Raw genomic sequence first — 57,671 nt, 5'->3', positions numbered from 1 at the left:
CCCTTGGCATTTTTGCAGGAACAGATCGATCAAAGCATTCTTTATGATGAAAAATCAAAATCCATGATCATTACGACGAAAAGTAAAGTTGTTCAGATGCCCACCGATTCGTTAACCTATTTTGTCAACGATGCACCGGTCGATTTGCAGCTTTCACCGATTATTTCACGGGATGGCAGGATTTTTGTCGCGCTCGACGCCATCCTGCCATTTTACGGCATTCAATATGAGAAATTGCCGGACAGCGGGGCGATACTGATTCAGGCTGATGGGGACCAATTCATATCTGCCAGAGTGATAGAAAATGATATTAATAAAGAAAAGTTAAGGTTGCGCACCGGCGCTTCTTGGCAAACGCCATATGTGACGGAAATGAAGCCAAAGGAAGCGGTCACGATTGAGGGAGAAAAGGATGATTTTTATTTCGTCAGGAAAGCGAATGGAATCGGCGGCTATCTCAAAAAAGAATATATTACAAAGGGAGAACCTGTAAAAATCACCATCAACCGTGAAATAGAGACAACCCAAGCTCCTAAGATGAACGGACCGATTCACTTAACATGGGAAGCGGTTTATACAAAAAACCCTAATTCTGCAAAAATACCGGACATGGCCGGGGTGAATGTCGTTTCGCCGACCTGGTTTTCGCTTGCAGGTGCAGACGGTTCAATTAAAAGCCTCGCCTCACTGGAATATAGCAAATGGGCCCAAGGCAAGGGCTATCAGGTTTGGGGCTTGTTCTCCAATTCATTCGACCCTGAGCTCACCCATGATGCATTAAAAGATTTTGAATCAAGAAAGAACATCATTCAGCTATTGCTTACGTTTAGTCAAATGTATCAACTAAACGGGATTAATTTTGATATTGAAAACGTCTATCCAGAGGATGGGCGGCTCGTCACGCAATTGATGCGGGAGGCAGTTCCATATTTGCATAAAGCAGGGCTGATTGTCTCGATGGACATTACTTTTGCCGCAGGTGAAAATAATAACTGGTCGTCTTTTTACAACCGGCCGATGCTTGCTGAAATAGTCGATTACTTGGTGGTAATGGCTTATGATGAGCACACAAAAGCCACCGGTCCCGGCAGTGTGTCAAGCTTGCCATGGGTGGAGAATAATCTGCAAAGGCTGCTAAAGGATGTTCCAAAGGAAAAATTGATACTAGGGGTACCGTTATATGCAAGGCTGTGGAAGGAGCAAACTGGCGCTGACGGGAATGTTGAGGTGTCCTCAATAGCGATGTCAATGGATAAGGTAAAGGCATGGCTGACGGAAAAAAGTGTGCAGTCAAGTTATGACCCTGAATCTGGCCAGAATTACGCTGAATATCTTGACCAAGGAGAGAACGCCACCTATAAAATATGGATTGAAGATGAAATGTCTTTGAAAAAACGCGCAGATTTGTCTATGAAATATGAACTGGCAGGAGTAGCCAGTTGGTCTAGGCTATTCGGGGACCAAACAGCTTGGACGGCTTTAAATTTAATCCCTGATCAAATTGTGACCCAAAACGACTGAACCGGCTTCCTGCCGGTTATTTTTTTACCCTGTAACGTCAAAAAGAAAGAAAATCAACAGGAAATTTTTCCTAAAAATTAAGAAGATTTAACGTCAATTTTATTACAAATGTATGGAGAATTTTCTAACCATTTGTTAACTTGTAGAAACCCGTGCAGGTAAAAACCTATAATTAGTATAACAATAAACTAGTGACAGTTAGACCGTTCAATAGATTATTACTATACTAAAAAATAATGGATGTGAATGTATGAAAGGGCTAGTAGAAAGTCAAATAGGCTATCGGGATCTGGCAGAGAAATACGAAGCGATTAATCGGCGACTAGAGGAACGCCTTCAACATGAAATTGCCAAAAACAAAGAGAAAGATCTGTTGCTAATTCAACAGGCTCGGCTTGCGGCGATGGGTGAAATGATTACCACGATCGGCCAGCAATGGCGCCGCCCGTTAAAAAACCTATCCCATCTCATTCAGGATGTAAAAGAGGCGGATGAATTTGGCGAGATTGACGGGCAATTTATTGACCGGTTTACCCGCGAAAGCATGATGCAAATCAATCTAATGTCACGAGCGATTAACGATTTTCGTAAGTTCTATAAGCCCGATCAAGAAAAATGCACATTTTCCGTAGGGGATGCCATCGAAGATGCCCTGTTTATTTTTTCCCAAACGCTTAAAGATCATGGAATTGAGGTGGGATTTGAATACCGGGGGCAACAGCCGGCCTTTGGCTTCCCTAACGAATTCAGCCAAGCTGTTTTGCATATCTTAACCAATGCCAGGGATGCCTTTGTGGAATCAGGAAGCAGCAGTCGGATCTTGACGATCAAAATCGTCGAAACAGAACAGTTCATTACTGCGGAATTTACCAATAATGCCGGAGGAATAGAACCGAGCTTAATGAAAACTATATTTGCTCCGTATTTTACAACAAAGCCGCATGGCACAGGGCTTGGACTTTACATGACAAAAAAGATTATGGAAAACATGAATGGAATCGTTACCGTTGAAAACACTGGGAATGGGGCCCGCTTCACCTTATTTGTTCCAAAGGTTAGTGCAGCAGTTAAGACTGATTTTTAATTATTTTGCAAGGGCTTCCGGGAATCGGAAGCTTTTTGTTATATATTTTTTTGATAAACAGGTAAAATAAAGAAAATGGACCAACATAAGGAGTGAAAATCATGGCAATTGAAAATCCAAGCCTTGAAGAGATTGGGGCAATTTTGAAAAAAGCGAAAAGAATTGCGGTTGTCGGATTAAGCAATAATCCGGAGCGCACCTCCTACCAAGTTTCCGAGGTGATGCAGCAAGCGGGTTACGAGATCATCCCGGTTAACCCAACAATCGATGAAGCTTTAGGTGTTAAAGCGGTGGCGTCATTAAAGGACATTGAAGGTCATGTCGATATCGTTAACGTATTCCGGCGTTCCGAGCAATTATTAGATGTTGCCAAGGAATTTGTTGAAATTGATGCGGATGTTTTTTGGGCACAGCAAGGCCTCGTCAATGAAGACGCCTACAATTTCTTAAAAGAAAAAGGCTACACAGTGATTATGGACCGTTGCATTAAGGTTATGCACGCCTATACACGGAATCAATAATTATCCTAAAAAGCTGCCAAAAAATCGGGCAGTTTTTTGTTTTTTATCCGGGAAATGATACCGTAAATCGATGTTGTTATAAAATACATATTTGCCAAATCAAAATAAATCGCTAAAATAAAGCTTAGACACGCAAAGAACTTATGGTAAAATTAAGTAACAAACATTTGTTCTGGAATGTTTTAAACTTCATTCATTTTTTTAAATGATTGTTTATAAATAGAAAAAGTGTTTCTTTTGTGAGGGAATGAAAGGGGTATTTTAGTGGCAAGAAATCAGCAAGCTTTTGATTATAATGATGATGCCATCCAGGTGCTTGAAGGTCTCGAAGCGGTCCGAAAGCGCCCGGGGATGTACATCGGCAGCACAGATTCACGGGGTCTTCATCATCTCGTTTATGAAATTGTCGATAACGCGGTGGATGAAGCGCTTGCAGGGTTTGGCGACCACATCATTGTAAAAATCCATAAAGACAATTCAATCAGCGTCGTTGACAAAGGACGCGGGATGCCTACGGGCATGCATAAAATGGGGAAACCGACCCCTGAGGTCATCTTAACGATCCTCCACGCCGGGGGTAAATTCGGCCAGGGCGGCTATAAGACAAGCGGCGGTTTGCACGGTGTTGGTGCATCTGTCGTGAACGCATTGTCGGAATGGCTGGTCGTCACCATCAAGCGTGACGGCTTTACGTATGAACAGCGATTTGAAAATGGCGGAAAGCCTGTAACTACACTTGAGAAAATCGGTAAAACGAACCAAAGCGGAACCACCATTCACTTTAAACCAGACCCGACCATTTTCTCGACCATCAGCTATAATTTTGAAACGCTGGGTGAGAGGTTAAGAGAGTCGGCATTTTTATTAAAAGGGTTAAAAATCGAGATTATTGATGAGCGGAATGATGTGCGCGAAACCTACCATTATGAGAATGGGATTGAGGCTTTTGTCGCTTATTTGAATGAAGAGAAGGATTCCCTTCATCCGGTAGTCAGCTTTGAGGGTTCACAAAACGGAATTGAAGTGGATTTTGCCTTTCAATTCAATGACGGCTATTCAGAAAACGTCCTGTCGTTTGTTAACAACGTTCGCACTAAAGACGGCGGCACCCACGAAATCGGAGCCAAAACGGCAATGACAAGGGTGTTTAACGACCATGCCCGCAAGGTTGGCTTATTAAAGGACAAAGACAAAAACCTTGATGGGGCCGATATTCGCGAAGGATTGTCCGCAATCGTTTCAGTGCGGATCCCGGAACAGCTATTGCAATTTGAGGGCCAAACAAAAGGAAAATTGGGCACAAGTGAAGCGAGATCGGCTGTAGATGCGGTTGTCTCTGAACATCTTTCCTACTTCTTGGAAGAAAACCCGGATATCAGCTCACTGCTTGTCAAAAAATCAGTGAAAGCCTTTCAAGCACGCGAAGCGGCCAGAAAAGCCCGTGAGGATGCGAGAAGCGGCAAGAAACGCAAACGCTCCGAGGCAATGCTGTCCGGTAAATTGACACCGGCACAATCACGCAACCCGCAAAAAAATGAGCTTTACCTGGTTGAGGGGGATTCAGCGGGCGGTTCTGCGAAGCAAGGCCGCGACCGCCGTTTCCAGGCTGTCCTTCCGCTAAGAGGTAAAGTTATCAATACTGAAAAAGCAAAGCTGGCTGACATTTTTAAAAACGAAGAAATCAATACAATGATTTACACGATCGGCGGCGGGGTCGGCACTGATTTTAATCTTGAAGATATTAACTACGATAAAATCATTATTATGACCGATGCCGACACGGACGGAGCCCATATCCAGGTATTATTGCTAACATTCTTTTACCGATACATGAAGCCGCTTGTGGAAGCAGGACGAGTTTATATTGCCCTACCTCCGCTTTACAAAGTCAGCAAGGGCACCGGCAAAAAAGAAATCATTGAATATGCCTGGAATGAACAGGAATTGCAAACGGCCATGAAGAAGGTTGGCCGCGGCTATATTATTCAGCGCTATAAAGGTCTTGGCGAAATGAATGCCGACCAGCTGTGGGAAACAACGATGGACCCGGAAAAACGTACGCTGATCCGGGTGAAAATCGACGACGCCGCACGTGCGGAACGCCGGGTTACGACGCTGATGGGCGATAAAGTGGAACCGCGCCGGAAATGGATTGAAAGCAATGTGGCGTTCGGTTTAGAGGAAGATGATAACATTTTGGAAAATGAAAATATCTCTGTTTCCGAGGGGGGGAATGAAGGATGAGTGCAACCGAGAAATTCCGTGACCTGCCTTTGGAAGATGTAATTGGTGACCGTTTTGGCCGCTATAGTAAATACATTATACAAGAACGTGCCCTTCCCGATGCGCGCGATGGCTTAAAGCCCGTGCAGCGGAGAATTTTATATGCGATGCATGTAGAAGGCAATACGCATGACAAAGGCTTTCGAAAAGCCGCCAAAACTGTCGGGAACGTTATCGGTAACTATCACCCGCATGGTGACTCCTCTGTGTACGAAGCAATGGTGCGAATGAGTCAGGATTGGAAGGTTCGCAATGTTCTTGTCGAAATGCACGGGAACAACGGTAGTGTCGACGGTGACCCACCTGCAGCGATGCGTTATACGGAAGCGCGCCTGTCTGCGATATCGGCAGAGCTTATGCGCGACATTGAGAAAGATACGGTTGAATTTATTCCGAACTTTGATGACACTTCCAAGGAACCGACCGTTCTGCCGGCCGCTTTTCCCAATCTGCTAGTTAACGGCTCTACCGGTATTTCTGCAGGTTATGCGACAGATATTCCGCCGCATCAACTAGGAGAAGTCATTGATGCCGTCATCATGAGAATGGACAATCCTATGGTGTCTGTGGATGAATTATTGACCGTGATCAAGGGGCCGGATTTCCCGACGGGCGGGATTATTCAAGGACTTGATGGCATTAAAAAAGCCTATGAAACTGGTAAAGGTAAAATTATCGTTCGTGGGAAAACAGAAATTGAGGAGATCCGCGGCGGCAAGCAGCAAATTGTGATAACGGAAATCCCGTACGAGGTCAACAAAGCGAATCTGGTAAAAAAAATCGACGAATTGCGGTTTGACCGGAAAGTCGAAGGAATTTCCGAGGTTCGTGACGAAACGGACCGGACTGGCCTTAGGATTGCTATTGAATTAAAGAAGGATGCCGATGCCGAGGGCATTTTAGCGTTTTTATTTAAAAATAGCGATCTCCAGGTTACCTATAACTTTAATATGGTCGCAATTTATAACAAACGGCCAAAGCTAATGGGCTTGCGCGAGCTGCTTGATGCCTATATTTCACACCAAAAGGAAGTCGTTACAAGAAGAACCAAATTTGACCTGGCGAAAGCAAAGGAACGCCAACATATCGTCGAAGGACTGATGAAGGCTTTATCAATCCTCGATGAAGTCATCGCGACAATCCGTGCCTCAAAGGACAAGCGTGATGCAAAGGATAACTTAATCGCGAAATTTGCGTTTACAGAACTACAGGCAGAAGCTATTGTATCCTTGCAACTTTACCGCTTAACCAACACGGACATTACTGCGTTAAGAAATGAAGCGGAGGAATTGGCAAAAAGAATTGAGGAGCTTACCAGCATTTTGGAAAGCGAGAAAAAGCTTCATTCAGTTATTAAAAAAGAGTTAAAAGAGGTTAAAAAGCGGTTTTCCGATGAACGGCGCTCGAAAATCGAGGCGGAAATTGAAGAAATTAAAATCAATTTGGAAGTCTTGGTCCCTAGTGAAGACGTCATTGTTACGGTAACCGAACACGGCTATGTGAAACGGACAAGCCCACGCTCCTTTGCCGCATCGAATGGCCAAGATTTGGCGATGAAGGAATCGGATCGCTTGCTGGCACAGCTTGAGATGAATACCCAGGACGTATTGCTCCTATTCACAAATAAAGGAAATTACCTGTATTGTCCGGTACATGAACTTCCGGATATTCGTTGGAAGGACCTTGGCCAGCATATTGCCAATATCATCCCGATTGACCGCGATGAAGATATCATCAAGGCGATCCCAGTGAAGGATTTTGAGGCTACGGAAGCATTCCTGGTCTTTATCACGAAAAACGGAATGGCCAAGAAAACCGAACTGAAACAGTACAAGGCACAGCGCCATTCCAAACCGCTGGTCGCTGTCAATCTGAAGGAAGATGACCAAGTTGTCGACGTTCATTTGACCGATGGCAGCAAGGAGGTTTTCCTCATTTCCCATTACGGTTACGCCTTATGGTTTGCTGAAGAGGAAATTAGCATTGTCGGTGTTCGTGCCGCCGGCGTAAAGGGCATGAATTTAAAAGATGGCGATTATGTTGTTAGCGGTCAAATTCTTGCACCTGGCAGCAAGGACGACACCATCGTGGTTGCCACCCAGCGCGGCGCGGTTAAACGAATGAAATTATCTGAATTTGAACTTACTTCCCGTGCGAAACGGGGTGTTGTGGTTCTGCGCGAATTAAAAGCAAATCCACACAAGATTACCGGTTTTGTCACTGCCAAGGACGAGGATGAAATTTTCATTTTGACTGAAAAAGGACATATCGAAATGTTAAAGACTGGCGAAATTCACTTTAGTGATCGCTATTCAAACGGATCGTTTGTTTTGGATGAAGGAGAAAACGGAAAAGTCTCTTCTATTTGGAAAGTGGCGGCACCACAGGAGAAACCATCTGAATAATGAAATCAGGAACCCATCCAAGCGGGTTCCTATTTTTTTTCATCTTTTTTCCATAAATGGGCATACTAAATATTACTTGATAATGGGAGGGGAAAATAATGAAGAAAGAAGTGCTCCTTGCGATTGCAGCATTTTTCTTAATCTCGACTACTGTTGTCTACGCTATTGGAGAAGACAACAAAATCATTACGATCTCCAAGGAATCAGTCGATATAACCGGCGACGGCAAGGCTGATGACATTTTATTGAGGGGTGTAGCCTATGAGGATGAGGATAGCTATTTAAAAGAAATCTTTGTCGAGGTGGCAGCTTCAAACGGAGAAACCTATAAAATTCCTCTTGAAAGCGGCGCTAGAGCGGGACTTAAACTGGCAGATTTAAATCACGACGGCCTGAAGGATGTGTTCGTAACTGTTGAAACTGGCGGCAGCGGCGGCATTATTCTGAACTATTTATACACATTGAAAGATTTTGTTATCACCGACTTAACTGTCCCAGAACCTTTGGAAATGGACGCTCATTTTTTAAATGGTTATAAGGCAGAAATATTGGTAAAAGCAACCGGAAAGTCGTACCTTTTTAACTTAAAAGACCGAAAGAAATATTATAAAAAAATCGGGTTGTATGTGAAAGGAAAGTTAAATGAACCAACTGAGCTAATGGTCAATGCGTTTAGCAGCATGGAGCTCGTTCCATTGAAGGACGGTAAACTGGGACTAAAGGGTATCCAAAGGGTGGCGGGCATCGCCAATGCCGACACGATTGCCTATGTGGAGTCAACCTGGGCTCATGTGGATGGAAAGTGGAAAATGATTGGTATTAATGTATTGCAACACAGGGACAATTAAACCTGTGTTTTTTTTATTTTTAAAAATTGACGTCTAATACATACGGGAATATAATTATGTATGCAAATTAATAGGTAGCCTAATAATTAGTTGACTAAACAAAAATCGAGGTGCAATCATGGCAGACATCGAAAGTGTAACGGCGCAAAAATTGTTGCAATCATTTATGCAATTTCGCAAGACCGGCTGGCATGAAAAGAAAATTGCCGGGTATAATCCCAGCGAATTTAAAGTACTGGCAACGATTCAGCGTGTCACGGCAGAGAAGCAATCCGAGATGAAAGTCTCGGAAATTAGCCATGAGCTTCAGGTCACGCCGCCAACCGTAACACAAATTATCAATACGCTTGAAAAGGATGGTCTTGTTGAACGCACTATAGACCCTGCCGATCGTCGGGCGGTAAAAATTAAACTGACACCGACGGGGATGAAGGCAGTAAAAGAAGCGAAGGCAGCTTTTACCGAAACCTTCCTCGGCCTCATCGATTATTTGGGTGAGAAAGAAAGTGAGCAATTAGCTGATTTGCTTACTAAGGTCCATCATTATTTTCAAGACTTAAACCGTTAATCCATAATGGAGCTGATCGCAAATGGGAAAACTGATCAAATTTTTAAAACCCTATCAAGGCCAAGTTTATTTTGTATTAATTCTGGTCCTCCTGCAATCTTTGTCAGAGCTTTACCTGCCAACGTTAATGTCTGATATCGTTGATAAAGGGGTCGTAACCGGTGATACAGGTTACATCTGGAAGGTCGGCGGCTTTATGCTATTGGTTGCCGCAGGGGGGATGGTATGTTCGATTGCAGCTAGCTTCCTGTCCGCAAAGGCAGCCTCCGGGTTTGGCAAATTATTGCGAAGCAAACTGTTCGCCCATGTTGAAAATTTTTCCCTGCACGAATTCGATCAACTAGGAACAGCCTCGCTCATTACTAGAACGACAAATGATATCACGCAAATTCAACAGGTATTAATCATGATGCTGCGGATGATGGCAATGGCTCCCATGATGTGCATTGGCGGCATTATCATGGCATATTCCAAGGATGCCAAGCTAACCTTGGTTTTGGCTGTATCGCTGCCTGTTCTCGTCTTTGCTATTGTGATTATTGCCAGAAAGGGACTTCCGCTGTTTAAATCAATGCAGGTAAAACTCGATAAGGTCAACCGGGTGCTAAGGGAGAATTTAACCGGGATTCGGGTAATTCGCTCGTTTAATCGTGTTGGATATGAGAAAACTCGTTTTGACGCGGCCAACTGGGACTTAACCGATACCGCGATTAAAGTCAATAAATTAATGGCGGCGATGATGCCGATTATGATGATTGTTTTAAACCTGACAACAGTGGCAATCGTTTGGTTCGGTGGCATCCGTATCTCGAACGGCCATATGGAAGTCGGCGATATGATGGCATTTATCCAATACGCGATGCAAATCATGTTCTCGTTCATCATGCTATCCATGATGTTTGTAATGATTCCAAGGGCACAAGTTTCGGCAACAAGGATTAACGAAGTATTTGCAACTACTGCAGACATTGTTGACCCGGATAAGCCAAAAGCCGGCAATGGGAATAGAGGCCACGTCGTATTCGAGAATGTTTCCTTTAGCTACCCGGGTGCTGAAATGCCGGCGATTTCCAATATTTCTTTTAAAATGAACCCAGGTGAGACCACGGCCATTATTGGCGGAACCGGATCAGGAAAATCGACGCTCATTAATTTGATCCCACGCTTTTATGATGTCGGCAGCGGCCGGGTTCTTGTCGACGGAATCGATGTTCGGGAGATGACGCAAGCAGACCTTCGCCAAAAAATCGGTTTCGTTCCACAACAGGCGGTTCTTTTTACCGGGACCATTGCTGAAAATATCCGCTATGGCAAAGAAGATGCGACCGATGAAGAAATTCGGCATGCCGCTGAGATTGCTCAGGCATCAGAGTTTATTGCAGGAATGCCAGACGAATATGAGACGAAGATCGCCCAAGGGGGAACAAATGTTTCGGGAGGCCAAAAACAACGCCTGTCGATTGCAAGGTCCCTTGTCAGAAAGCCGGAAATCTATATTTTTGATGATAGTTTTTCCGCACTTGATTTTAAAACAGACGCAAAGCTTCGAGCAGCATTGAAAGATGAAACGGCAGATGCGACCGTAGTCATCGTCGCCCAGCGGGTCAGCACCATTATCGATGCCGACCAAATTATCGTGTTGGATAACGGAGTAATTGCCGGAATTGGCAGCCACCCAGAGCTCCTGAACACTTGTTCGATATACCGGGAAATCGTCATGTCGCAGCTATCGGAGGATGAAATCGCATGAGCAGAGAATCCAAGAATGAAAAAGATACGAGACGTAGTGGACCAGGAGGCGGATTCGGCCCACGCGGTATGGGAATGGGAGCGCCGGTTCAAAAGGCGAAGGATTTTAAAGGCACGCTTAAACGATTAATTGGCTATTTAATGCCGTATAAACTGCAATTAATCGCTGTTTTAATTACGGCGATAATTGGTACCGTATTTGCGATTGTCAGTCCGAAAATCATGGGAAAAGCAACCACCAAACTCTTTGATGGCCTGATGATGAAGCTTAGCGGTGTTCCTGGAGCCAAAATTGATTTCGATTATATTGGCCAGATTATTCTGCTTCTGATAGGTTTATATATTTTAAGTGCGGCATTTAGTTATCTCCAGCAATATATCATGGCAGGTGTTGCGCAAAAAACAGTCTACAACCTTCGCAAAGAGGTACTTGATAAGCTTAACCGTTTGCCGTTAAAATATTTTGATGCCCGGACACATGGGGAAATTCTTAGCCGCGCTGTCAACGATGTCGATAATATCAGTTCTACCTTACAGCAAAGCTTAACCCAGTTGATTACCTCTGTTGTCACCATCATTGGTGTTATTGTCATGATGCTGACAATTAGTCCGTTAATGACATTAATCGTGGTGGTGACCCTGCCGCTAAGTATTCTTGCTACTGCCACTATCGCCAAACGTTCACAACTTTATTTTAAAGGGCAGCAGAAAGCACTTGGCGAGCTGAACGGCCATGTCGAGGAAATGTATACCGGACATAAGGTGATTAAGGTGTTTGGCCATGAGCAGAAATCAATTGGCCAATTTGAGCGTATTAATGATCAGCTTTATCAATCCGGCTGGAAGGCGCAATTCATGTCCGGAATGATTATGCCGTTAATGTCATTTATCAACAATATTGGTTATGTCCTTGTAGCCGTTACAGGCGGGATCCTGGTCACAAAGAAAGTGATTGAAATTGGCGATATTCAAGCGTTTATCCAATACGCACGGCAATTTTCTCAGCCGATTGCCCAAACGGCCAACATCGCTAATATCATTCAGTCAACAGTGGCCAGTGCGGAGCGTGTGTTTGAGATTTTGGATGAAACTGAGGAAGTGCCTGAAGCGGTTCAAACAAAAGAATTAATAGCCCCTAAAGGCGAAGTAGTTTTTGAGGATGTTTCCTTCAGCTATACCGACGGGGAACCTTTAATGGAAGATTTAAATATTTCCGTGAAGCCAGGGCAGAAAGTGGCGATTGTTGGTCCAACTGGTGCCGGCAAAACGACACTAATAAACTTGTTAATGCGCTTTTATGAAATTAATGACGGACGTATTTTAATCGACGGAATGGATACGAGGGAGATGAAACGGGAGCACCTTAGGAGTTTGTTTGGCATGGTGCTACAGGATACTTGGCTCTTCAACAGTACGATTCGCGATAATATCGCTTATGGAAGAGAGGGGGCAACTGAAGAGGAGATTATAACAGCCGCCCAAGCAGCCAATGCTGATCATTTTATCAGGACCTTGCCGGATGGCTACGATACGATTTTAAACGAGGAAGCCTCCAATATTTCACAAGGCCAGAAGCAATTATTGACGATTGCGAGAGCCATCCTTGCTAATCCGTCCATTTTGATCCTTGATGAAGCGACGAGCAGTGTGGATACCCGTACTGAGGTGCAGATTCAAAAGGCGATGGACCATTTGATGGAGGGGCGCACAAGTTTTGTCATTGCTCACCGGTTGTCAACCATTCGCGATGCCGATATCATCCTGGTGATGAATCATGGCAAAATCATTGAAAAAGGAAATCACCAGGAGTTATTGGAACTTGGCGGGTTTTATGCCGATTTATATAATAGCCAGTTTTCCGCCAATGTGCAGAAACGTGTCGGCTAATATAAGCGTTTGGACGGTCCGATTGGGCTTTCCAGACGCTTTTTTCATGTTTTACAGTTACACAAGAGAATGCATTTCAATAAACTAAAAGAAGGGTAGTTTTTTAGAAATTGAGGTGTACTCCTTCTATGAAAAATAATATTGTGCGGACTGAAAAGAAAATTTGTCTCTGCATGATTGTGAAGAATGAATCTGCCATTATTGAAAGATGCTTAAATGGCGCAAAGCCGATTATTGATTATGTTTCCATTTGCGATACCGGGTCAAGTGACAATACAGTGGAACTAATTGAAATATGGTGCAGAAAAAATGAGATTCCAGGTACACTGCATTTTGCCCCGTTTAAAAATTTTGGCTACAACCGGACTTTGGCGGTCAAACTGGCGCAGCAAACCTATCCAGATGCCGATTATTTGCTGCTGCTTGATGCCGATATGCTGCTTGAGGTGGCTCCAGGGTTTGATAAATCAGTATTGGAAAAGGATCAATATTTAACCATGCAATATAACTCGCAAATCAAATTTTGGCTACCGCGATTATTAAAAGCATCCTTACCTTGGCATTCTGTCGGAGTGACCCATGAATATTGGGATCTTAATCGTTTTCGACTAGAGGACAAAGACTATACTATTGTCTCGTCAAGGCTTAACGGGCTGCCGATATTTGATCATGAGGATGGCGGCAGCAGGACAGATAAATTTGAGCGCGATAAACGGCTATTGCTCCAAGGACATGAAGATCCAGCAACACCGGATGATTTAAAAATGAGATACAAGTTTTACTTGGCGCAAACTTTAAATTGTCTGGACGAACTGGAGGAGGCAATCAAGTGGTATAAGCGGCGCATCGATGCAGGCGGCTGGGCGGAGGAGGTCTATTATTCGTACTTGCAAATCGGATTTTGCTATGAACGGTTGGCGATTCGGGCTGCACAGGAGAACAGGGGGGAGGAGGAGGACCAATATGTCGCCCTGGCATTGCTATTTTTCCAAAAAGCATGGGAATATCGACCGGTAAGGGCGGAATCACTGTACCAATTGGCAAGAATTCATCGAGAAAAGGGACAATACCAACTCGGGCTAATGTATGCGTTAAAAGGGAAGGAAATCCCATTTCCAAAGGAAGATTTGTTATTTGTCGATTATCATGTGTACGATTACTTATTCGATTACGAAATCTCGATATGCGCTTATTATATCGCTCAGAAGGAACAGTTAGGCCGGAAAGCGCAAAAGCGACTGATGAATAAAATAAACCAATTGCCGGAGCATATAGCGGCGGCAGTAAGGAATAATGAAAAATTTTATAATAATAGCAAAAAAACATAAAATTTTTTGTTGTCTCACTATCTTAAGTATACTTAGGAAATGAGACGAGATGAGTTTTAGTTAACATAATAATATTATGTTAACTGATAAAAAAAGAGGCTCACAAAGGGTGGAGCCTCTTTATTCTAATTGCTCTTTCGGCAGATCCATCTTATCTACAGCAATTTTAAGGTCATCGTTCTTGATATGCGTGTAAATCATCGTCGTTTGGATTGAAGAATGGCCCAATTGCCGCCTTAATTTTGGTACATCGTTAATCTCTGCATGATATCTGGTTGCAAATGAATGCCGCAGTTTGTGTACGGATAATGAAGGTTTACCGAAAGCAGTTGCATATTTTTCGATTAGTTTTTCTACAGAACGTGCTGTAAGCCGTCTAGTTTTGCCTTTAGGGCCCATGGCGGCAGCAACAAATAAAGCTTTATTGGTTTTGTCGACCCCATATTTGACGGTTCTGATAGCAAGATATTCCTGTAAATCATCCATGGCCGTCTGGCTGAAATAAACAAATTGCTCCTTATTGCCTTTACGGATCACGCGGGCGCAATACTTGCTAAAGTCGATATCATCGAGGTCGAGACCGATTACTTCCGACAGCCGGAGCCCGGAACCGAGGATTAACGAAACAATCGCTGTGTCACGTTCCTTGTTTAATTGATGAAAATTGAAGATTTTTTTGTTGTCTTTGTTGATTACACCGTATTCATGGGCCACAAACATACGAAAACGCTCGTATTCATCACCAAGAAGGATCTTTCCTTCCATTTTGTTTGCTTTTGTTTCCATCGATTCTTTTACTTCGTTAAATTCGATTTTCGCCATGACGTTCCGATTGATATAGGGCTGAAAATCCGAAGTTTCTGCGATGTTTTGCAGATAGTTAAATAGCGATTTTAAAGCTGATAATTTGCGGTTTATCGTTAATTCCTTATTATTTAGCTGGTAATGCAGATAGTTTAAAAAGTTATCAACCTCGATGACGGTCAATTTTTCAAGACGATCCAGCGGAATGTCTTTGATTTCACCAGTCCATAAATTTTCACCGATCATCCAATTGAAAAAGATTTTATAGTCGTGACAATAATTGAACAGCGATGCGGTCGAAAGTTTTCTTAATTTGTGGTTTATGTATTCTTCAACATACCAAGGAAGCTCATTAAGCAGAGCTTGGAGTTTTTTAAAATTTTGCTGCTTTGCTGGATTTACCATAAAAACACCTCACTACTACATTTTACCTTTTATAGATTAATTCGTCAAATTTATATTTTACGTAATAATTATTAATCTAAAGGATTAAAGTGATTTCCACTCTCCCTCTCGTTATTTTTTATTTGTTTTATTTACATACGTTTTTCTAAAAATATATACAATTAATAATACGATATAAATCTGTCCAAATATTATATTGAATCCCATCGGTATCAGCAGTAACAGAGTCGTTCCGAAGAACCATTTATCTTCTAAGCTCATTTTTTTCATGAAACTACCACTTCCCTAATAACATGATTTTCCTAACATTTGCAAATAGCTCTTTTTATACAATTTTATATGTCGTTAACCGAAAAAAGCCCCTACAAATGTAAGAGCCAGCAAACTATTTTTTTGTTTTTGGTTTATACGAAATTAAAAAGAACCCGATGAGCAAACAAATAAGTCCCCAAAAACTTCGATATATCCATGAAAAATGTTCGTTGTAGAATATATAGCCTATTGTTAGACAAATTATAAATGCCCATCCAATAAGATTTATAATTCTCTTTTTTGTCATATTATCCCATTCCTCGCATTATGGAGTTTAATATCTTGTTAGGTATATATAGGCAGCTGGATAACCCGATGCTGGTCCAGGGTATACATTTTACTTTCTGCAATACCATAATATAACAATTTAATAGTTCTGTAACTTGGGAAAAAACTTGGAATGTGTTGCTTAGTTCCACTTTAATGCTGTTTTTTGTCTTGACAAGAAAGATAAATCTACACAGATAGGAGCAAAATGAATTAAAAACTTAGACATCGACTATAAAAGTTTTTTCCTTGTATAAATTTAGGAGTCTGGATATAATAAAGATAGATAGAACACAATAAAAAAAGGAACCGGCTGCAACCGATTCCTTCTGTATAGCACCCTGCAAGAAGTGCAGTGGCTCATATGTTGAGAGAAGAAAATAGCCTACCCTAAATCACATGGCCGTGTGCAAGGGTGGGTTATTTCTTTTTTGTCAAAGAAACAACTACCATGATCACTGATACGATTAAGCCTGCAAACGCTACTGAGAACATTAGTGCTTCGTATATGGTCATGTGTGCGTGACACCTCCCTCCTATGAGAGAGTAGCCACTGCCCACCCCGCTTTGTGCTATACATCTGTATTATACCAGATTTATCCTCTGTTTCCATAAATAATCTTATTGTTCATAGGTACACATACTTCTACTTTTTCACTTTGGATCTTTCATCGATAATACTTTGAACTTGTGCTACAGTTGCTGGGTCTTCAAGCCCGGTGATGTCACCTGATACTTTTCCTGATACGAAGATTTCCTTTAATAAGCGGCGCATGATTTTTCCGCTGACTGTTTTTGGTAGAGAATCTGTGAAAATAATCGCTTTTGGCAGAGCAATTTTACCGATTTGCTCAACAATACGCCCATTTATTTTCTCTTTTAAAGCATCTGTCCCTTGGGAAAGGTCATTTACCCTGGCAAATACGAGCGGTACCTCTCCTTTGATTTCATCCGGAACACCAATGACAGCTGCCTCGGCAACTCCTTCACATTCAAGCGCGGCACTTTCAATCTCCATCGTACTTAAGCGATGCCCTGCTACATTGAACGCATCATCGGAACGGCCGACAACCCAGACATAGCCATCCTCATCAATCAGGGCCAAATCACTGGCAAAATAGCTTCCTTCCACCTGGCTAAAATACGAGGAAAGATAGCGTTCAGGTTCCTTCCAAAGCGTGCGGCATAGCATCGGGAATGGCTTCCTGATAACGAGGTTTCCTAAGGTACCCGGTTTAACTGGTTTGCCCTCTTCATCCACTACAGCAATATCCGCACCTAAAAATTGCATTCCAGCTGATCCGGGCTTCATTGGCGTTAACCACGCAGCTCCTGCAATAGGACAGCCGGCTGTTTCTGTTTGTCCCCATGTATTATTGACACATATCCTTTTCTTTCCCAACACTTCATAGGTCCACTGCCATGAATCCGGATCAAAGGGCTCGCCAACAAGGGAGATGACATCCAGGCATGATAAATCAAATTGATCGACTGCCTTTTCTCCCAGACTCTTTAACATCCTGAGTGCCGTTGGAGCGGTAAATAATTTATTGACTCGGTATTTCTCAATAACCCGATAAAATCGATCCTTTGTTGGAAAATCAATGGCTCCTTCATATACGACAGAGGTAACTCCATTAGCAAGTGCGCCGGCAATACCCCAAATATGCATCGTTAGCCAGCCAATATCGGCGGTACACCAGAATACATCGTCATTATGATGGTCCATATGGTATTTGCTATAGATGTAATTTTGAATGACAAAGGCCATTCCTGAATGAACGACACCCTTTGGCTTTCCGGTTGTGCCGCTTGTATAGAAGACGATTCCAAAATCATTTGCCTCCAGCTTTTCCGGTTCACAAACGATACTTGCCGTTCTTGTCAGCTCCTCCCACCAGAAATCACGCCCTTCCGTCATTTTGATTTCTGTATTGAGGCGATTGACGACAATGACCGCTTCAATGGATGGAATATCTGGAATGACCTGATCCACTTTTTCCTTCAAGAAAATCTTGTTACCCCGCCTTGTCGTAGCGTCGGTCGTCACAATAATCTTTGGTTCAAAGCTGATAAGACGGTCCTTCAAAGACTTTTCTGAATACCCCGAAAAGACGGTATTGTAAATAGCCCCAATCCGGAAGCAAGCGAGCACAGCAATAATCGCTTCGGCCAAATTCGGGAGGAAAATCGCCACACAATCCCCTTTTTTCACACCAAAGGACCGGAGAACATTGGAAAAACGATTCACTTCAGCGAGCAGCATATTATATGTAAAAAATTTCGTGTCCCCGTTTTCTCCCTCCCAAATAAGAGCAGTGCGGTTTCCTGCACCGTTTTCCACATGACGGTCCAGTAAGTTTACGCAAGGGTTGCTAATACCGCCTTCGAAGAAACGAAAATCAGGTAGGCTTCCACTTATTGTTTTTTGCCAAGGCTCGTACCAGAATAATTCTTTGGCGACATCGTTCCAAAAAGCTTCGGGATTTTGCTGAGATTTCTGAAGAAGTTCTTGAAATGCTTCACTGCTTCCAATTGACGTGTTAGATTGTTTTTCTTCGCTTGGATAAACAAGCTTACTTTCGGCAACTACCTTTAAAATTCCACTTACATCCATTTGAATCCCCCTCGTATCGTAACTGGTTACTTGATTTTGTCCTTCACGCTATGAAAGCGCATTCATTTTCTTTGTAAAAAAAGTGGAAATGATATCCTGTTAATTAGATTAACATGAATATTCACAATTTTCAATCCGACTATTCTACAGTTTAAATGAAAAAACGTCCTCTCATACTAATACATGATGAGAGGACGTAATCTTAATGTAATATCCTATAATATATCAAACTACTAGGGCAGTCTCCTGCCTGCTCGTTTTGTGTTATTCAGCGGAATTAACTTTTTGATTGGCCAATTCAAAAATCCGCTTGAATTTGTTATTCACTTTTGCAAATATCGATTCTTCGGGAAAATTTCCATGTTCATCACGTAAATAACCAGTGCTGCTGCCTGTTAAAATTTCAAGCCCTTCAGCAATATGGCCGACTTCCCAAACGTGAAACATTCCATTATCAACCGCCTCGACAATTTCACGGTCAAGCATTAAATTTTTCACATTTTGCTTTGGAATAATGACTCCTTGCATCCCGGTCAAACCGCGGTCTTTGCAAATTTGATAAAAACCCTCAATTTTTTCATTTACGCCGCCAATTGGCTGGATTTCACCCCACTGGTTCACCGAGCCGGTTACGGCAATTCCCTGGTGAATTGGCACCTCGGCTAGTGAAGATAGCAGTACATATAACTCTGCACTTGAGGCGCTGTCGCCATCAATCATTGAATAGCTCTGCTCAAAGGTGATGCTGGCTGACAGCGGAATCGGCCGTTCTTTGGCAAATTGGCCGGAAAGAAACCCGGATAGAATCATCATTCCTTTATGATGGATTTGACCGCTCAATGCTGCCTCCCGTTCAATATTGATAATCCCGCCTTTACCAGCGTAGGTTTGGGCGGTGATTTTTGCTGGAATACCAAAGCTTGCATCTCTTGTTCCCAGCACTGCGAGCCCGTTGATTTGCCCAATGCGTTCACCTTCGGTTTCGACCATGATGGTACCGTTTCTAATCATTTCCCGGTATTGATCGACAATGTGATTGGAACGGTAGTTTTTTTCGAAAATAGCCTTTGTTACATGCTTTTCATCGATTGCTGCAGCGTTTTCCTTATTGGCCCAATAGCTAGATTCGACTAGCACTTTGCTAAGCTCCTGAAAGCGGGTTGATAATTTCGCTTGGTTTTCCGTTAGTCGGGTGCTAAAGTCAATTATTTTCGCTATTGCGTGGCTATGAAACGGTAAGAGTCCCTCCTGTTCCGCATATTTTTTCACGAAACGGGCAGTTTGCAAAGCATTTTCATGAGTTTTATCCATCACCGTATCAAATTCTACTTTCACCTTAAACAATTTATGAAAATCTTCATCGATTCTCATCAGCAAGTCATATAAATAGTACGGGCCGATCATGATTATCTTAATCCTTAATGGAACCGGCTCCGGCTTGATACCGCTGGTCGGAATCACTCCCCGCTCCTCGTACATATTTTCAATCTGGACACAGCCCGTTTGCAGCGCCCGTTTTAACTGATTCCAAACCAAAGGCTGCAGCAGCACCTCAGTTGTCTGGACAATCAAGTAACCGCCGTTAGCTTGATGGATTGCACCGGCTTTAATATAAGTAAGATCAGTAACCCAATTCCCTAGGGAACCTCTATAATTCAGCTTTCCGAACATGTTTTGAAAGGTTGGGTTTGTTTCATAAATGACAGGGGCGCCTGTTAAACTTTTATTGTTAACGAATAAATTGACCTTATAACGGTTCAGCTGCTGTTCCTTTGACCCAATCAACGCATTCATGATATCGGGTTCCTCTTCATCCAAAAATAATGCGTAGTTTCGTACACAATCATGATAAAAAGCAGCTAAATAGGCCGTGACTTTTGGATATTCACGATAATAAGCCCGAAATGGGACAAACAGGTTTTCAATGGCCTCTGCGGCTGTATGCCGCATAAATTGGTCAACCGTTTTCCGTAACAGCTCCTCCCTTTTCTTTACTTGATACAGAATCTCCCGTAATCTTTCTTCAATTTGTCTTTCCTTTTGTGATAATTCTTCTTTTTCTTGATCAGATAGCTGTTCGTATTGTTGCCGCTCTAAAGGAGCGCCATTTTTTATCGGATAGGTTTTGACGCCTGTTGCTGTTCGTTCCAAAATATAGCCTTGATCACGCGTAAACGCTTCCGCTTTTGCCCATAGCTGCTCCATGCTCTCCCGGTAGGCCTTTAAGATTTCCTGTTTCTTTTTTTCATAACCATCGCTGGAAAAGCTCGTTCGAATTTCCCTTTCAATCTCTGTTACAAGGGTTTCCATTCTCTGTTGAAAAAGAACTCCACTACCTGCTGGCAGCGAGATCACAAATGGTCGATTGGGATTCTCAAAATCAAATACATAGCATTGATCATCAGGGACGGGGAGTTTTTCAGCTATTTTCCCTACACTGTCCAATGTATAGGAAAGTCTGCCGGTGCCGCTCGGTCCGACGACAAACAGGTTATAGCCCGATTGCTCAACAGACAGGCCAAATTCCATGGCTTTTACCGCACGGTGCTGACCGATTATATTATCTGGCAGTGTTTCAAGGTATTCGGTGGTTTCAAAGGAGAAATGATTGGCATCAAATTCCGGACGGAGCTTTGATATTGGGATACGGTGGCGGGCGAGTACATTCTTGTATTCCTCTCGGTTCATTATGAAAACCTCACTTTCTATCTCATCCTTCTTACATTTAAATTCGAGATGTTCTCTGCTTCCCCTTCAAGTTTCTCAATTGTTCAAAATTATGTCCGTTAATTTTAAAATTCACCTGCCATGTAGCAGACTGTGTTAATATATAAAAGAACATCGATTGTTAGGAGTGAAGCACATGAGTGTACATAAAGATTTAATTAACCACGCGGCAAATCAGAATAAATTGTACCAGGAATTTTTGGCTTTAGATCAACAGCGTGAATTATATATCGAAGAGGCAGTGGAATTATGCAAACAAGGAAAACTTTTTACCACTGATAAAATAAATGAAGTGACTAATAGAATGAATAAGATCAACCTAAGGATTACCTCTATCAGAAAAAACGTAACTGTAGAAATGGTTCAGGATTATGTAAAAACCTTATAAGTTTATAAAAGTTCACCTTATTGAATTTTAAGGTGAATTTTTTATGCTCCTCCCTCTTTTCTCACATATAAAGAACCAGTTTTGTTCAATCTAAGATTGAATGAATTCAAATATGAAAGGAGTTTTCCTATGCAAATGAATCAAGCACCAATGACTACTCCCCCGCCCGCTGTAACAACCAAGGATTTGATGTACCTAAAGGACGCGATGTCCTGGGAGCTGATGGCATTTAAGAAGTTTCATTTTATGGCTGAGCATGCCGAAAACCCGCAGATAAAGCAAGCACTTGATAAAGCAGGCAGAATGCATCAGGATCACTATAATCGCCTTTTGAATCATCTGCAGGTTGATAATCAATCAGTGTTAGCCAATATGCCTAACACACAACAGCAAACTCATTAATTGATTATGAAATGGAGGTAATTGTAATGCAAAATCAGCAAAACCAGCAGCAATCGCAGAGTCAGAATAAGATTGCGAATCCGCAAACTGGCCAATTGCCAAAGGTTAAGACTCCGGAGATGAATGATCGTGACTTTCTAAATGATGGTTTGAGTACTTGCAAGTATATCACCGACAGTTTAAATATTGCCGTTCGTGAAGCTAGCTATAGTCAACTTCATTCAGACTTGCTGCAGATGTTGAACGAGACGCATCAAAGCACGCGTGAGATGTTCGAGGTTATGTTCCAAAACGGCTGGTACAAACTTGAGGCCGCCGAACAGCAAAAAATTGACCAAGCGCATCAGCAGTTTAGCAATTATTCCAGCCAGTTCCCATATTGATTTTGAAAAAGCGAAAGAGTAACTCGTTTTGAAGAGCTACTCTTTTTTTTGTTATTATATCAACGTTAGAGCTTTATTCTTCCCGTAAACATGAAATTTCAAGTGGAATGGGTAAAATAAAGCCGTTATTTTTACCGTCGGCCAGGATTTTCAAGTGGAGCGGGTAAAATGAAGATGGTATTTTTACCGATGGCCTAAATTTTCGAACGCAACGGGTAAAAAGAAGCCGTTATTTTTCCTGTAGACACGGAGTTTCAATCGCAACTGGTAAAAAGATGGCGTTATTTTTACCGCCAGCTAGGATTTTCGAACGTAACGGGCAAAATGAATTTGTTATTTTTCCCGTCAGCGCGGTTTTTCCAGTACAACGGGTAAAAAAAGCGGTTATTTTTACCATAAACAACAATTTTAAGATAAGACGGTGAAAATAAATCGAATTCTATTCATTACTCCTCCTGGTTCGGATAGGAAAATTCATAGGTCAATTTATTCCCATCTAAAGTGATGCTAACGATCTCATTGCCATCCTTGGATACAATTGTATTTGAGTTCCCGGTACCGGAATCTTTCTTTACATATAAAGCACCCTCAAGGATTTTTTTCAAGTAATTGTCGTAGGCAGAAAACGATGCTCCTTCCCAGCGATACACCTCTTTATGAGAAGTAATCGAAATTGGTTTTAAATCAATCGGGAATGGAAGTGTACCGTAACCATGTGCAACGTATAACGGTTCAGAGTGAATAGATGGCTCTTTCCCTTTGAGCTCCAAGGTGGCCATTGCCCAAAATATTTCGGAATATTGAAGTGTTGGATAATCAAACGTAAATTGAAGCCAGTTCTTGTCTTCGTCTTCGATCGGAATATAAAAATAATATCTTAGTGCAACATCCATCTTCACATGTTCAATATACATTGTCATCTTGTAAGGGAAATTCTCCAGTTCTCGCTCTACAAACATTGATTTACTATGAACAAACTGACTTTTTTCTTCTTCTGTTAAAATCGATACGGTTCCAAAAGGTACTGAATTGTCTTTCCGGAATAATTCTAGATGATCTCCTGTATTTTGACTTTTAACATCCTCCAGCTTCCAGCTAAAAAACTCATGATCAAGACTGTAATGGACAGCGTTCTGTGGATGGGGATTATTTCCCATAACCATATAAAGAAAAGAGCTAAATACAACTAACAAGGAAGCAACTGCCAGAAAACCTTTCCAACCCAAAAAAGCCATCCTCCGTTTGCTTTGTCCATTTTGAATTGAATGCAGAACCCGCCCCTTTACAGCGGCTTTTTGGGAGTCTGTTGATCCAATTTCCCTCAGCATTTTCCACTGTTCATCAAAATGTCGATTCAATCCCGCGCCCTCCTTCCGGCACATTCATTTTCCGAAGAGCCAGCAAGGCCCTGGATAACGTCTTTCGAACCTTGCTCTCTGACCAATTCAAAATTTCAGCAATTTCCTTGTTAGTGCACTCCTCAATTTTACTAAGCGTAATGACCAACCGATAGTTCGGTCTCAGGCTTTGAATGTTTTGCAATTGCTGAAGCACCATATCCCTGTTCTCTATCGCTTGCTCAACATCAATGGAAGACGGTATTTCCTCAGATAACCTAAGTGCGGAAAACAACCGTTTTCGCTTTCGTTTCCGGATTTCGTCGAGAACCAAATATTTAGCAATCCCAAACAGCCAGGTTTTTACAGACGATCTGTTTTCAAAACGGTCCATTGACGTGAATGCGCGAACAAAGGTATCGTGAACCAAATCTTCACAGCATTGCCGATCGCCAATCATAAAGAAAATAAACCGGTAAATATCATCATAATAAAGTTCGTACCACTCCATTACGAGCCTTTTCCTGTCATTATTCAACCTCTCCCTCACCTGCTTTCTCCTTCTTTATCCAATCAGTCGTAGTTAATGAAAATTTGTGACACTAAAAATAAAATAAGTTTTAATATTGCTTCTCCTAATATTGACTTTTTCCTCTTTTAAGCAAAAAAAAGCCACCGAAGGAAAACCCTAAGGCAGCTTTTTATTCTTTTCTTTAGAAGCATCATCTGTGTTTATACTATAGTCAAACTTCTTACGGTCCACTGGTGTAAAGCCGTCAGGAGTATAGAAACGCAATAAGTCGCCATTTACCACTTTATCGGAAAGGGCTAGTTTATTTTCAACTGATTCGGCGAGTTGCTTAGCCTCCTCCAGTTGATCTTCCTCTAATACCATTCCAGTAACTGAGTTGTAGAACTTGCCGCCAACAGACGTAACCGTCGGGCTGACAAAATTGCCATTTCGGAATGGGATGACCTCGTCATGTTGTTCCGATAATAAATCTGTACCGAATTGGATATACTCTTTTGAGTCAATGCCCAATAGGTGAAGAAGTGTCGGAAGCACGTCAATTTGTCCGCCATATTCGTGATTAATTCCGCCTTCCATGCCAGGGACACGGATGAAAAATGGCACGCGCTGCAAGCCAGCACTTTCAAATGGCGTAATTTCTTTTCCAAGCACTTGTGCCATCGCTTTATTATGATTTTCGGATATTCCGTAATGGTCACCATACATAATAATAATGGAGTTGTCGTATAGACCGGATTGCTTCAAGTAATCAAAGAATTCCTTTAACGCCTCGTCTGCATAACGGGCCGTCTGGAAATAGTTATCGACTGATTTATCCCCTGTTACGTGTGGACCAATCGTTGCTAACTCTTGATCCATACTATATGGGAAGTGGTTCGATACCGGGATAAATTTTGTATAGAACGGCTGTGGCAATGTCTCCAGCTTCTCAAACGACTGCTGATAAAACGGTTTGTCCATTAGTCCGTATTCAGCCAGACTGTTTGGGTCTAGGTCTAAATCGTAAAATTTATCATCAAAGAAATGGTTATAGCCAAATGATTTATAAATCTCATTACGGTTCCAGAAGCTTCCGGAGTTCCCGTGGAACACTGCCGATGTGTAGCCCTGTTGGCCTAAAATCGCCGGGGCTGCCTGGTATGTGTTCATGCCTTTTGTAGTAAAAGCGGCACCTTGCGGCAGGCCGTACAATGAATTTTCCAAAATGAATTCAGCATCGGCTGTTTTCCCTTGTGCAGTTTGATGGAAAAAGTTATCAAAATACATCGTGTTCGGATCTTTGGTTAAGGAATTTAAAAACGGTGTTACCTCTTCCCCATTTAAATTGTAGTTTATGAGAAAGTTTTGCATTGATTCAAGGTGCAGATAAATCACGTTCATTCCTTTTGCAGCCCCGAAATATTTCGGGTTTGGCGCAGCATAGTTAGAAGTAGTGAAGTTCTCAACTTCTGTTATATCATCGCTATCAGCCATAACGCGTTGTGCCGATGCTTTCGTGCTTTTTACAGCATCATAAATTTGGTAGTTGTACATGCCCAAATATTTTACAATGTAGTTGCGGTCAAATCCACGTGTCAATAACTGTGGCCGATCTGTTTCCGCTAACGAAAGATTTAAACATGAAATCGCCAGTGACATCGAGAATAACGCAGCCACTTTTGGACGGCTCATGTTTTTTGCCTCGATTTTTACAACTCGGAAAACAAGCAAGGCAATTAACAGCAGCGTGTCAACAAAGAACAGGAAATCATATGGCTTCATTAATGTGATTACACTGCCACTGACATCGCCGAAGTTTTGTGTTTGAGTCAAAGTCGGCAATGTGATGAAATCATTAAAGAATCGGTAATACAAAATATTGGCATATAAAAGGAAAGATAATAGAAAATCTAACACAATCAGCCAAATGTATTTCTTTCTTCCCTTAAATAAGGCAGAAAAACCGAGAAAGATTAACGCCGAACCTAAAGGGTTCATAAACAACAAGATTTTTTGCAGCGGGTTTTCAATACCCAAGTCAAATTGCGTTAATTGAGCAAAGTAAGTTTTCAGCCATAACAGCAATACGGCGAAAAAGAAAAAGCCAATATATTTATTGAAAATACGTTGACTCACTCGTCGTAAGGTATTCATGTTTTACACCATCCTTCTAGCAAGTAATGCTATCAATCTATATAGTAAACTTGAATGAAATTAGCATGTTTTTAAGTTTAGCATTTAGATATGAACAATCTATGAACAATTCAAGGCAATGTCTTTACAAAGCCTTAACAATTTATTAACTATACTACTTTTTATAAAAATGTCAAGGTACCTTAAAAGGTGATTCATGATATAATAATTTTTAAAAAATTCATTTAAATTTCGGGGGTGAGAGCTCTGTGTCGATAACCAAAAGAAGACGGGAGTTTTTAGATCATATTTATCGTCAATATAATAAAACCAGCCTTCCAGTTCATTATTCCGAGGTTGCCGAAGCCATCGGGGTCAGCAAATGGACAGCATATGACGTGTTGAAAGAATTGGAAAACCAGGGATTGGTAAAACGAACGTATGCGATGAATGAAAATGAAGCAGGCCGGTCAATGGTGGTATTCTCCCCCACCGAATTGGCTGAAACTTTCTTTCAAAAAGAGCGGCGGGAAATCTCTAATCTTGAAGAATGGAACAACATACATAACCAGGTTATTAAGGCAGTTAAAAATCCACAAAACCTACCGCTACGCGAAGCAATTAATCAAACCATTCATTTAATGAAGGATGTCGAGGTTAAACTTGAGTTTTGTGCTTACTTTTTAAGCATCTTGTTATTGTATTTGAATAGTCTGGGGAAACAAGTGAAAAGTTTGACGGTCAATGTGATCAATGCTTCAAAAGAACCTAAAATCCAGCTGACCGTCTTTGTCGGCGCCGTTGTTGGAATGATTATACAGTCTGTGAGCGATGATTTAAGCCCGGAAATGATCCAGCTCGTCCAGCAATTTTTCAATAATGTTAACCAACTGAATTCGGATGAAATGCAGCTATTAATCGAGTTAATAGAATATTGTTAAGAAGCCAACCGATTGGTTGGCTTTTTGATTTCAGTGCTAGTTTAAAAGCGTTACTACCAATGGAGTATTTTTCAAAATTTTTACTATTTTCTAAATATTTTCTTGACGTCCTTCTGCTATGTAAGGTATATAAGTTATATACATTTTTTGGTCTTTTGGGTATTTTTTAAAACTATAAATAAAGCGAGGTAATGTTATGTACGAGTTGTATTGCAGGACCTACCAAGGAACAATGAAAATGGCCTCCTACGTCCTCCCTTGGCGCGAACCTGTGTTGCTCCAGGGTGAAAACAGCTTGGCGAAACTGCCAAAGCTTATTAAAACTAAGAATCTTGAAAACGTTTTAATTGTAACCGATCAGGGCATTACCTCCATCGGCCTCATGGATAATTTCTTGGAAGGGCTAAAAGCGGAAGGAATAAAGTTTTTCGTGTATGATAAAACCATTCCCAATCCCACTATAGATAATATAGAGGAAGCCTATCAAATATATAAAGCCAACCAATGTCAAGGGATTGTCGCCTTTGGCGGCGGGTCGCCGATGGATTGTGCCAAAGGTGTGGGGGCCCGGGCAGCCAAGCCCAACAAGAGTATCCCCAAAATGAAAGGTGTGTTAAAGGTTTTAAAGAGTATACCGCCTTTATTTGCTATTCCAACAACTGCCGGAACCGGAAGTGAAGCGACTTTGGCTGCCGTCGTTTCCAATAGCCAGACACATGAAAAATATGCGATCATGGACACCTCCCTCATTCCACACTACGCAGTGCTGGATCCGCTGCTGACGATAGGGCTGCCTCCGCACATTACCGCGGCTACCGGTATTGACGCCCTGACACATGCGGTCGAGGCCTATATTGGTAAAAGTAACACAAAAAGTACAACTTGTTGGAGTATTGAGGCGGTTAAGTTAACTTTTGATAATTTATATGAATGCTATGAAAACGGGACAAATGTTACCGCCCGGACGAATATGCAGCGGGCTGCTTACTTGGCTGGTATGGCATTCACTCGTGCCTATGTCGGGTATGTCCATGCGATTGCCCATACCCTCGGCGGCTTTTACTCGGTTCCGCACGGACTTGCAAATGCGATTATCCTCCCTTATGTGCTGGAATACTACGGCGAATCCGTCCATAAGCCATTGGCGGAGCTCGCAGATGTAGTTGGGTTGGGTGTGCCGTCGGATACTGAGGAATTGAAGGCCAAGAAATTCATTGAGGCAGTGAAACAATTAAATAATAAAATGAACATTCCTGAAAAGGTGAGCGGAATAGTCGATAGCGATATCCCGCTTATGGTTGAACGGGCTTTAAAAGAAGCGAACCCGCTTTATCCTGTTCCGAAAATATTATATAAAGACGATTTATTAAAGCTTTATCATATGATAAAGGAGTAGACGTGGGATGACGATCACAAATAATGCCTACACCTTAAGGGAAGGTGACAGTTTGGAAAATTACAGCTATCTTGTGGAAAACCAAAAGGCATTTTTCAAAACCGGTAAACCAAAGGCACTCACCTTTCGGCTCGAAGCCTTAAAAAAGCTAAAATCTGCGATTCAAACCAATGAAAAGAAACTAATGAACGCATTAAAGGCCGATTTAAACAAATCCGATTTCGATGCCTATACGGCGGAAATGGGATTTGTCCTGGCTGAGTTGAGTTTTACGATTAAACATCTGCCATCATGGGTTAAACCGCAGAAGGTGAAAACGCCTATGACCCATATTGGTTCGGCCAGTTATATTTATTCCGAGCCCTATGGCGTGTCACTAATTATCGCACCGTGGAATTACCCGTTCCAATTGGCGATTGCTCCATTAATCGGGGCGATTGCAGCTGGTAACACCGCAATCATTAAGCCATCGGAACTAACGCCGAAAACCTCTGCCCTGTTGGCGGAGCTAATCAAAGGCCTTTATCCTGAAAAGTATATCGCTGTTGTGGAAGGTGCAGTTGAGACAAGTCAGGCACTGCTTAAGGAAAAATTTGATTACATCTTCTTTACCGGCAGTGTTCCGGTTGGCCGGGTCATTATGGAGGCAGCGGCTAAAAATCTGACTCCTGTTACGTTGGAACTGGGTGGCAAAAGCCCTTGTATTGTTCACCATGATGCCAACATTAAATTGGCAGCGAAGCGAATTGCTTGGGGCAAATTCACTAATGCAGGACAAACCTGTATCGCACCTGATTATCTATATTTGCATAAGGGTATTAAAGAAGAATTTTTAAGCCAATTTAAAGACGCGATTAAAGAGTTATACGGAGCCGAACCGTTAAATAATCCAAATTATACTCATATCGTTAGCGAACGGCATTTCAATCGGCTTCAATCCTTCCTGAATAATGGTGAGGTGAACTGTGGCGGAAAAACTGACGCCAAGACTCTGGCCATTGAACCAACTGTCCTAACAGGCATTACTTGGAGCGATCCGATTATGGAGGATGAAATTTTTGGTCCAATATTGCCAGTGATGGAATATGAAAGTCTCGATGAGGTGATAAAGGGTATTCACAACCATCCGAAACCATTGGCACTTTATATTTTTTCGGAACATAATGAGGTGCAGCAGAAGGTTCTTGGCAATGTCTCCTTTGGCGGCGGTTGCGTGAATGACACTGTCTATCACTTTGTCTCGCCGCATCTACCGTTTGGAGGGGTCGGGCCGAGCGGGATTGGTTCCTATCACGGTAAAGGCAGCTTTGATTCTTTTTCCCATAAAAAAAGCGTCTTGAAACAAACAACTTTATTCGATCTCCCGTTCCGCTATCCGAATGTAAAAAACGGACTGAAAAAGATCAAATTGTTCCTTAAGTAAATGAAAAGGTCCTTGAATCGTTCACAGACTCAAGGACCTTTTTCATTTTAACTATTTTCATGTCGGACAAAAATGACGACTTCCTCCCCCGGCTTTTGTTTAGCCAAGTAATCTTCTCCCTCCAGTCTTACCTTGATCCGCTGGTTAACACATTCGGAAATAGGATAATATTTCGGTTTTAGCGATGGTAATAGCTCCAAAAATCGTTCGAATGGAAGCTCACACGCTTCATATTTTTCTAGAAGGTCGACCATTGTCAGCCGCTTTTTCAAAACAGCCTCTTCATAGACTCCCTCAACTAACATGGTTTCCAGTTCCCGCTTATGCGGCGAACAGACGGTGAATGCCGTCAATTCCCGGATTTGTGCTCTTGTTGAAGGTTCGCGCAGCTCCACACTCTGGCTCAGCAGATCAAAAAGGCTTACCGGACGATCCAAGGGAAGATGCGCGGTGCTGTGTCCGCTTGCAGTTAAAATGACATATTCTCGCGCGTCGAGCCCGAACCGCTTGAGAATACGATAAACCTCCGAAGGATTGTTCCATGGGAATACACCTAATGAATCACCTTGTTGATATGCCACACTTTCTGGAAGAGCCATCTCCAGCTCTCGATTGCCATTCCCATAGTCCATATTTTCCAAAACAGCAGCATGTACAGCATCGTATCTGTTTGCCAGCGGCGATCCATTGATGGCACCAACAAACTGAATCCCCAGGGAAGGTCCCTCTTTCACTGAAGTTTTATTGACACTGATGCCAAAAGTTTTAAAGGCATCGGCCAGCATCCGGTTTTTCCAATCCTCAAACTGCTTTTCAAAATCTTCGCTTGCATCGCCCTCGCCGCGGCGTGAAAACCGTATGGCCCCCTTCTTTGCCAGCAATTGATCAATCAATCTTGGAACGTCCTGATAGGTATTGGCCCAATTGCGGTCCCCGCAGCCAAACACCGCGTAATTCACACCAGTTAAACTGCTATTGTCCAGCCTTTCTAGCCATTGGACGAATTGGCGTGCGTTCCGGGGCGGCTTCCCGTTATAGGATGATGTGATGATGATAACAGCGCCTTTGGTCGGCAAATGGCCAAGCCGGTCATTGAGCGGCACTGCCTCGCTCGAAATGCCATGCAGTCGGGCACTGTCCGCCAGTTCCTGGGCAATCCGCTCTGCCGTGCCCATATTGGAACCATATAAGACGAGAAGCGGCCGATTATTGACCCCGGTAAGGGAAATTTGAGGAGCGGTCTGCCCCTTACTTTTTGAAACCTTTGGTTTGGCATCAATCATCAAAGCCATTTTTCTTTCGCGCGGTTTGACGCGGATTTGGAAATTGTCTGGCTTTAACGTCAAGGTTTGCTTGATTTTCAACTGGTAGTTCATATGATCAATTAATTCAAAATGTTGAAGAATCATACCGAGAACCAATGTCGCCTCATGCAGCGCAAACTGCATGCCGATACAGGCCCTCTGGCCATTTCCGAATGGCTTAAAGGCGTCCGCGGGAATTTGAGTCATGTCTTCAAACCGTTCGGGACGGAACTCTTCTGCATCCTCGCCCCAAGCGGCCTTGTCGCGGTGAAGCTTTGGCAGGAGGACCGAGACACTATCATATTTTTTAATTCGGTATTTGCCGCCGATTACCGTGTCTTCCTTTGCAAAAAGAGTGAACTGCGGCGCTGTCGGGTATAACCTTAAGGCCTCGTGCAATATCATTCGAATATATTTTAAATCCAAGACCTGCTGATACGATGGAACTGATGTAGTTATTACCTGATCCACCTCTTCACGGGCCTTCTTGAGGACTTCCGGGTGCTTCAACAGAAGATAAAGCGCAAACGACAATAATCCGCTTGTCGTTTCATGCCCAGCAATCAGGAAGGTGATTATTTGGAAACGGATATTTTCATCATCCAGCCTTTCGCCGGACTGAGGGTCCTTGACATTAAGCATTCGCGCCAGTAAATCCGTCTCTCCCTGGTCACCCCGTTCTTTTCGTTCCGCAATGATTTTGTCTACCAGCGAGAACATTGATTTTATGTCTCGCTCAAACTGGCGTTTCGTCATCAGCATCATCTTCGTTTGGATAGGGAGCCTTGTCGCCTGATGCATTGCTTCATCGAGGGCCCGGACCATGCAGATGATAAATGGATCATGTCTTTCACGATAAAAGCTGTTAAATCGATAGTTAAAACCGCAAAGTCCGATCGTATCCAGCGTCAACCTTGTCATGTCATCGGCGACAGCAATACTTTCATTGGGATTTAATCGGGCCCATTTTTGAATGAGCTGACCGGCAATATCAACCATCATATCGTGGTACCCTCTCATTGCTTGCTGGCTAAAAGCAGGCATCAGGATATTGTGGGCCTTTTGCCAGTTCGGTTCTTTCGTCTTGCTGGTAAAAAGGCCGTCTCCTCCCAGAGCGCGCAGAAAATATAAACCACCAGAAAGGCTTTTGTCAAACCGGGATTCATCACAAACTTCTGCTACCAGTTCATGTCCTGAAACGAAATACATCTTAAAGCCAAAAGCTTCAAAGCGAAATATCGGTCCGTACTCATCGGCAATTTTCCAGAATGACAGGGTTGGGGCATCTTTATCAATTAATGGAATATTTCCAAGTGGCCCAAAGGTTTTCGGCTGGGGAATCGGTATATGCTTTTCCATCCAATCATCACTCCTCCTTTTTTCCTAAAATGCCATATAGCAGGATATCGGCAATCTCATCTGCCATATGCTCTAGCGGCAATTTTTCCGGGATTAATTGTTCTTGTAGTTTTTCAAAGTTAAGGATCGACCATATGGCACTGGTGATCCCAAGTTCATATAGAAGTGATTGGACTGGGGGGATGTCTTCTTGTGCTGTTTTCATCAGCTCTTCCATGCTGTTGTCCTGGGTATAAATTTGTTCCAAGAACATTTTGGCAATCTCCGGATGGTTCGGTGATTCCCGGTAAAGGATGTTAAAGCTGTCTAGGTTGCTGCGAATTAAGTTCACTCTCGCTTTGATGAGCGCTCGAACGGATTCCGAGGGTTTGTTCCGATTGATATCCACTTTGACATAGTCTGTCGGTGTCAGGCATGCCAGAATCATTTCTTTTTTGCTTTTAAAATGCTTATACAGGGCCGCTTCCGAGACCCCGACCCTCCTGGCAATTTCAGCTGTGGTAGTGGCACTATAGCCACGTTCCGCAAATAACTTTCGCGCCTCCTGTATGATTTTCTTTTTTGTACTGATTTGTGTCTGCACCAATATCACATTCTTTCTGGTTAGTGAATACTTACTAACAACTATATAGTCTTCAGAATATTGGGGCAATACTACTTTAGGTGTATTTGCATAGCTCGGAATGGGTTATTATTAAAAAAAACTCTGACATAACAGGAAAATTCGTTGTCTTTTGGAGTATCCACAACTATAAAAACATGTAAAAAAGCAATGCGTTTCGCAAATGAAATCGCATTGCTCTGGGTTAAATATCAATTTAACATTATACAGTAATTATTACTTTGCCTTGAGCGTGACCATCTTGAAAATATTTGAATGCTTCCGTTATTTCATTTAACTTGTACCGTTTATCAATTATTGGTTTTACTTTGCCAGTCTCAAGTAATTCTTTTACATGATTTAAGTCTTGTTGGTTTGCTCTCTGTAACAGGTTACTTATTTTCTTGCGTCCCGTCATCGAAATAAAGGGTCCGAAAAATAATGCTTGAAAAAATTGGGATTCGGAACCTCCTACGTGAACAAAATGCCCATTTGGTTTTAGTGCACGTTTATAAGTTGATATGGAATTAGAACCGTTCACACCAAGAATCAAATCGTAACGTTCTTCATCTAGGGTGAAACCCTCTTTTGTATAATCAATGATATGGTCGGCTCCAATTGAACGCATGATCTCTAAATTTCTTGAACTACATACAGCTGTTACATCAGCACCAAATGATTTGGCAATTTGTACCGCGAAAGTGCCGACACCGCCAGATGCCCCATAAATTAATACCTTTTGTCCCAATTTAATTTTACCTTTATCACGTAATCCCTGTAAGGCAGTTACACCTGCCATAGGAGTTCCAGCAGCTTCCTCGAAGGAGATATTGGTTGGTTTTAAGGCTATAGCATGTTCGGGAACAGCTGCATATTCAGCAAAACCGCCCCAGCCACAACCAGAGAGGTCGCCAAATACTTCATCACCTACTCGAAATAGCTTAACGTCTTTGCCAACAGCTTCAACTGTGCCAGCTATGTCACCTCCTGGAATGGAGTATTTTGGTCTCGTTAGTCCGAAGGCAAAGCGGGCTAAGAAAGGTTTGCCTTTCAAAAGAACCAAGTTACCAAAGTTCAGGGATGCTGTATGAACTTTTACCAATACTTGATTGTCGGTTGGTAAAGGTTTTTTTACCTCTTTTAATTCAAGTACATCGGGTGAACCATATTTATCACAAACTATTGCTTTCATAAAAACTCCCTCCAATTATCTTTAAAAGGATTCTAAAAATAAAATTTCCTTGTCTTCATTTTCTTTAATAGTAACAAGGGGATTAAAACCTTTCATTGACTTAAGTTAAGTTCATGATATTGGTAAGGGAGATTTCTTATATTATCTTTTTTACTATTACTCTGTTTTGACCACTTGCTCCGTTGTGTCGTAGACGAGCCAGTCTGAGCCATTGATCTTATTGGAGGATTCAATGATTTTCTTCTTCACTCGATCGCGTTCTGCTCCCGATAGTATTTTCGGCTGATAGTTATTTCTGTTGGAAACGGACGAAATCGAGAATGGGACCACGGCAATTTCTTTCTTATCAGTCAGTTCTCCATTTTTCAAATGAAAGGTTTGCTGGAATACATAGGTATCCTTGTCACTTGGATTTCTGTTACCGCCAAACATAAAGTTTCCAAGGCTGTACACGATAAACTTGCCATTGTATTCTTCTATTCCCTGGACAACGTGAGGATGGTGACCTAGGACCAAATCGGCACCGCTGTCAATGGTGAAGCGGGCCAATGATTTTTGCGATGCATTGGGTACATACTGCCGTTCAATTCCCCAGTGGTAATGGACCAGGACGATTTGTGCCCCCTGTTCTTTCAGTTGCTTGATTGCCTGCGATACTTGATTCCGGATTTGCGGTGTATCCTGCCAGCCCTCATAGCCCAATGCCCCAATTTTTATTCCTTTTACCTCGGTGATGTACTGATGGTCATAGCCGAAATAACCAATTCCTTGATTTTTTAACGCATCAATTGTATCAGTATAGCCTTTCTCAAGATAGTCGTGAATATGATTATTGGCTAAATTGACTGCTTCAATTCCACCTAATTCAAGGATTTTGGTATAGCTGGGGTCACCTTTAAAACGAAATTTTTTGGTCGCTTTTTGTGTCGCATTGGTCAAGGTCGTCTCCAAATTCACCGTTGTAAGATCATCTTCGGCAAAGATATTGTTCAAGCCCTTAACAAAATAAGGAAGTCCATTTGCTTTTGCCACATTGACAAACGAATCGCTATAGTTAAAAGTTTCATCTGTTCCAAGTGTGAAATCTCCGGCTGCACTTATTTTTATCGTCGTTTCTGTGACCGGTTCCGGTTTTTGCTCTTGTTGTTCCTGTTTTTGATCCGGTTGTTTTTCGGCTTTTGGCTTGGATTTTACCTGATTTATATTATTTTGTTGTTTATCTGCAACCTTTGGCTCAGATTTGTCCGGCTTCATCAAGTATGCCAGCGAAATACTGCCAACGGCCAAAACAAAAATGGCAAGAATGGCAACTCGAACCCAAGTTTTAAGCCTTCTCCGTTCTTTTAACGATCTCGCTCTGCTTTTGTCTTCCTTATTATCCATTACGTCCTTAGACCCCTTTTTTGTATAATCCGAACATCCTAAAATTTTACCATATTTACCAATCATAAAAAAGAAATATGGAAGGACTCCCCAATCAAAATTTTACCATCTCTCGCCTATCTCGTTTTCTGTTAAACTTTTAAATGTAATACAAGATTGGGAGGAATGTGAAGGTGAAAAATAGAAAGCTCCTCCTGGCAACGGTAATATTGATTACCTTTATTGGAGGAATTATTACAGGCGTTTTAATTTCTGGCAACAGTTCAAATACTGTAAAAATAAAACAAGCATCAAAATCTAATATCCAACCTGCAGAAAAAGAAAAACCGGTAACAGATCAATCACAATCAAAAGTTTTGATTGGGTATGTACAGGATTTTCGTGACCCCAATGTGGTTGATTACGATAAATTAACACATGTGATATTTTCATTTGCTCATCCGACCAAGGATGGCGGTATGCTGCTTAATGGTGATTCTGCCCTAGGTAACTTGCGGAAAATGGTGGCAAACGCCAAAAAGCATGATACGAAAGCGATATTGGCGATTGGCGGCTGGTATCATATCAATGGCGGCGAATCCTATGATTATTTTAAAACGGCCATTTCAGACCCTGCATCACGTTCCAAACTAGTGAATGAGCTTGCTAGTTTCGCGGACCGGGAACAGCTTGACGGCATTGATGTAGATTTTGAACATCCCCGCAATGAGGCAGACGCGCAAAATTTGGCTGCTTTTGTAAAGGAATTAAGCGAGCAACTTCACCCGAAACATAAAGAAGTATCCGTTGCGGTATACTCCAAAATCCATGCCGTGACCCTAACAGAGGTTGGCTTTGTTCAATTTGACCCGTCCATGTTCCAATATGTGGACCATGTCAATATCATGGCCTATGACGGTCAATGGGATGACGGGTACAATGCTGCGAATTTGTCGCCATATCCGTATACGGAGGCTATTGTCAACTATTGGAGCAATCTCTTTGATACACTTCAGATTACGCGGGAAAAACTTGTCCTGGGTGTCCCGTTATATGCCCAGCCTGAAGACCCGAAAATTAAGCAGGTCTCCTTTGCGGCCATTATCGACCAAAATGAAGAGAATGCCGTAAACGATACCGTTAGTATTAACGGCACGACCTATCATTATAATGGCGAGACCACCATAAAAATGAAAACCAAATTGGCACTTGACCAAGGTTTCGGCGGGATGATGCTGTGGGAGGCCGGCCTTGATGCCCATGGACCGCATAGTTTGACGGCATCAATATTTGAAACGCTGAAGGATTCCGATAATGACTCTAACAAGAATTATTCATCGAAGAATAATTAAAGCGAAAAAGGCAGCACTCTTCACAAAAGAGTAGCTGCTTTTTTACTTTTTAATCTATTAATACTCCAGGATTCAAAATATAGTTGGGATCTAGTGTCTGTTTGACTGCCTGTAAAGCAGAGGCATACAAGGGTGGCCGCTGCTGGTCATACCAAGGACGGTGGTCACGTCCTACGGCATGATGATGCGTAATTGTTCCACCTAAATGAATAATAGCTTCCGACACAGCCGCCTTGATTTCATCCCACTGCTCCAGCTCGCTGCCTTTTTTGCCAAGTGCTTTTACTGTGTAATATGGAGCAGGGCCATCGGGATACACGTGAGTAATTCGGCATGTCACCCAGCCATTCAGTCCGGATATTTCCCGGATTGCCTTTTGGGCGGCCTCCATTACACCATTATGGAATTCCTCAAATCGGTTCCATGTAACAGCTGTTTCAAAGGTTTCTACAATCACACCTAAACCTACCATAACATCGCGAAGGTATGGCGCTTGAATAAATGCGTTTCGCCAAGTTTCCACTGCTCCTTCTCTTCTTATCGAGGAGTTTTGATTTGTTTTTATAGCATCCGGATGATAAGTACCTCCAAATTCTTTGCAGCACTCCAAGGCTCTTATCATCCAAATATCCAACAGATGGTCATGTGATTCAAAACCAAGCATTAAAACGGCGGATTGCCCGTCTCCTGCGCCAGAATCACCCGCTTCGCCTGGGTCAAGCAACCGGCAATTGGACGGATACAATCCTGATTGGCTCAGTCTTCTTACCGCCTTTACACCGGATTGAAAATCAGGAAACCGTACCGAAGCTGATGTTCGATGAATAGGGCGATCCTGAAGCCGTACCCATGCCTCAGTAATAATTCCTAGTGTTCCTTCCGAACCTATAAATAAACGGTCTGGACTTGGACCTGCACCGGAACCTGGCAATCTCCTCGTTTCTACCACTCCTTTTGGGGTAATGACCCGAAGTGACTCCACCAAATCATCAATGTGGGTGTGTAATGTAGCAAAATGTCCGCCAGCTCGCGTAGAAATCCATCCACCCAATGTAGAAAATTCAAAAGACTGGGGAAAGAAACGAAGCGATAGACCATATTCTTTTAACTGGCTTTCCATGGCTGGACCGCGAATTCCCGCTTGAATCTTAGCAGCGCGGGAGATTCCGTCCACTTCGAGCACCTGATTTAGGTTCCTTAAATCGATGGAAACGGCTCCGGAATATTGCTCCCCAATGACAGCCTCCACTCCCCCGACCACACTCGTTCCGCCGCCATAAATAATAGCTGCGGCATTTATTTGATTACACCAATCCAATATGTTTATTAAGTCCTCTTCCGTATGGGGAAACGCTACGATATCAGGAGCGTTTTTGAAGTCACGGCGAAAAGCCCGGACTACATCCCGATAGGATTTACCGTAAGTATGCGACAGTCTCTCAAAGGGGTCGGTTGAACAAAGATGTTGGAGTGTTTGCGGAATGGATAATCGTGCTGGATTTAACGGTATTTCTTCCATTGTCGGAGGCGGTGTGGTTCGCCATTCACTAACGCCAAACCGATGGGCCATCGCGGCTCCCACTTGTTTCTGAATTTGGGGAGACAATCCATCTTCATAGCCCCAACCCCAGAATTTCAATTTGCGAGGTGCCATTACCATTCACCCTTTCAGTTGTTCGGATTCATTTCGGTAGTCATGCTGTTGGAGCTCCTGTCTGATGTGGTCTGGGATACGTTCAGACTTTTGCGTTTGGAGATTAAAGTTGACATATAATGCTGTCCCTTTTGCACATAACCGCCCTTCTTGGTGAATTTCCTCGTACAGTTCCAGGCTGCTATTTCCGATTTTGTTTACCCATGTTCTGATTTCGACATTTTTTCCGAAATATATTTGTGCTACATATTCCACATTCATTTTTAAAATAATCATTTTCCAGTTTTGAAACGAATCGTCCGGAGTAAATAATTTAAATAATGGGTTCCTTCCGGCTTCGAACCAGATCGGAATGGTCGTATTGTTGATATGTCCAACACCGTCTGTCTCTGAAACTCTTGGTTCTATTATTGTTGAATACATAACTTCACCCTTATAAACCGTTATAGGCCATTTGATAAATTTGATAAATATCCTCTTTATGCAGCGGTTTCGGACTGCGCGCCAAGAGCCGCTTTTGCTTAATCGCATCCTCCGTTAAGCTGCTGAGCGCCGCCTCCGGAATTCCGTATTCCTTTAATGTGGTTGGCAAGCCCACATCTTCCACCAGTTTGTAAAAAATCTCTAAATAGTCCTGCTCCGACCACTTCATACCAAGGATGTCGCATACAGCAGTTAATTTTTCAGAACAACTGGATGAAATATAATCCATTACATAAGGAAGCAGCACAGCATTTGATTCGCCATGCGGAAGCTTAAATTGGCTCCCCAAAGGATATGCCAGCGCATGCACTCCGGCAACACCAGCATTAAAGAAGGCCAATCCTGCCAAATAGCTTCCGTAACTCATCGCTGTTCTTGCCTCTTGGTTTTCTCCATTTTCGACAGCTTGTTTTAAGGAGCTTCCGATTAACTCCACTGCCTTTATGGCCAAAGCATCGGTAGCTTCATTGGCGTTGACGGAAAGATAGGCTTCCACCGCATGGGTCAACGCGTCAATGCCGGTGGCTGCAGTGATCCTTTTAGGCACAGATACTGTTAATTGCGGGTCTACGATGGCGATATCGGCGAGTAAAAAGTCGTGGGTGACAACATCTTTGGTGCCTTCAAGTGAAACAACAGCGATATCGGTTACTTCGCTGCCTGTTCCAGACGTGGTCGGGAGCAGAATCTTGGGTACGCCTTGATTCCTTAGCTGCCTTTTACCGGTAAGATTTAAATAGTCAGTTACATTTCCATCATTCTTGGGGATTACTGCAGCTAATTTGGCCAAATCCAAAGCGCTGCCACCGCCAAGTCCGATCACTAGGTCAAATCCGCCGTTACGGGTAAAATCAACTAGTTTTTCGGCACAAGCTAGAGAAGGCTCGGGCTCCACATCGGTATAAACTCTTACCTGATAATTTTCATTCAGAGGTGATAAAAATCTATCTACCATACCGATTTTGACTAAAGTTTCATCCGTTACAATTAGAATTTTTTCAGGCTTTAGCTCCTGTAGCTCATTGATCAGTTTTTCTATGGAACCCCAACCGGTATACGACCGTTTTGGGAATCTCAAAGTCGCAATCATTTTCCTGCCCCCTTTTTACTTTCTTTGGATATTTATTTCAACAAGCATTCAAATATCCCTGCCATTTGCCAAAATAAATAGCCCGGCGATTGCCAGAGCTATTTTTAAAAAGTTAGTTGAATTTGGTGATGATATTAAACCCATATGTTTTGTAATGGGTCATATCGTTTAGGATGCTGTTCACATCATCTAAAGCCACTTCCCGGGATACAAGCGAGCGAGGATTCAATTTTCCTTGCGCAATCAACGTTAATAGCCCATCATACTCAGAGCGTGGATTGCCCAAGCTGCCGACTACTTCCAGCTCCATTGCGGTTATAACATCGATTGGCAGGCCGACAATACCAGCCTCTTTGTGTGTGGTTAAGCCAATTTGAACGTGGCGGCCGCCTTTTCTTAAACCAAGAACGGAATTTAGGATCGTTTCTTGAATCCCCAATGCTTCGATGGAGGCATGGGCCCCGCCTCTTGTGATTTCTTTAACGGCTTCGACAACATTGTCTTTGCGGGCGTTTACAGCAGCAACCGCCCCTTCCTTCATGGCCATTTCCAACTTGGTGTCATCGACATCAACGGCAATGACTTGTGCACCTACCGCATTGCCGACCTGCACCGCCGATAAGCCTACACCGCCAGCACCGTGAACGACGAGCCAGTTGCCAGGTTTCAAATGACTGCGGACTACTCCATGGTAGCCGGTCATATAGCGGCAGCCAATCGCCGCTGCCGTTACCGCATCGACTTCGTCGGGAAGCAGGACGAGATTGAAATCGCCGTTTGGAACTTTCACATACTCAGCATAGGCGCCATCATAGCCGAAGCCAAAGATTTGCAGATTATCACAACGGTTGGAATGGCCGCTTAAGCAATTGGAACAGTGTGAGCAGCCTTCATGGAACGGTGTGGTGACCCGGTCTCCCACGCGGAAATTCTTAACTTCTTTTCCGACTGCGGCAATCGTGCCCCCAAATTCATGGCCAGGAATAATCGGCAATTCCGGACTTAATCCAAGCCAGGCCCAATCGCCCATCCAAGCATGCCAGTCGCTTCGGCAAATACCGCTAGCTTCAATTTTTACAATCACATCATGCGGACCAGGCGTTGGATCGGCGACAGTCCCGATTCTTAGCGGCTGTCTGTGTTCAATGATTTGTGCAGCTCTCATTTATTTTCCCCCTTATTTGTTCTGTGAATGCTTCCTTCCTATTCCTATTCGTTGTCCATTTTGACTATGAGGAAATTCTTAAGGTTCATGTCCTATTTTTTTCTAAGAGGTGTTTTAAGAATTTTCCCGGTCGTCGTTTTTGGCAATTCTTTTAAAAAGTAGACTTTTCTCGGCACTTTATAATGGGCCAACTGCTGTTTACAGTAGCTGGTGATATCTTCAGGTGTCTTGGGTGATTTGGTCACTACGTAGGCAGCAACCTCTTCTCCGAACACCGGGTCTGCCTCTCCCACGACCGCACATTCGACAACATCAGGATTAGTGTAAAGAACTTCTTCGACTTCTCGTGGATACACGTTGTAGCCACCGCGAATAATCATATCCTTCTTGCGGTCAACAATGTACAAATATCCCTCTTCATCCCGCTTCCCAAGGTCACCGGTATAGAGCCAGCCGTCTTTGATCGTTTCCTTTGTCTCTATTTCCTTTTTATAATAGCCCTTCATGGCATTGGCACCCTTGAAGATGATCTCGCCAACCTCGCCGACAGGGACTTCCCGCCCATTCGGGTCCACTATTTTTAATTCAAGGCCAGGAAGCGGCACGCCGACCGATCCGTATTTTTTCGGAATATTGCTTGGATTGCAGCTGATCATCACGGTACTTTCGGTTTGCCCGTAGCCTTCACCGATTTCCACACCCATTTCGGCTTTCACTTTATCGATAATCTCTAACGGAAGGCTGGCGCCGCCAGAACCGGCGATTCTCAGACTGGTAAAATCCAAGTCTTGTATTTTTGGAGAGTGAACAAACATGGTGTACATGGTCGGTACACCTAGGAAGATGGTAATCTTGTTGTCAGAGAGTTTTTGGAGTATGTGGTCAGGGATAAAGCGTTCCTCCAGGTAAATTGTGCAGCCTTTTAACACGCACTGAAGCAAGCCCTGGAGCTTGGCATAGGCATGGAATAGCGGAAGGACGACAAGAACCCGGTCCTCCTTTGTTAATTCTAGAATGTACGCACTGGTTTTACTCATCCACTCCAGGTTTCCATGGGTAATCAAAGCGCCTTTTGGTTTGCCTGTCGTTCCGGAAGTGTAGATGATTTGGGCATTGTCGATTGGATCTTTTGGTTCAAGGGCGAAATGGCTCGGATTGCCATAGACCTCAGCCCACGGAGTAAATTGATCCGTTGGCGGCAGGGAGATGAAGTGTTTTACAGAAGACAAGTTATTCCGGGCTTTCTTTACCTCTTCCACCCCAAACTCATCAACAATAATGGCCATGGCATCCGAATCATTAAGAATATAGGTAATTTCCTGTTCTTTAAAGGTGGGGTTTATCGGAACGACCGTAGCGCCGATGGCTAGCAGCGAAAAATAGACAATCGCATAATCGGGCTTATTGGCCATCATCAGGGCGACATGGGAACGGTTTGTAATCCCATGTTTTCTGAGCCCCACGGCCTTTTCCCTTACTCTCTCTGCAAATTCGTAGTAAGTAATGCTCTCATTTCGAAAAATCATGGCTGGATGCTCGGGTAACTCCCGAGCCGTTTCTAGTAAAATTTCACTAATATTCACTCCATCTACCCCTTTCAACTATCAAACTAATTTTGCAATAGGCATATAGACAAATTGTATGCGCTTACATTATAAACTATGAAATAGACTGGGTACTTTTATAGTTTAGATTAGATAAAAGAACCAATTCGGAGTTCCTGACTCCAAATTGGTTCTTATTATTTAAACGTTATTTTTATTTGCACAATTTCCGCCTGTGTTCCGATTCTTAGCGGTGTGCCCCAGAATCCATACCCGGATGATACTATTGAATGCATTTGGCCTTTTTTAAGATAGCCAAAATCATTTTCAAAAAGCATGTCTGTTACCAGATTGCCAGGTGCCATTTGTCCGCGATGAGTATGGCCAGATACCATCAGGTCTACGCCATTCTTTTCGGCAATGTCCAAATCGTATGGCTGATGGTCGAGCAGAATGACCGGTTTTGTTTTGTCGACTTGCTTCATTAAATCCGCAAGCTTTAAGCGTACGACATCTTGGTACCCACGGTCTTTCCTGCCTACCAGTGTAATCCCGTTATCCAATACGGTAACCTCATCTGCAAGAAGTTTCATCCCGCTGTTATTAAAAATGTTCACAAGGTCCACATCTGGGGCCTCGCGATCATGATTTCCAAAAGAAGCATAAACCGGAGCTTCGATTTCCTTTATAATGTCCGGAATCCCTTTCCGCAAGAACGGGCCGATGTCATCATCAATAATATCCCCAGGGAACAAAACCAGGTCAGGTTTCAAGGCATTTATTTCTCGAACGAGATTCCTGGCATGACTGGCCCCAGACATTTCACTAAAATGCATATCCGACGCCATAACAATATTGATAGATTTAGCCCCTTCGACCTGTTTGGGTATGGTGATTTGATAGGTGTTGACAACCGGTGTAAAGGCATTATAAATCCCTAATACAAATAACCCAATAATGATAATAATTGTAGAAAAACCTGCCCATTTTTTCGCACTCTCTTTTGGAACACGTGTAAACCTGGTCAGAAAAACGAATAGATTAACAAATGGAAGGAGCAAAACTAGATAGAAAAATAATCCAAGCCAAATGCCGCCTAGCCACGTTAACACTGGAAAGTCGTCCAAGAAGCGGGCGAACACAAAAGAGTAAGCAAATAGAATCAGAACTAACCAATATGTATATTTTATTCTTTTCCGCTCACCGATGATGGTCTGAATCCAATTCCAGCCGTTCCAGCCGATATAGAACAACACTAAATTATAGACTAACAATACTACTGCGAAAAAAAATCCCACCAATATTTCCCCTCTTCACACTCAAGATGCTTAATTTTATTAGAACGTATTTTTCCAGAAATGACAACAATTTGGTTTCTTGTCACGATTCTGTCATAAATACTGGCAATTGTCGAATAATTTTCCAATGTTTCTGCAGGAATCTGTCGAAAAAGAATGTAATATAGTAGATGAGTCTAAAAGAGGAGGAGAAAAGTATGAAGAAAAAAATTATGGCTCTACTATTCGGTGGGGCAATGGCGTTTTCATTGTTTGCTGCATCCGGGAATCCAGTACAAGCAGCCGAAGATCCGGACTGTGAATGTCACAATGTAACACCAATTTTTGGAGCTGAAAAGAACAAAATTATTGCAAATGTAATCAGTAGTCAGGAATTTAAAGATATGAAACTTGCTGTCATTAAAGACGGTGATACCTGGAGAGGTGTAAAAGGCACCGAGGTGATGGTCAATAATTATTATGGATTTACTATTGTAGGAATTCCATATTTAAGCCAGGATGGAACAGCTATGATGGCAGTATTTATTGATGGAAAATATATGGGTTCTTCACCTAAGGATTCATAGGAAATATTGATAACAATATTAAACAAGCCTTGCAGCTGAATAACTGCAAGGCTTTTTCTTCTTATCCAAACTGCCAAACACTATGTGTTAGGCTTCCATACCGGAAACTGCGGTGCAGCAATGTAGCTTTCTTTACATCATCCGCTGCCCCCATCGCGTAAAAAAGCGGGATAAAATGCTCGTTCCCGTATGGTGGGACAGCGTATGCTGCATTTGGAGCAAGGGTGTCGTATTTGAAGAGTGAATCCAAATCCCAAGTTTGTAAATGGTGGGCAAGCCAATCCTCAAATTCAAGCGCCCATGGGAATACTTCGCCGTTGTCAGCCCAGTTTAACGCTCTTAGGTTGTGCGAAGTGCCTCCGCTTCCGATTATCAAAATATCGTTAGCTCTTAACGCCGACAATGATTTACCGATTTTATACTGTTCCTCGGGTGTTAGATTTGGATTGACCGACATCGCAATTACCGGAACATCGGCATTCGGGTATAACATCCGGAGAACAACCCAGGCACCGTGATCCAAGCCACGGCCTGTTTCAACCTGGTACTGAACTTCATTAGCCTCGAATAAGTCCTTTATTTCTTGAGAAACCCCATGATCGCCTTTTGCTGGGTATTGAATCGTGTACAATTCCTGCGGGAAGCCGCCAAAATCATAAATGGTGCTGTACTCATCCACTTCACTGACCTTTTGCTGGCGTGATTCCCAGTGAGCAGAGAACACGACGATCGCTTTTGGCCGTGGCAAATTCTGTCCCACTTCATTTAAGAATTGAGTGTATTCATTGTTTTCAATCGCCAGTAATGGCGAACCATGAGCGATAAATAATGATGGAAGCATGTTACGTCCTCCTTTTCGATTTAAGCTGCTTTTTTTACATGAGATTCATTTTTATCTTTTTTGAAAAATAATGAATCAAGTGCAAACATCTTGCTGCCAGTGATCGCAATAACCAACGCCATTGCAGCCAACGCCAAATCCAATTCATAACCGGCACCTTGGCCATTGCCTAAAAAGCCGCCGGCTAGTTTCGCACTAAAAGTTGCTCCGAGCATTAATAGAACAAATAACGCGGATACAACTCTGCTCCCAAATCCGACAATTAATGCGATTCCTCCAACTAGTTCTAACAAAGCAACAGCATAAGCCAAGAATCCTGGCAGTCCGATGCTGTCAAACCAGCCAACGATATTTTCAATTCCGCCTTGGAATTTCACTAATCCGTGAACAAAGAATGTTACTCCTAAAACTAAACGTAAAATTAATGTACTTGCTTCGATTTTTTTCATGATTTTTCTTCTCTCCCTAATATTTTTATTTATTTTGTTAAATCATCCAATAACCAGTTAGTAAAATCCTGATAGTTACTTAATGAAACGGTATGGCCAGCCTGATACGGATGAAAGGATACCTTCGCTCCGATGCTTTTATAGTATTGATCACTTTCAACACCCCACTGAAAAGGAAGGACCGGGTCCATTTCACCGTGAGATATAAAAATAGAAAGCTTATCAACAGGCTGCAAATCATATTCTTCTTTTACAAAACCAGGAATGTAGCCGCTTAGAGCAATAATACCTCGAATCCGATTCCCTAGTACCAATCCCAAGGTCATCGATAGAATCGCCCCTTGGCTGAACCCAAGCAGGTAAAGCCGCTTCAAATTAATTGGATATTGTTCGCAGGCAAAATCAATAAAACTGGCTAGCTTGCCGACAGTATCGTCAAATACCTCACGATGGGGTTTACCAAACCCCTCAATCGTGAAAAAAGCAAAACCTGGCGGCTGTGGAATAGGTCCGCGAATACTAAAAATAAAAAATTGCTTTTCCAAGCCGGCTGTTAATGACAGCAAATCTTGTTCGTTACTTCCCATACCATGCAGTAAGAATAGTGCCGGATAGGTCTTATTCGGTTCAATCTGATCGGGTTTGCGGAGCTCATATATCATTGGCGCATTCATTCCCATCACTCCTTGTGGAACATTTCATCTATTTCACATTAATAGATTGGCTCATTTTCAAAATACTACTTACTTTTACAAAAACACCACCTTTTTATTTTTTATAAATAAAAAAGATTCATATTAGAAAACTTAATGACAAAAAATAAAACCATCTTTGTTTTCAAATATGAACTTTTGTTGTCTATAACATAACAAGAAGTTCACTAGCTTGTCAATTGTTTTTTTGCTAATATAGAATTATGTTTTGTATAATGAAACCTAAAGAGGTGGATTACCATGGATATCGGATCAAAAATTCGCGCCATACGAAACCGAAAAAAAATAACGATCGCCCAAATGTGTGAAGGCACTGGACTATCGAAAGGATTTGTCAGCAATGTCGAGAACAACAACACCTCACCATCGATTAGTACATTGCAAACCATTGCCAACTTTTTAGACGTGCCATTGCCGTATTTGCTGCTAGAGAAAAAAGAGCATATGAAGGTTGTGAAAAAAAGCGAACGGACCTATTCGACCTTTAACAGCCTAAAAGTGGAACATATCTCATCGAAGGGCGGACTAAGGATGATGAGCGTCGAGTTTCCCCCAGGCGCTTGTATTGGCGAAGCCCATTCGCATGAAGGAATAGAAAGTCATTTGGTCTTGGAAGGGAAAGTATGGGCCCAACAAGGCGAGGACTCCTTTACTTTGGAGGAGGGAGATTCGTTCAGTTGGAATGCCTGTGTTCCGCATACAGTGAAAAATATTGGTGATACAAAAGCGGTCGTTTTAATTGCTGTTTATTCCGACAGCGAACTTAGTGATTTATTTTAACAAAAAAGAGAGGGCCAGTATTTACACCCTCTCTTAAGCTAACTTATATGTTCTTCATTATTTTCTGCTGTATTAATTAATGCTCGTTTATTTGGAACTTTCGTCAAGTTTGATCTCTTAAGCAGGTAATTGAGGTGTTCCACGGGCATTGAACCGTATCCCTTGTCTTCCCCAAGCGTAAACTGAACGGTTACGCCATTATTGGAAATGACCGTCAACGATTCAGCAGAGTTAAAGTTTCCTTGAATACCCTGAGAAATTTGAAACTTGGTACCTTCTTCAATCGGCATTTCGTCTTTCCTCCATTGTTTTACTCCCTAACAGTATACCATTAATCAAATTATTCATACATAATTTTACCAGCGAAAAAAAGAGAGGCAATTATTTGCCCCTCCGTTGTTATTCTTCACCTTCCGCATCCATCATTTCATCAAAAGCTTTGGTGACCTTATCGAATTCGTCATCATTTTCGATCTCTGAAAGACTGCCATCCTCCTCTGCTTTTAAGAAAAAGATATCGATGTCTTCCTCATTTTCTTCCTGAATGTCCTCAACAAATGCGACTACAGCGTATTCCGCTCCTTCGACCTTTAAGACACCGAGTACCTCTACTTCTTGCTCTTCACCGTTTTCGTCATTTAGCGTATATATTTCGCCTGCTTCAATTTTGCTCATCTTCGGTCTCCTCCCGATTAAAAAAATTCATTCCTATACAGTATTTCATAAAAGGGGCCATTTAATCAAATTAACCCTAACATTCTTACTGTTTGGGTAATGATGAACGGGACGAGAATCGCGATAACCGTTGGAATCAAGAACGATAGAAATGTCCACTTTTTACTCTTTGTTTCTTTGTAAATATTGAGCATGGTTGTGCCGCATGGATAATGGAGAAGCGAAAACAGCATCATATTTAAGGCAGTAAGCCAGGTCCAGCCGTGGTCTAGAAAGATTTTTTTCAAATCAATCAGACTGTCAACCTCTGTCAGCGAACCAGTGGATAAATAGCCCATTAACAAAATCGGCAGTACGATCTCATTCGCAGGCAGCCCCAAAATAAACGCGATCATAATATATCCGTCTAATCCTAACAGTTTCCCAAACGGGTCCAAAAACTGCACCGCATGCATTAAAATACTTGTGTCGCCGATGTTGATATTGGCGAACACCCAGGTCAAAATCGCTGCTGGTGCCGCTACTTTTACAGCCCTAACCAAGACGGACCAAGATTTTGTTAATGAAGACCGAACGACAGTATCAAATATTTTGGGCCTGCGGTATGGCGGGAGCTCCAGCGTATAATGGCTCGGCACTCCTCTTAATGCCGTCTTTGAAAGCACCCAAGAAACAAAGAAGGTAACAATGATGCCAAACAGGACTATTCCCACCAGGACCCCGGTTGTCACGAGCGACTTGAAGGCACCTGTAAAACCTGCACCCATAAATAATGTTGCAAATACAATCAATGTTCCCCAGCGGCCGTTGCAAGGAACGAAGTTATTGGTCAAAATCGCCAGCATTCGTTCCCGGGGCGATTCGATAATTCGTGTGGAAATGACCGCGGCGGCATTGCAGCCAAACCCCATTGCCATCGTCAGCGACTGCTTCCCGTGTGCCCCAACCTTTTTAAACAAGCGGTCCATATTGAAAGCGACCCGCGGCAGATAGCCATAATTCTCCAACAGCGCAAATGTCGGAAAAAAGATGGCCATCGGCGGCAGCATGACGCTGATCACCCAGGTTGTACCCCGATACAAACCTAGTACAAGCATGCCATGGAGCCATTCCGGTGCATGAACCAAAGTAAATAAGCTGGTTATATATTTTTCCAACGAACCGAAAAAATCCGCCAGCATCGAAGAGGGAATATTGGCCCCAGCAATCGTGATATAAAAAACAATTCCCAGCATCGCCAGCATGATGGGAAAGCCAAATATCGGCGATGTAAAAATGGCATCAAGTTTTTCCGTCCTGGTATCCCGTTTTGTTTTTGTGTAGGAGACGCCCTCCTGGCATAGCTTGTTACTTCGTTCATAAAGCTGCTGGACGATATCATCTCTCATTTTTGTGGTCGATAGTTGCTGCGCTTCCGCATAAAGCTGTTGAATATTCATCCCGACACCCCTTCAGGTACAAATCTCTTCGCCAATTCCGTCAATAACGCCTCATCCCCGTCAAGCAAACGCAGCGATATCCACCTAGCCGAAATCCGGTCGCCGACCATCTCGCGCACTTTTGGCTCGATCTTACCGATTTGCGCTTCGATTTCTGGCGAATACTGCATTTGTGTCGGGTGGCATTCAATTTCCCCTGTGACAATTCGGTCAATCGTATCAAGCAATACCGGAAACCCTTGCTTATTTCGTGCCGAAATTTTTACGACCGGCACACCCAAGCGGTTCATCAGCAACCGCTCATTAATTCTGATTCCCTGTTTTTCCGCTTCATCAATCAGGTTAATACAGACAATCACGTTTTTTGTCATTTCCAGAACCTGCAGGGCTAGATTGAAGTTTCGCTCCAATGAAGTGGCATCCAACACCACAAGGGTGACATCCGGTTTTTCAAACACAATGTAATTACGGGCCACTTCCTCATCCTTGGAATTCGAAAACAGCGAATAGGTGCCCGGAAGGTCGATGAAATGAAAGGTTTTATTTTTAAAAGAAACACTGCCTTGAGCAAGGGAGACGGTTTTCCCGGCCCAGTTGCCGGTATGCTGCCGTAAGCCTGTTAACGCATTGAACAACGTGCTTTTTCCCGTATTTGGGTTCCCTGTTAAGGCAATCCGATATTCATTCCCCATTAGCAACCAGCTCCCCTTCCATTTTTTCACTTTCCTCTTTTCTTAAGGCAATTGTCGTTTGCGCGACCCGGAAAGCGATCGGGTCTCCCAGCGGGCTTTTTCGGACAACCTCGACCACTGCACCCGCAACAAACCCCAAATCCAATAATCTTCTTCTCATCACTCCATCAAGGTTGATGGAGGTAATTTTTATTAAGTTTCCTTTTTGTCCATTTGCCAGTTTGATAATATTAGGTTGAGCCATCTCTCTTGCCCTCTTTTCAAAGTTTTTACCTAATGCAACTTTTTATTAATTATATGATAAAAATTCTGAAATTGTCATCCAAAATGCAAAAAATTATAAAAAAATAAGCACACCCAATTTTAGATGTGCTCTAGATTACTGTATAATTGCTCCATTCTTCAGGAAGCAGGGCGTGATAAGGCTGCTTTAGGAAACGGTCATCAATCAGGACGATGGTCCCCCTGTCCGTCTCCGAACGAATCAGCCTCCCGCCCGCCTGCAAAACTTTGTTCATGCCGGGATAAATGTAGGCGTAGTTGTAGCCGTTTTTATCGTTTTTATTAAAATGGTCTTTTATCAGATCTCGTTCAAAACAAATTTGCGGCAAGCCGACACCGACAACCATGACCCCATTTAAGCGGTCGCCCTTCAAATCAATCCCTTCGGAAAAAATACCGCCAAGGACGGCGAAACCGAGTAAAGTGTCCGTTGAATCAGGCTGGAATTCCTTTAAGAACACCTCGCGGTCAGGTTCAGTCATTCCCTGTGACTGTACCAGTGTATTTGTCTCGGAATCCTGTTGCTTGAACAGTTCGTATACTGTTAGCAGGTACTGATACGATGGGAAAAAGATCAGCCAGTTTCCGGGATTGTTTTTGATGAATGTTCGGATGGCTGCGACGATTTCCCCCTTTGTATTTTCCCGGTCCCGGTAGCGGGTAGACAACGGCTTGAGGTAAACATCGGTCTGTTCTTTGGAAAAAGGAGATGGAATCATAATGGCAAAGTCATCTTCATTCCCGCCGACAACGTCTCGATAATAGGTCATCGGCGACAGTGTTGCTGAAAAAAATACTTTTGACCGAAAGCTCTTCCCCATCTGTTTTAACAGTTGTGATGGATCAATGCAGAATAGCTTAAGAGTAAAATCATTTTTATGTTTCTCTCCATACATTACGAAATGGTCATCGAGCAATTCTGCGATTTTTAAAAAGCTTTGGACAGTAAAGTACGAATCAAGTAGATTGGCATGGGGCCCGGTCTTAAGCAGTGGTTCGGCCGTTTCAATAAATTCATGGAGCAGTTCTATTAAACCTTCATCAAGCGTTTCGATGACAAATTCATTCTTATTGGGATGTTCTTTTTTTAACGATATAAACCATGAGTTAACCTTTCCGGCTGCTTCATAGACTGGCTTGTTAATTCCTTTGTATTCCTTTTTAAGCTGCAGGAACACATCTTTGCTGATGGAGGCCGAAAACATTTCTCGGCCGCGGTCGACCAAGTTATGGGCCTCATCCACCAGTAAGACAGTGGACTTCTTTTGCTCCTCAAACAGACGCTTCAGTGAGACCTGTGGGTCGAAAATGTAATTATAATCGCAAATGACGGCATCAACGGCATAGGCAAGGTCAAGCGAGTATTCAAACGGGCAGACCTTATGTTTGAGGGCATACCTCTCGATCACTTCACGGGTAAGCCCCTGTTCATTGGCCAAAATGTCCAGGACAGCCCCGTTAATTCGATCATAATAGCCATTAGCAAACTCACAATATTCTTTTTGGCAATTGGTTTCGTCTTTAAAACACACCTTATCTTTTGCCGTAATGGTAACCGACTTTAAACAAAGGCCGCAGGCGCGCATTCGGTCCAATGCTTCCTCTGCCGTTGTCCTGGTAATCGTTTTCGCCGTAAGATAGAAAATGCGGGTAATCTCGCCCTCGCCAATCGCTTTTACTGATGGAAACAGCGTAGATATGGTTTTGCCGATTCCGGTCGGGGCTTTTGCAAACAAATTCTTTCTGTCTGTCATGGTCTTGTAAACCGCTCCTGCCAGTTGCCGCTGCCCGTTTCGATAAGAAGGGAACGGAAAGGCAAGTTCTTTGGCGGATGCATTGCGGTTTGCGATATGCTCTAGTTGAAGCCGGGCATAGGGTGCGTAAGTTTTAATTACTTCATTTATGAAACCTTCCAGTTGCGATAACGTGAACTTCCTTTTATAGTATTTTTTCTGGTCGGATTCCGTATGGACGTAAGTGAGCTGGACAAAAATGTCCTGCAACTGGTGTTCACGGGCATAGATATAGGCGTAAACCTTTGCCTGGGCCCAGTGAACGGGATAGCCCTTCCCCTCTAACTGCTCTAAGGCTTGAGAGAAAGACTTGATTTCATCGATTGTGACTTCACCGTCTTCAAAAAGCAGCCCATCACAACGGCCGTCAATGACAAAGTTCATCCCGTCAAAAGGAATTTCCACGCTTAGATAGACTTCTTTTTGATCCCCATCTTTATAGGTTTTCTGGATTTTTTGATGGGCCCTTGTTCCATCCACAAGTGTGGATTGCGGCCGGAAACGCGAATCAATGCTGCCGCTGGAATAAACAAATTCAACTAGGGTCCGTACCGAAATTTGTATGTCAGACATTATAATATCAACTCAGTTCGCGAGAATATATGTTCTATTATAGCAAAAATAATATAACTCAGTCGTTTATTTGCCAAAAGAAAAAAACTCCCCATAAAGAGGAGTTCTATCCGCGAATTTGCCCTGTGCCTCGGACAATCGCTTTTGTAGTCGTAATTGCTTTCAGACCCATTGGACCGCGGGCATGGAGCTTTTGCGTGCTGATGCCGATTTCAGCACCATAGCCAAATTGTTCCCCGTCAGTAAATCTCGTAGACGCATTATGATACAGCACCGCTGCGTCCACCGCCTGGAAAAATAACGAGACATTTTCATCATTTTCAGAAATAATCGCTTCGGAATGCTTCGTTCCATATTGATCAATATGCTCAACCGCCCCTTTAACATCTCCAACAGTCTTTACCGCCAAAACCGGCGCTAAAAATTCTGTCCCCCAGTCTTCTTCCGTAGCCTGTTTGACAAATGAGAATTCATCACACAAAGCATCATCCCCGCGGAGTTCCACACCACTAAGATGAAGTTCGTTCAATAACTCAGAAGTATGAGCCCAGTTTTCGTGAATTAACACCGTTTCCACCGCGTTACAAACCGAAGGCCGCTGTAATTTTGCATTTAGCACAATCGGAATCGCCATCTCTTTTTTCCCAGATTCATCAATAAAGATATGGCAGTTTCCAACCCCCGTTTCCAATACAGGAACAGTCGCATTCTGCACCACCGACTGGATTAAACCCGCCCCGCCGCGCGGAATCAGCACATCCAGATATTGATTCAATCGGAACATTTCCGAGGCCGTTTCGCGGCTTGTATCCTCCAAAAGCTGGACTGCATCCGACGGAATCGCCGTTTCTTCCAGTGCGGCACGCATCACCGTTACAAGTGCTTTATTGGAGGTCAACGCTGAGGTACTGCCACGTAACAGCACGGCATTGCCTGCCTTCAAACAAAGGGTCGCCGCATCAACCGTCACGTTCGGCCTTGCCTCATACACCATTCCAATCACCCCAAGCGGAACTCGGACGGTTTCAATTTGCAGGCCATTTGGGCGGTCCCAAGCTTCAATCCTTTCGCCAATCGGATCTTCAAGTTCCATAACCTGATAGATTCCATCAACAATTTGATTAATCCTGTCAGAGGTCAACAGCAGGCGGTCCAGCAGTGATGCTGATAAACCGTTAGCTTTACCTACTGAAATATCTTTCTGATTTTCCCCTAAAATGTACTCCTTTTCCGCCGATATCCGCTTCGCCATCCCCGCGAGCGCCTCGTTTTTTTCAACGCTGGACAGCATCCCCAGTCTTTTTGATGCCGCCTTCAATTTTTTCGCCTTTGATAGCAATTCCGTCATGCACCTCACTCCTCTCTTAATTTCACCCAATTATCCCGATGGATCACTTCAGCCCGGTGATTAATCGAATACGCCTTCGATTGTTCACTGGGAAGTCCCTTCACCTTAACCAAATCTTGTGCTGAAAAATAAACCTGTCCTTTGCCAATTGTTTTCCCCTTTTGATTGCGGACCTCGACAACGTCCAAGGCATTAAATTCGCCGATGACATTCGTTACCCCCACTGGGAGCAAACTTTTCCCCTTCTGTACAATCGCCTGCTCCGCACCGTCATCGATTTCAACGACGCCACCAACCTGGGAATGGTAAGCAATCCATTGCTTGCGCATTTGCATCTGTGTTTGGAACGCGCCGCCGATATAGGTGCCATCCCCTTTCCCAGCTAAGATATCTACCAATTTTTCCGGACCTGAACCTCTACCGACAAAGACACTGACACCTAACGATAACGCTTTTTTCGCTGCGAGCAGCTTCGATTTCATGCCGCCGGTTCCGACACTTGACCCACTATCACCGGCAACGGCCAGCAAATCTTCCGAAACCTCAGGGATAAAATGATATTTTTTTGCAGTTGGCGAAACCCTTGGGTTCCCATCGTAAATCCCATTTACATCCGTTAAAATAATCAGCGCATTTGCATGTAAAAATCCGCTTACCAGTGCCGACAGCATGTCATTGTCGCCAAACGTCAATTCCTCGATCGCGACCGAATCATTTTCATTAATAATCGGCAGCACTCCCCGATGCAGCAATTCGGTCATCGCTGAATATAAGTTCTGAAACCGGAGTTTATTGTAAAAATCCTCTCTCGTTAACAGGATTTGTGCTGGAACAATCTCAAATTTTTGAAACAGTTCATTATAATGTTGCATTAGCAACCCTTGGCCAACAGCCGCGGCAGCCTGTTTCCCTGCCACTGTTTTCGGGCGCCCCGGGTAGCCAAGCGCCCCAAAGCCGGCCGCAACCGCTCCGGAGGAAATGAGAATCACATCATGACCTTGTTTTTTCAGTTGCGCGATTGCCTCGACATGGTCCCGCATTTTCTCGGCGGAAATTGCTCCAGACGATGTAGTAAGCGAGCTGCTGCCGATTTTTACAACTACCAATTGTTTCTTCATTTCGACCCCTTCTTTTTTAAAAAATAAAAAACGACTCTCCTGTCCTATACAAAGGACGGAAAAGTCGTTTCCGCGGTACCACCTTATTTGATGCCATGCACCCACTCGATCCCTTAACGCGGGTGACGGCTTATGTTTGCATAAGCAGTTTTAATAGGGCAGGTTCAATCCTCTTTCCATGAGAAACCTTGCAGCCACGGGTTTCACTCTCTGGCATGTTCCAAAAATTTACTAGTCCCTTACTGATTTCTGTTTTAATTTTATTTATTATCTATAGAAAATCGATAAAAGTCAATGGAATTTTTTGAAAATTTCATTTAAAATAAATAATGAGCCAACCGAAAATTTCGGTTAGCTCATTACGTTTTATTGGTTAGCTTATTTACCCCATTTTATTAATAAGGAATTAACTTAACGCAAAAAAATTTTATACTTTGGTTTTAAAAACTGCTTTGATGGTAGATGGTTTAAAAAGGATCAAGGCAGACCCTGTCAAATTCATCACTTTAATAAAATCTTGATAGATGGGCCGATTTACGGCAGATAGTTGAAAAATTCGTTTCACATACCATTGTTGAAAACCTAAACCGAATGGTTTCTTGCCTTTAACCCCTGGGTAACGGAAGTCTTCGCATAAAACCATCGACCAAACCGGGGCCACAATTTTCGCCAATTTCTTTTGTAATTTTTTCAAGCTGCCCGGTATTGAAGCTTCCGAAAAAAATTCTCTAATTGCCAAGGCTTCGACCGCTGCAATACTCATCCCTTGACCGAATACTGGATCGATTCGGCAAATGGAATCACCCGCAACCAAAAGACCTTCCGGAAGCTTGATTTTTTCGAACCGGCGCCATTTGATCTGAGGAACTTTATAAATTTTCGTTTCGGATAGGGAGGTGCCATTTACCAGTTCCTGATAAAGATCAGGCAACGGCAGCTTGGAGGCTTGTTCAATAAAACCTTGCTCACTGCTGACGTCTGCCGGATTCAAGCTATTTAAATAGCCGATTAATGTCACGATATATTTATCGTCTTCGACCATCGAAAGCGTGCCCCCGAGTGTTTGAGAGGGAGCTTCTGGATAAATAAGCTTAATTTTAAAATTCCTTGGTTGCTCCTGTAATTGAAATTGTCTCGTTGCATAGCAAAGGCCTATTTCCACTGTTTCTTCCGGAATGAATCTATCTTGTTTTTCCAACCAGGCCTTCGTAAAAGAGCTCGAGCCGCTCGCATCGATGACGATATTTGCTTTTAGATGTTTTTGTTCGTTATTTTCTAGGATCTCCACTCCGTCTATCACATCTTTATCAGATTGATAGGAATATGCTAGCACTTTGATGCCATATGTATAGTGGATATTTGGAATAAAATTGACTCGTTCCTCTATATAAGATTCCAACAATGGCCTTGTTTGCAGCAGTGTCGTATCGTTCCCTTTAAAACGCATTTTCCAAACACCATGGTGATTCCAGGCCAAATCTCCCGTGGAATTAATTAAAATCGACCCACGTGAAACCATATCTTGTTTAAAACCGGGAAAAAGAATTTCGAGAGCTTGATCACCGGCGTGAAGCAATGCATGAATGTGATTCCCCTGGGTTACTCCCGCTCTGACTGTACTATTTTTACCAGGATTTTGATCCTTCTCCAAGATTTCAACTCTATTAAAATATGGCGAGATTGCGGCGGCAATTAGTTTTCCGGCCATCCCCCCGCCAATGATGATTGCTGTTCGCTGATTCAATTTGCACAAACCCC

Annotated in this window: 46 protein-coding genes and 1 pseudogene (1 of these 47 running past the window's edge); 19 read left to right on the top strand and 28 right to left on the bottom strand. The window is 42.9% G+C overall.

What is annotated here, in order from left to right:
* The 10 genes from AR334_RS03205 to AR334_RS03160 form a co-directional block, all read left to right on the top strand.
* Positions 1-1,521, top strand: the 3' portion of a protein-coding gene (locus AR334_RS03205; protein ID WP_066304828.1) for a glycosyl hydrolase family 18 protein. 219 nt of this gene lie to the left of the window's left edge; 1,521 of the gene's 1,740 nt are visible here — the last part of the coding sequence; the start codon falls outside the window, past its left edge; it ends in the stop codon at positions 1,519-1,521.
* A gap of 250 nt (positions 1,522-1,771) precedes the next feature.
* Positions 1,772-2,605, top strand: a complete 834-nt coding sequence (locus AR334_RS03200) for a sensor histidine kinase (RefSeq protein ID WP_066304827.1) — start codon at positions 1,772-1,774, stop codon at positions 2,603-2,605.
* Between the two features lie 101 nt (positions 2,606-2,706).
* Entirely contained in the window at positions 2,707-3,126 is a 420-nt protein-coding gene (locus AR334_RS03195; RefSeq protein WP_066304826.1) for a CoA-binding protein, read from the top strand.
* Between the two features lie 264 nt (positions 3,127-3,390).
* Positions 3,391-5,370, top strand: a complete 1,980-nt coding sequence (parE, locus tag AR334_RS03190) for a DNA topoisomerase IV subunit B (RefSeq protein WP_066304823.1) — start codon at positions 3,391-3,393, stop codon at positions 5,368-5,370.
* Positions 5,367-7,814, top strand: a complete 2,448-nt coding sequence (parC, locus tag AR334_RS03185; protein WP_066304821.1) for a DNA topoisomerase IV subunit A — start codon at positions 5,367-5,369, stop codon at positions 7,812-7,814. Before parE ends, parC begins: the two co-directional genes overlap by 4 nt.
* A 98-nt stretch (positions 7,815-7,912) precedes the next feature.
* Entirely contained in the window at positions 7,913-8,662 is a 750-nt protein-coding gene (locus AR334_RS03180; RefSeq protein ID WP_066304819.1) for a hypothetical protein, read from the top strand.
* Positions 8,663-8,780: 118 nt separating this feature from the next.
* Entirely contained in the window at positions 8,781-9,230 is a 450-nt protein-coding gene (locus AR334_RS03175) for a MarR family winged helix-turn-helix transcriptional regulator (protein ID WP_066304817.1), read from the top strand.
* A 22-nt stretch (positions 9,231-9,252) separates the two neighbouring features.
* Positions 9,253-10,980 carry an ABC transporter ATP-binding protein gene (locus AR334_RS03170; RefSeq protein WP_066304814.1) on the top strand — a complete coding sequence of 576 codons (1,728 nt, stop codon included), beginning with the start codon at positions 9,253-9,255 and terminating at the stop codon, positions 10,978-10,980.
* Positions 10,977-12,866, top strand: coding sequence for an ABC transporter ATP-binding protein (locus AR334_RS03165; RefSeq protein WP_066304812.1), 1,890 nt, complete (start codon positions 10,977-10,979; stop codon positions 12,864-12,866). The genes AR334_RS03170 and AR334_RS03165 overlap by 4 nt, the downstream gene beginning before the upstream one ends.
* A 128-nt stretch (positions 12,867-12,994) precedes the next feature.
* Entirely contained in the window at positions 12,995-14,194 is a 1,200-nt protein-coding gene (locus AR334_RS03160; RefSeq protein ID WP_066304810.1) for a glycosyltransferase, read from the top strand.
* A gap of 120 nt (positions 14,195-14,314) precedes the next feature.
* Here AR334_RS03160 and xerS read toward each other — a convergent pair whose 3' ends face one another.
* The 3 genes from xerS to AR334_RS03145 all read right to left on the bottom strand — a co-directional run bounded on the left by xerS (position 14,315) and on the right by AR334_RS03145 (position 21,287).
* A complete protein-coding gene (gene xerS, locus AR334_RS03155) occupies positions 14,315-15,403 on the bottom strand; it encodes a tyrosine recombinase XerS (protein ID WP_066304807.1) in 1,089 nt (362 codons plus the stop codon).
* Positions 15,404-16,628: 1,225 nt separating this feature from the next.
* Positions 16,629-18,599, bottom strand: a complete 1,971-nt coding sequence (locus tag AR334_RS03150; RefSeq protein ID WP_066304803.1) for an acetate--CoA ligase — start codon at positions 18,597-18,599, stop codon at positions 16,629-16,631.
* Between the two features lie 264 nt (positions 18,600-18,863).
* On the bottom strand, positions 18,864-21,287 hold the full coding sequence (locus tag AR334_RS03145; protein ID WP_066304801.1) for a Lon protease family protein: 2,424 nt from the start codon (positions 21,285-21,287) through the stop codon (positions 18,864-18,866).
* Between the two features lie 175 nt (positions 21,288-21,462).
* Between AR334_RS03145 and AR334_RS03140 the strand changes: the two genes are divergently transcribed.
* From AR334_RS03140 to AR334_RS03130, 3 genes are all read left to right on the top strand, one after another.
* Positions 21,463-21,714 carry a DUF2533 family protein gene (locus AR334_RS03140; protein WP_066304799.1) on the top strand — a complete coding sequence of 84 codons (252 nt, stop codon included), beginning with the start codon at positions 21,463-21,465 and terminating at the stop codon, positions 21,712-21,714.
* Positions 21,715-21,843: 129 nt separating this feature from the next.
* The gene (locus AR334_RS03135; RefSeq protein ID WP_066304796.1) at positions 21,844-22,116 is read left to right on the top strand and encodes a ferritin family protein; all 273 of its coding nucleotides are present in this window, start codon (positions 21,844-21,846) and stop codon (positions 22,114-22,116) included.
* Positions 22,117-22,142: 26 nt separating this feature from the next.
* Positions 22,143-22,499, top strand: a complete 357-nt coding sequence (locus AR334_RS03130; protein WP_066304793.1) for a spore coat protein — start codon at positions 22,143-22,145, stop codon at positions 22,497-22,499.
* A 446-nt stretch (positions 22,500-22,945) separates the two neighbouring features.
* Here AR334_RS03130 and AR334_RS03125 read toward each other — a convergent pair whose 3' ends face one another.
* The 3 genes from AR334_RS03125 to AR334_RS03115 all read right to left on the bottom strand — a co-directional run bounded on the left by AR334_RS03125 (position 22,946) and on the right by AR334_RS03115 (position 26,501).
* Positions 22,946-23,857 (bottom strand): hypothetical protein, encoded by a 912-nt coding sequence (locus tag AR334_RS03125; RefSeq protein ID WP_066304790.1) that lies wholly within the window; start codon positions 23,855-23,857, stop codon positions 22,946-22,948.
* Positions 23,841-24,374 carry an RNA polymerase sigma factor gene (locus tag AR334_RS03120; RefSeq protein ID WP_066304787.1) on the bottom strand — a complete coding sequence of 178 codons (534 nt, stop codon included), beginning with the start codon at positions 24,372-24,374 and terminating at the stop codon, positions 23,841-23,843. The genes AR334_RS03125 and AR334_RS03120 overlap by 17 nt, the downstream gene beginning before the upstream one ends.
* Before the next feature lie 150 nt (positions 24,375-24,524).
* Complete coding sequence (locus AR334_RS03115; protein WP_066304782.1) at positions 24,525-26,501, bottom strand: LTA synthase family protein; 1,977 nt, start codon at positions 26,499-26,501, stop codon at positions 24,525-24,527.
* A gap of 248 nt (positions 26,502-26,749) precedes the next feature.
* Here AR334_RS03115 and AR334_RS03110 point away from each other — a divergent pair, with 248 nt between their 5' ends.
* The 3 genes from AR334_RS03110 (at position 26,750) to AR334_RS03100 (ending at position 30,240) form a co-directional block, all read left to right on the top strand.
* The gene (locus AR334_RS03110; RefSeq protein WP_066304780.1) at positions 26,750-27,421 is read left to right on the top strand and encodes a helix-turn-helix domain-containing protein; all 672 of its coding nucleotides are present in this window, start codon (positions 26,750-26,752) and stop codon (positions 27,419-27,421) included.
* Between the two features lie 196 nt (positions 27,422-27,617).
* Positions 27,618-28,817 carry an iron-containing alcohol dehydrogenase gene (locus AR334_RS03105; RefSeq protein WP_066304779.1) on the top strand — a complete coding sequence of 400 codons (1,200 nt, stop codon included), beginning with the start codon at positions 27,618-27,620 and terminating at the stop codon, positions 28,815-28,817.
* Between the two features lie 52 nt (positions 28,818-28,869).
* Positions 28,870-30,240 carry an aldehyde dehydrogenase gene (locus AR334_RS03100; protein WP_066305232.1) on the top strand — a complete coding sequence of 457 codons (1,371 nt, stop codon included), beginning with the start codon at positions 28,870-28,872 and terminating at the stop codon, positions 30,238-30,240.
* Positions 30,241-30,302: 62 nt separating this feature from the next.
* Here the strand turns inward: AR334_RS03100 and AR334_RS03095 are convergent.
* The 4 genes and pseudogenes from AR334_RS03095 to AR334_RS03080 all read right to left on the bottom strand — a co-directional run.
* Positions 30,303-32,903, bottom strand: a pseudogene (locus AR334_RS03095) (cytochrome P450); the annotation flags it as partial.
* A 7-nt stretch (positions 32,904-32,910) separates the two neighbouring features.
* Positions 32,911-33,486, bottom strand: coding sequence for a TetR/AcrR family transcriptional regulator (locus AR334_RS03090; RefSeq protein ID WP_172799140.1), 576 nt, complete (start codon positions 33,484-33,486; stop codon positions 32,911-32,913).
* Positions 33,487-33,727: 241 nt separating this feature from the next.
* Positions 33,728-34,696, bottom strand: a complete 969-nt coding sequence (locus AR334_RS03085; protein ID WP_066304772.1) for an NAD(P)-dependent alcohol dehydrogenase — start codon at positions 34,694-34,696, stop codon at positions 33,728-33,730.
* Between the two features lie 156 nt (positions 34,697-34,852).
* Entirely contained in the window at positions 34,853-36,079 is a 1,227-nt protein-coding gene (locus AR334_RS03080) for a CapA family protein (RefSeq protein ID WP_066304770.1), read from the bottom strand.
* A gap of 173 nt (positions 36,080-36,252) precedes the next feature.
* Here AR334_RS03080 and AR334_RS03075 point away from each other — a divergent pair, with 173 nt between their 5' ends.
* A complete protein-coding gene (locus AR334_RS03075) occupies positions 36,253-37,410 on the top strand; it encodes a glycoside hydrolase family 18 protein (protein WP_066304768.1) in 1,158 nt (385 codons plus the stop codon).
* 49 nt (positions 37,411-37,459) lie between these two features.
* Here the strand turns inward: AR334_RS03075 and AR334_RS03070 are convergent, their stop codons facing one another.
* The 6 genes from AR334_RS03070 to AR334_RS03045 all read right to left on the bottom strand — a co-directional run bounded on the left by AR334_RS03070 (position 37,460) and on the right by AR334_RS03045 (position 44,644).
* Positions 37,460-39,064 (bottom strand): FAD-binding oxidoreductase, encoded by a 1,605-nt coding sequence (locus AR334_RS03070; protein ID WP_066304766.1) that lies wholly within the window; start codon positions 39,062-39,064, stop codon positions 37,460-37,462.
* A gap of 6 nt (positions 39,065-39,070) precedes the next feature.
* Positions 39,071-39,487, bottom strand: coding sequence for a thioesterase family protein (locus AR334_RS03065; protein ID WP_066304763.1), 417 nt, complete (start codon positions 39,485-39,487; stop codon positions 39,071-39,073).
* A 10-nt stretch (positions 39,488-39,497) separates the two neighbouring features.
* Positions 39,498-40,637, bottom strand: a complete 1,140-nt coding sequence (locus AR334_RS03060) for an iron-containing alcohol dehydrogenase (RefSeq protein WP_066304759.1) — start codon at positions 40,635-40,637, stop codon at positions 39,498-39,500.
* Between the two features lie 112 nt (positions 40,638-40,749).
* Positions 40,750-41,802 (bottom strand): zinc-dependent alcohol dehydrogenase family protein, encoded by a 1,053-nt coding sequence (locus AR334_RS03055; RefSeq protein ID WP_066304758.1) that lies wholly within the window; start codon positions 41,800-41,802, stop codon positions 40,750-40,752.
* 92 nt (positions 41,803-41,894) lie between these two features.
* The gene (locus AR334_RS03050; RefSeq protein WP_066304756.1) at positions 41,895-43,385 is read right to left on the bottom strand and encodes a class I adenylate-forming enzyme family protein; all 1,491 of its coding nucleotides are present in this window, start codon (positions 43,383-43,385) and stop codon (positions 41,895-41,897) included.
* A gap of 158 nt (positions 43,386-43,543) precedes the next feature.
* Positions 43,544-44,644, bottom strand: coding sequence for a metallophosphoesterase (locus AR334_RS03045; protein WP_066304753.1), 1,101 nt, complete (start codon positions 44,642-44,644; stop codon positions 43,544-43,546).
* A 197-nt stretch (positions 44,645-44,841) separates the two neighbouring features.
* Between AR334_RS03045 and AR334_RS03040 the strand changes: the two genes are divergently transcribed.
* Positions 44,842-45,210, top strand: coding sequence for a hypothetical protein (locus AR334_RS03040; RefSeq protein WP_066304750.1), 369 nt, complete (start codon positions 44,842-44,844; stop codon positions 45,208-45,210).
* Positions 45,211-45,271: 61 nt separating this feature from the next.
* Here the strand turns inward: AR334_RS03040 and AR334_RS03035 are convergent, their stop codons facing one another.
* From AR334_RS03035 to AR334_RS03025, 3 genes are read right to left on the bottom strand one after another with little or no spacing between them, the layout of a single operon-like run.
* Positions 45,272-46,051 (bottom strand): class III extradiol ring-cleavage dioxygenase, encoded by a 780-nt coding sequence (locus AR334_RS03035; protein WP_066304748.1) that lies wholly within the window; start codon positions 46,049-46,051, stop codon positions 45,272-45,274.
* Between the two features lie 20 nt (positions 46,052-46,071).
* A complete protein-coding gene (locus AR334_RS03030) occupies positions 46,072-46,500 on the bottom strand; it encodes a DoxX family protein (protein ID WP_066304746.1) in 429 nt (142 codons plus the stop codon).
* A 29-nt stretch (positions 46,501-46,529) separates the two neighbouring features.
* Positions 46,530-47,174, bottom strand: a complete 645-nt coding sequence (locus tag AR334_RS03025) for an alpha/beta hydrolase (RefSeq protein WP_066304743.1) — start codon at positions 47,172-47,174, stop codon at positions 46,530-46,532.
* 279 nt (positions 47,175-47,453) lie between these two features.
* Here AR334_RS03025 and AR334_RS03020 point away from each other — a divergent pair, with 279 nt between their 5' ends.
* Positions 47,454-47,993, top strand: a complete 540-nt coding sequence (locus AR334_RS03020) for a helix-turn-helix domain-containing protein (protein ID WP_066304741.1) — start codon at positions 47,454-47,456, stop codon at positions 47,991-47,993.
* A 38-nt stretch (positions 47,994-48,031) separates the two neighbouring features.
* Here the strand turns inward: AR334_RS03020 and AR334_RS03015 are convergent, their stop codons facing one another.
* From AR334_RS03015 to AR334_RS02975, 9 genes are all read right to left on the bottom strand, one after another.
* Entirely contained in the window at positions 48,032-48,283 is a 252-nt protein-coding gene (locus AR334_RS03015) for a hypothetical protein (protein WP_066304739.1), read from the bottom strand.
* A 109-nt stretch (positions 48,284-48,392) separates the two neighbouring features.
* Entirely contained in the window at positions 48,393-48,668 is a 276-nt protein-coding gene (locus AR334_RS03010) for a DUF1292 domain-containing protein (RefSeq protein WP_066304737.1), read from the bottom strand.
* 65 nt (positions 48,669-48,733) lie between these two features.
* Positions 48,734-50,107 (bottom strand): nucleoside recognition domain-containing protein, encoded by a 1,374-nt coding sequence (locus AR334_RS03005; protein ID WP_066304736.1) that lies wholly within the window; start codon positions 50,105-50,107, stop codon positions 48,734-48,736.
* Entirely contained in the window at positions 50,104-50,799 is a 696-nt protein-coding gene (locus AR334_RS03000) for a FeoB small GTPase domain-containing protein (RefSeq protein ID WP_066304735.1), read from the bottom strand. Before AR334_RS03000 ends, AR334_RS03005 begins: the two co-directional genes overlap by 4 nt.
* A complete protein-coding gene (locus tag AR334_RS02995) occupies positions 50,789-51,043 on the bottom strand; it encodes a FeoA domain-containing protein (protein WP_066304733.1) in 255 nt (84 codons plus the stop codon). The genes AR334_RS03000 and AR334_RS02995 overlap by 11 nt, the downstream gene beginning before the upstream one ends.
* A gap of 130 nt (positions 51,044-51,173) precedes the next feature.
* On the bottom strand, positions 51,174-53,450 hold the full coding sequence (locus AR334_RS02990; protein ID WP_066304731.1) for an ATP-dependent DNA helicase: 2,277 nt from the start codon (positions 53,448-53,450) through the stop codon (positions 51,174-51,176).
* A 103-nt stretch (positions 53,451-53,553) separates the two neighbouring features.
* On the bottom strand, positions 53,554-54,795 hold the full coding sequence (locus tag AR334_RS02985) for a glutamate-5-semialdehyde dehydrogenase (RefSeq protein WP_066304730.1): 1,242 nt from the start codon (positions 54,793-54,795) through the stop codon (positions 53,554-53,556).
* 5 nt (positions 54,796-54,800) lie between these two features.
* Positions 54,801-55,913, bottom strand: coding sequence for a glutamate 5-kinase (gene proB / locus AR334_RS02980; protein WP_066304727.1), 1,113 nt, complete (start codon positions 55,911-55,913; stop codon positions 54,801-54,803).
* A 427-nt stretch (positions 55,914-56,340) separates the two neighbouring features.
* A complete protein-coding gene (locus AR334_RS02975) occupies positions 56,341-57,657 on the bottom strand; it encodes a hypothetical protein (protein WP_066304726.1) in 1,317 nt (438 codons plus the stop codon).
* Between the last annotated feature and the right edge of the window lie 14 nt (positions 57,658-57,671).

The sequence above is a fragment of the Bacillus sp. FJAT-29814 genome (assembly GCF_001510715.1).
Classification (GTDB): Bacteria; Bacillota; Bacilli; order Bacillales; family Cytobacillaceae; genus Neobacillus.
This window is presented reverse-complemented; position numbering and strand designations above follow the sequence as displayed.

Coding starts and splice junctions, on each gene's coding strand:
- AR334_RS03200 (WP_066304827.1), top strand. CDS start 1,772: ATGAAAGGGCTAGTAGAAAGTCAAATAGGCTATCGGGATCTGGCAGAG.
- AR334_RS03195 (WP_066304826.1), top strand. CDS start 2,707: ATGGCAATTGAAAATCCAAGCCTTGAAGAGATTGGGGCAATTTTGAAA.
- parC (WP_066304821.1), top strand. CDS start 5,367: ATGAGTGCAACCGAGAAATTCCGTGACCTGCCTTTGGAAGATGTAATT.
- AR334_RS03180 (WP_066304819.1), top strand. CDS start 7,913: ATGAAGAAAGAAGTGCTCCTTGCGATTGCAGCATTTTTCTTAATCTCG.
- AR334_RS03175 (WP_066304817.1), top strand. CDS start 8,781: ATGGCAGACATCGAAAGTGTAACGGCGCAAAAATTGTTGCAATCATTT.
- AR334_RS03170 (WP_066304814.1), top strand. CDS start 9,253: ATGGGAAAACTGATCAAATTTTTAAAACCCTATCAAGGCCAAGTTTAT.
- AR334_RS03165 (WP_066304812.1), top strand. CDS start 10,977: ATGAGCAGAGAATCCAAGAATGAAAAAGATACGAGACGTAGTGGACCA.
- AR334_RS03160 (WP_066304810.1), top strand. CDS start 12,995: ATGAAAAATAATATTGTGCGGACTGAAAAGAAAATTTGTCTCTGCATG.
- xerS (WP_066304807.1), bottom strand. CDS start 15,403: ATGGTAAATCCAGCAAAGCAGCAAAATTTTAAAAAACTCCAAGCTCTG.
- AR334_RS03150 (WP_066304803.1), bottom strand. CDS start 18,599: ATGGATGTAAGTGGAATTTTAAAGGTAGTTGCCGAAAGTAAGCTTGTT.
- AR334_RS03145 (WP_066304801.1), bottom strand. CDS start 21,287: ATGAACCGAGAGGAATACAAGAATGTACTCGCCCGCCACCGTATCCCA.
- AR334_RS03140 (WP_066304799.1), top strand. CDS start 21,463: ATGAGTGTACATAAAGATTTAATTAACCACGCGGCAAATCAGAATAAA.
- AR334_RS03135 (WP_066304796.1), top strand. CDS start 21,844: ATGCAAATGAATCAAGCACCAATGACTACTCCCCCGCCCGCTGTAACA.
- AR334_RS03130 (WP_066304793.1), top strand. CDS start 22,143: ATGCAAAATCAGCAAAACCAGCAGCAATCGCAGAGTCAGAATAAGATT.
- AR334_RS03115 (WP_066304782.1), bottom strand. CDS start 26,501: ATGAATACCTTACGACGAGTGAGTCAACGTATTTTCAATAAATATATT.
- AR334_RS03105 (WP_066304779.1), top strand. CDS start 27,618: ATGTACGAGTTGTATTGCAGGACCTACCAAGGAACAATGAAAATGGCC.
- AR334_RS03085 (WP_066304772.1), bottom strand. CDS start 34,696: ATGAAAGCAATAGTTTGTGATAAATATGGTTCACCCGATGTACTTGAA.
- AR334_RS03080 (WP_066304770.1), bottom strand. CDS start 36,079: ATGGATAATAAGGAAGACAAAAGCAGAGCGAGATCGTTAAAAGAACGG.
- AR334_RS03070 (WP_066304766.1), bottom strand. CDS start 39,064: ATGGCACCTCGCAAATTGAAATTCTGGGGTTGGGGCTATGAAGATGGA.
- AR334_RS03065 (WP_066304763.1), bottom strand. CDS start 39,487: ATGTATTCAACAATAATAGAACCAAGAGTTTCAGAGACAGACGGTGTT.
- AR334_RS03060 (WP_066304759.1), bottom strand. CDS start 40,637: ATGATTGCGACTTTGAGATTCCCAAAACGGTCGTATACCGGTTGGGGT.
- AR334_RS03055 (WP_066304758.1), bottom strand. CDS start 41,802: ATGAGAGCTGCACAAATCATTGAACACAGACAGCCGCTAAGAATCGGG.
- AR334_RS03040 (WP_066304750.1), top strand. CDS start 44,842: ATGAAGAAAAAAATTATGGCTCTACTATTCGGTGGGGCAATGGCGTTT.
- AR334_RS03035 (WP_066304748.1), bottom strand. CDS start 46,051: ATGCTTCCATCATTATTTATCGCTCATGGTTCGCCATTACTGGCGATT.
- AR334_RS03030 (WP_066304746.1), bottom strand. CDS start 46,500: ATGAAAAAAATCGAAGCAAGTACATTAATTTTACGTTTAGTTTTAGGA.
- AR334_RS03025 (WP_066304743.1), bottom strand. CDS start 47,174: ATGAATGCGCCAATGATATATGAGCTCCGCAAACCCGATCAGATTGAA.
- AR334_RS03020 (WP_066304741.1), top strand. CDS start 47,454: ATGGATATCGGATCAAAAATTCGCGCCATACGAAACCGAAAAAAAATA.
- AR334_RS03015 (WP_066304739.1), bottom strand. CDS start 48,283: ATGCCGATTGAAGAAGGTACCAAGTTTCAAATTTCTCAGGGTATTCAA.
- AR334_RS03010 (WP_066304737.1), bottom strand. CDS start 48,668: ATGAGCAAAATTGAAGCAGGCGAAATATATACGCTAAATGACGAAAAC.
- AR334_RS03005 (WP_066304736.1), bottom strand. CDS start 50,107: ATGAATATTCAACAGCTTTATGCGGAAGCGCAGCAACTATCGACCACA.
- AR334_RS03000 (WP_066304735.1), bottom strand. CDS start 50,799: ATGGGGAATGAATATCGGATTGCCTTAACAGGGAACCCAAATACGGGA.
- AR334_RS02995 (WP_066304733.1), bottom strand. CDS start 51,043: ATGGCTCAACCTAATATTATCAAACTGGCAAATGGACAAAAAGGAAAC.
- AR334_RS02985 (WP_066304730.1), bottom strand. CDS start 54,795: ATGACGGAATTGCTATCAAAGGCGAAAAAATTGAAGGCGGCATCAAAA.
- proB (WP_066304727.1), bottom strand. CDS start 55,913: ATGAAGAAACAATTGGTAGTTGTAAAAATCGGCAGCAGCTCGCTTACT.